Origin of the sequence: Mesorhizobium sp. M0778 (assembly GCF_040320105.1) — a bacterium.
Taxonomy (GTDB): domain Bacteria; phylum Pseudomonadota; class Alphaproteobacteria; order Rhizobiales; family Rhizobiaceae; genus Mesorhizobium.
The window spans coordinates 109,617-154,071 of the sequence record NZ_JAMYPA010000013.1 but is presented as its reverse complement, the minus strand read 5'-3'; the positions used below and the strand labels follow the sequence as shown (position 1 = coordinate 154,071).

Here is a 44,455-nt window from a genome sequence, read left to right as displayed (position 1 = left end):
GGCAGGAAATGGCAGTCGCTCCTTCGCTCAACTGCCTCTCCAAAGAATCCTTTCTCAGCCTAAACTCAACCCCAAAATCGCCATATGCGATTCCCCTGCCCACGAGGGGGGGAGATCGGCAGTTTCAGCTGATCATGCGCTGCCCTCGAGCGCCGGGCTCCGCCCAAAACGCTGCACCACGAAACGTCCCATCTTCTGGCCGGGCACTTCGATCAGCGTGTAGGTGATCCAGGACAGCAGGCACACCACCGGCAGAACGACGACAGTGACGACCGCAAAGCGCAGCGGCGCCGACAATTCGTGGCCGAACTGGGTGATGACCAGGGCCGCGACCGGCTGGAGAACCAGCAGATGGATCAAATAGATGCTGAAGGAAAGCTCACCCATCAGATGAAAGAACCTGTTGGCGAGCGTCATGGCGATCTTTCTGGCCACGATGCCCATCATTCCCGGCAGCATCCGGTAGAGAACCAGGGCAAAGAAACCCAATACGAGCGCTTCCCGCATCAAAAGCTTGCCAAGCCCATAGCCGCCGCCGAAGGGCAGCGCGGCCAGAGCCATGGCCAACGCCAGATATGCGAAGGGCCGCTTTTGCCTTTGATGGACGACGCCCGCCAGCAGCATCCCGCACAGGAAAATCTGCATCTTCAGCGGCAGGAACGACGGCATCGGAAAATGCACCGACAATTGCCCCATCAACAACACGATCGCGCTGCCGGTGGCCGCTACCAGAATGGCGCTCCATACCCAGTCAAGCCTGCGCACCAGCAGCATGATCGCCGGAAACACCGCATAGAACTGCATCTCCAGCCCGAGGCTCCAGTCCGGCAGCGGCGTGCGATAGGCGAAATTCGGCACCAGGCCGAACAGGAACAGCAGATGGGCGCCAATATTCTTCAGGCCGCTGTCGAGATAACGCTCGGGCGCCTGCGGCGACCTCAGCAGGAACTCGTCGATGACCATCCTCGACTGGTAGAGATAGGGGCCAAGCGCCAGGGCAGCGAACAGCATGATGTAGAACAGCGGCGCTATCCTGAAGTAGCGGCGGGTCCAGAATTTCAGCCAGGTTTCCGGCCTTTGCCAGGGCTCCTTGTCCTGGCGCAGCTGGTAATGGAACACCATCAGGAAGCCGGACAGCATGATGAACAGATCGACGCCGAGGTCCGGTTCGCCGAGGATAGGAACCTGCCAGCCGGTCAACAGCAGGCAGTGCCCGATAAGCACCCAGATCGCGGCGAGCGCCCGAAGCCCGTCCAGGCACTCGATGCGCGATGTTTCCGTCATGCCGAACTTCTCGATAGCCATGTTGCAATGCAGCATGGCGGCTGAGGGAAGAATGTCAACCGTGCGGAAGGAACACGATTTGCGCTCGGTTGTTACGGAAAACGCGGAAGCTGCGATCTCCCCCCTCGAGGGGGGAGATGGCCGGCAGGCCAGGGGGGGGCGCGAAGGAACGCCAGCCTCTGTTTTCGTTTCCCGCCGGAATGAGCCGATGGCGGCAACTTACAAATTGATCACCAAGGCCGGCGGGACAGTGCCCCCCTCTGCCCTGCCGGGCATCTCCCCCACGAAGGGGGAGATCGGCAGCATCACCCGCCTCTCTTCTTCACCAACCTTGCGTGCCGGCGCCAGTACCACCACGCCAGCACGCGGTTGCGGAACACTCTTCTCATCGCGCCCATGTCAAACCCCCAGCAGCACGCGGCGCTGGCCGGTGAGCTCACTGGGCGACAAATCGGTCTTCACCGTTCCCGCGGTCCCATCATTGGCCGCCAGCTGGGCCCGCAACGCGGCCTCGCGCGCCTGCACGTCCTTGTCGGCAATGGTCGGTGTCGGCGGCAACGGCTTCAGCGCCGGCGGCTTTTGAAAAAGGCACATGGTTTTCTCCAAAGTGAGAGATTCTCGTCCAGTCGTAGAGCAGAAAATCCTCGCCGTTCCGGCCGTAGCCCGGCAGGCGGCAGCGTTGCGTGGCACCAAGCCGGGCCAGCCAGCGCAGCGCCAATTCATTGGCGGCCAGCGCTCGCGCCTCGACCCGCCAGGCGCCGTGCGCCGCAACCTGCGGCCCGAGCACGGCGTGAAAGAATTCCGTAATCCCAGGCACGCAGCGCCTCATGCGGCGCGTGCCCCAGCTCCAGGCGATCCACAGCCCGCTGCGCTGTTCGGCGGCGCCGAAGCCGGCCTCCGGATTGCCGTCGAGCTCGGCAACATAGGCAAACCCCTGCAGCGCCGTCAGCGCCAGCAAAGCCGGCGACCACTCGTCGAACTGGCAGTCGATCTCGGCTCGGTCCTCCGGCCGCAGGTTGGCGGCGATATAGGAGAGATCGCGCAGTGTGGCGGGGATGATGCGGATGGTCACCGAAACGCCCCCAGCGGATCGGCCTGCCCCGCCTTCCGCCGCGCGGCTTTGAACACCGCCGGGTCGACCACCGCTTCCCTCAGCATCATCACGCCATAGCGGGTCGCCGCCATCAAATCGTCGCGCAACTTCACCACCTGGCCATCCCGGCGGTGATAGAGCCGGAACTCCTCGAACCACGGCAAAAGCGTCGAAAACACCTTGAAGCGGCCTGATTGCATGCGATCGAGCATGTCCATCAGCCCGGCCTCGACCGATACCGAACCGTCGGCGAACTGCGCATGGCTGGCGAGCATGTTCAGCCCATGTGCCGAATATTGCTTGGCAAGCGCGGTGCCGGCACCCTCCAGTGTCTCGCGGCGGCCGTCGCGCGGCCATGCCCATGGCAGCCATTCGCCCCACGGTTTCAGAGTCAGCGCCTGCATGGCGGGAGTCTGCTGCGAAGCGCGGCAGGCCTTTGTGATATAGACGACGTCGGCCTCCGTATCCCAGGCGAGCTCGACCGCCGCCGAGGGATGGTCCCAGCCGAAATCGAGTGCGCCGAGCCGCGGCCAATAGCGCGGCAGCGGGAACGGCTCACAGGCGATCAGCTCCTCGGCCACCGGAAATATGCGGCCGGAGCCGAGCACCGGAATGCCTTTGGCCCGCGCCTCACGCTCATGCGCCGGATAGGCGGCAATGATCTCGGCGCGCTGCTGCGGCGTATAATGCTCGGCATCGTCGATGGTCATGAAGGTGACGTGACGGGTCATTGTTTTTCACCCTCGCGGCATTGAATCATGGTGGCAGGTGTTGGACGTATGCTGCTGTTCGGTAAGATGTTTTCATGATGGCGGGACAGCGCCCCCCTCTGTCCTGCCGGACATCTCCCCCTCAAGGGGGGAGATGGCAGCTTCAGCGTCTCGCTTATCCGCAAGCATTGGAGATTGGCGAAAGCCAATGCGACATCCAATCTCCCCACTAGAGGGGGAGATGTCCGGCAGGACAGAGGGGGGCGCGAAGGAACGCGAGTTGCGCGATTTCGCAGCGCTGTCATCCCCTCCCCATCCCTCCCACCTGCTCCGCGGACAAAAACAGCAGCACCACGTCCGACATGCCGAGCAGCGGCGTGAAGGTGACGATGGTGATGCCGCCGGTGGCGTTGGTGCGGGTCAGCCCTTCGGAATAGATGTCGAGCGGCGGCTCCTCGTCGAACCAGACGCCGTGCAGCGTTTCGCCCTGCCATTTCTCGCGGCCTTTCTCGTAGCTCTTGAACGACAGCACCGATTCGTCGGCCTGGACATCGCCGCCGCCGCCCCAGCGCACCACGACGCTGTCGAGCGCGCCCGGCGCCCGTCCCGCCATCGTGCTGACGAGGGCGTCGGCCGGGATCATCCCGGTGCCCCAGGCCGCCTGCTGCTGTGGCGGGCCGATCAGGATGCGCTGCGGGTTGTCGCGCGTGCTTTCACCGGTGACGCCGGCCGCCCACATCCGTACCGCACAATCGAAAACCTTGCCTTGCCACCAATCGGGATAGCGGCCGGTGAGTTGCATCGCCCACTCGGCGCCGCCCGCCCTGGTCTTGCCGAGCTGGTTGCCGGCCATGAACAGGCGCTCGCGATTGGTCGCGCCGGCTGCGTGAAATTCGGCCTGTCGGGGATAAGGCCGATAGGCGGCAAGCTGGTTAGTGCGGCGCCTCCGGTCCAGCTCCGCCAGCAGGCTGAGATATTCCTTCCTTGCCGCCCGGCTGGGCGAAGCCTTTTGCGAAGTCCGGCTTCTCGAGGAACGGCCTAAGGACGGCTTCGAGGCCGCGGATGCGCTGCCTGATTTCGTCATCGCTCAATGCATCCAGATTGTTGATGTTGACACTAAGATCCTTGGGCAGCACCGACAGCACGAGCTTCAGATACTGATCGGGCTTTTCGGCGCGCACCTCGGCGATGACGCCGGCGCCATGGGCGCGGAAATCGGCGCGGATCGCTTCGAGGAAGCCGTCGGCCAGCGTCTTCTTCGCCCGCTTGGTTCGCTTGCCGGGTGCTTGATCGTGCGGCTGGGGATCGCCGGTGGAAGGAGCCTTGGCCATGCCCTACTCTGCCGTCCCGGCGGAGATCGCCGGCTTCTTGTTGGCTGGCCGCACAATGCGCTTGCGCGGCTTGGCCTTCTTGCCGGCGCGTGCCGACTTCGGCTTGTGCGGCTGGCTCGCCGGCTTCGCATCAGTCAGCGTGCCGGGCTTCATCGCACCGGCGTCAGGCAAGGCATTCAGCCGTGCCCTGAGAATTGCCACCGCCTTGCCGTCGAGTGCTTCCGACGGGAAGCCGAAGCCGCCGACCGCATCGACGGTACCGCCACGCAGCATACCGATCCGCACGCCGGCGGCGACCAGTTCGAAGCGGCCGATGCGTGCACAGGGTGCGGCGCCGGCGAACTCGCCAATGGCGCTGACGACCTCGTGGCCGTCATCGTCGGTGATGATGGTGGCGTAACGGTTGGACATGGGGATGTTCTCTGGGGTGGGCGCACGAGCGCGTTGCGGGATTCATGGTTGGTGATTTCGCGGTTCCGACGATCGTCAGGTCGCGTTCCTTCGCGCCCCTGTCCTGCCGGCCCCACAGCTGGCAGCTCACGTAACGTTTGGTCGAAAAGGAAGCCTGAAACAAAAAACCCGCCTCGGCGGGCGGGTCGTTGGAGCCAATTGGCACCATACCCAAATTAGTAGCATAGCTGCCGGCACAAAGCAAGAACAAAATGTGGCATCAGCGGAAAAAAATGCACTGACGACCTCGCACCCTTCATCGGTGGACGGCTGGAAAGAGGGGTTCTTTGGCGAGAAAGGCGGGGCATTGCGTGAGACTTGCGTTGATGGGATGGTGTTTGCGCTTGAGGGGAACGCGTCATGGGCAATGTCACCAGTCACTACGGCAGCGACGGCATCGTCGATCGCATATTGGCCGCGATCCCGGACGCCGACCCGGCCGGCAAACTCGCCGCCGCGCAACTCTATCCATTCGATCAGCTCCATGGCCGCGAACTGATCGCCACGCGGGAGCATGCTGCCCGTCTTGCGCCTTCGCCGATAGATCGGATCTTGGATATCGGCAGCGGCATTGGCGGGCCGGCAAGATTTCTGGCCTCGACCTATGGCTGCCAGGTCGACGGCATCGACCTGACGCCGGCCTTTGTCGCCGCGTCGAGCCGACTGACCGCACTCAGCGGATTGTCCGACAAGGTTCGCTTCCATCAGGCCGACGCGACGAAATTGCCTTTTGGCGACAGCACGTTCAATGCGGCGATCTGCTTCTATGTCGGCATGAACATCGAGAATAAGGCCGCGGTCATCGACGAGGCCTGGCGCGTGCTGAAACCGCGAGGCAGGCTGATCTGGACCGAGGCCGTGCTCGCCGGCGGCGAGCCGTACTACCCCATGCCCTGGGCGGTTTCGCCGGCGACCAGTCACCTCGCCGATCGGGAAAAATTGAAAACCCTGTTTGCAGATGCCGGGTTTCGCATCGACGAGATCGTCGACGAAACCGGCGAACATGTTGAGCTGGCGCTGCAGAGAGCCAATTCCGGCATCGTGCCCTCGCCGGCGCAGCAGCAGGCAAATGAAATCGTCATGGGCGCGGAATTCCTGCAGCGCCGCCGCAACTACATCCGAAGCCTGAGCGACGGAAAGCTCGCCTCGCTCGCCGTGATCGTCTCCAAACCGGCCTGAAACAAAAAACCCGCCTCGGCGGGCGGGTCGTTGGAGCCAATTAGCACCATACCCAGATTAGTAGCATAGCTGCCGGCACAAAGCAAGAACAAAATACGTTGCGGCGGCAAAAAATGCGAGGTGGTGGGCGAAGCACACCGGCCGGCGAGACGCCACCGTCCGGATCAGAACAGGCATTCGCGCGTTTGAAGCTTAGCCAATGGGAGCAAAAGCCATGAACGTCGCCAATCTGCAACTCGAAGGCCTGCTTATGGCCATCGCATCGATCAATCAGGTCCTGGTCCGCAAGGGCGTGCTCTCTGTCGAGGAGATAGACATCGCCTTGCGCAAGGCCGAAGCCAGCGAGACCAACGAGGAAAGGTCCGAAGGCATGTCGGCGTCGAGCCGCGACGCCGTCAACTTCCCGATCCGACTGCTGGAGTTGGCCAATCAGTGTCAGCCGGAGACGGACATGCCGTCCTTCTCGAAACTGGCGCGCATGGTCGGTCAGATCAAGGAACCTTACAACGACCAGATGTGACGCGGCGATCATAACTGGCGCCGCGATCGGAGTTGACACAGCGATAACGGCTGCCGTGCCGGGCTGGCGGCGACTGCTAGCGGCCCTGCATGATCCTGATGACCTTGCTGTTGTCGGCGGTTGGCGAATGCAGCTTCACATAGTCGGCGTAGGTCAGTCTGCCACTGGCAATGGCATTGCTGATACGGCTGCACAGGGCCGTCTCGTACTTCGCCACGCTCACATTCATGAACGCAGCGTAAGTCTTCTTTTCGCCGAGCGACGTGGATTTCTCTCTTGCAATGCAGTCCTTGATGACCAGGCGCTTCACGGCAGGGCTGCCTTCAAGCGTGGCATGCATCGTGTTGAATTCGCCTTCGGTCAACGTGGTGCAGCCGGCAAGCAGTGACGCGCCGATCATGGCGGCAGCAAAACGCGTGGCGATGTTCATGAATTCCCCCTCAAGACCCGTGTCTTGCTTAGCCCGTCGAAAGTTGGAAGTACAGAGGGAATGCAGGCGCCTCTACAAAAAGCATAAACCTAGAACGCCCGTTACTTTAGCTGTCGCTTTTATTGCACTCGACCTGCGATGGCCTGAATGACGGGACCCGGCCGTGCTCGATGTCACGACGATGCTGGTGCGGATCGAGACGCCGGATCCGAAATTCCGGCATCACCTCCTGCCAAGCTTCAGCGCCAGGACGCGGCCTGGCCCGTGCACGGCGGCAAACAGCAGCCCGGCCAGGAAGGTGAAATGGTCGACGAAGAAGCCGAACTCCGCCTGGTTGCCGGCCCAGTGCGACGGCCCGTGGAAGGCGAAGCCCAGGAACAGCACATAGGCGCCAGCGACGAGTGCTGCCCAGGAGAAGAAGGCGCCGGTCAGGAAGCATAGGACGAGGACGACCTCGAGCAGGGCTGCGCACCAGGCCAGGAACAGCGGGAACGGAAATCCGGCCGCCGCGATATAGCCGGCGGTGGCGCCGATATCGATGAATTTGAAGGTCACGGCCATCAGGAAGACGGCGGCAAAGATCAGGCGGGCGACAAGGATTGCCGCGGTCTGCCACGGCGACTGAACGGATGATTGAGTGGTTTCCAAGGTCATGATGTCCTCCCAAGAGTTGCGACGGTTTCGCCCCAAGGACGCACCACCAGCCGCAAGCCCGACATCATCCCCCGAAAAACCTGCAGGATACAAGCGCGTAGCGGGCCAGACATTGCAGAACCTGGTTCCTCGCCCAATGGAGGCAGGGCGCATATGGGCAAGTGCCCCCTCACCCGGATTGCCAACCGAATTGCGAAGGGCAATTCGGGGCAATCCGACCTCTCCCCGAGGGGAGAGGAGGTCGCCTGCGTTGATGCCAGCCTCTTCTCCCCAGCGGGGAGAAGGTGGCCGCCCACGGGTCTTGCCTCCGGCAAGCCCGAGGACAGGCTCCGCGGCCGGATGAGGGGGACTCCCTATCGATTGCCTGCCTTTACTAGGGCGAGGAACCAGGTTCAGGACTACCCCACCTTGGCCCCCGGCTTGCTGATCGGCTCCCGTATCGTTCCATACTGGCTGCCCCAGCGGTCGGTCATCGCCCAGCGTATGTCCCAGAGCTCCGGGAAGAAGCGGTGGCGGGCGCCGGCCTCCAGCAATTCGACCGGCCGGCCCTTCAGCGATTTCGCGCCGAGGCCGATCGTGCGGTGGATGAGGTAGAGGTGGTTGGCGCGGAATTTCTGGAACAGCTCGTCGAACTCGACCAGCGCTTCGGCAACGACATAGCTGTCGCCGTGATCGTAGCCGGCATCGTAGACGTCCTCGACCGAGAGCCCGCGGCCATCGAGGTAGGACGCCTTGAAGGCCCGCCACAGATCGGGCGGCAGCCGCAGCAGCTGCTTGAAGCCCGGCGATTCCTGGCCGCTGCCATTGCCGAGCTGCAACCGGATCTGCTGGTATTCCTTGGGCGACATGGTTTCGAGCAGGTCGAGCTGCGCCGTCATCATGCGCATCAGCCGGTGCACGCGCCCCATCAGCGTGACGATGCGATGCGTGTCCTGCTTTTCCAGGAAATCGACGACGTCGACCAGCGTATAGGCGATGAGCTTCATCCACAGTTCCTCGACTTGATGCACGATCTGGAACTGCAGCTCGTCGGCATTGACCATCTCGGCCAGCGGCTTCTGGCAGGCGAGCAGCCTGTCGCATTTGAGGTAGACGCCATAGTCGCGCATCTCAGGCGTTTCGATGCGGGCATAATAGTCCTGCTTGTCCATGGCCATGCTCCTTGCCCCGGCCGTCGGGCCGCAGGCGCTTGTTGGGTCCCGGTCCCCGAGTCTAATCGCTTTCTTGCCGAACATTGTCCCTTTCTGTTATTCGGCTGGCGGGAAACAAAGGACAAAAACTGCATCTGAAGCGGAAGGAAAGAACGAATGCTGCTGGATGCGGTCGACCGGAAGATCGTCGCGGCGCTCGAACGCGATGCCCGCATCTCCTTTGCCGCGCTCGCCGACGAGGTTGGCCTGAGCAAGACGCCGTGCTGGAAGCGGGTCAAGGCGCTGGAGGACGCCGGCGTCATCCGCGGCTACTCGACCCGCATCGACCCGGCCAAGCTCGGCTTCGGCATCGAAGCCTTTATCCAGGTGTCGATCGATTTCGAGCTGTCGGACGCCTTCGAGGCGGCGGTGCAGAAGCATCCGCTGATCCGCCGCTGCCACGCCACGACAGGCGAGGCCGACTATCTCCTGCAGATCGTCACCGTCGACATGATGGCGCTCGACAGGATGCTGCGCGAGGAGCTCAGCCGGTTACCCGGCGTGCGGCGCACGATTACCTCGATGGCGATGCGCGAGATCAAGGGCGGCATCTCGTTCGCCAATGCCGTCGGGCATACGCAGACAAAGCGATAGACGGGCGGCGGGGCGGCGCCCCGGTCAGGCCCTCGTCACCAATTCGCGCCCCAGCCGCTTCGGTGGCTCGGCGCGCAGAACCACATTTGTCGTCACCGTGCCGTAGTGGCCGATGCTGTCGACGATGCTTTCAAGGTCGGGCGGTGACGGGACTACGACTTTGACCAGAAAACAGTCCTCGCCGGTCACCCGCAGTACCTCGATCACCTCCGGCAACTGGGCGAACTTCTTCAGGCAGGCCTGGATATGCTCATGCGTGGTGCGCAAGCGGATGACCGCCATGGTGCCGAGCCCGAGCGCTGCCGAATTGATCACCGCCTTGTAACCGGTGATGACGCCGCGCTCCTCCAGCCGCTTCACCCGTTCCGAAGCGGCGGGCTGGGACAGGCCGACGCGGCGGCCAAGCTCGGAGATGCCGATGCGGCCATCCTCCTGCATGATCTCGATGATCGCCAGATCGGTGGGATCGAGCCTTGGCCGATAATCGCCGTTCCGCATGATCACCTTTAATCCATCGGATTTCTTCGCTGCTTTCCGATGATCTCTCATTCCGCCGCCTGGGAGAAGACCTAGAATTGCGCGCGTTGCATCAGGAGAGAAGGGCTTCGCATGACCGAATTCATCATTGTGCCGGGCATCGGCGGATCGGGCAAAGCCCACTGGCAGACACGTTGGCAACAGGCGGACCTGGCGATGCGGCGGTTCAGCCCGGCGAGTTGGGACGCGCCGGACTTCGACGACTGGGTGGCTGCGCTGGAAGCCGCTGTAGGCCTGGCAAGGACACCACCGGTGCTCGTCGCCCATAGCCTCGGCTGCCTGCTGGTCGCGCACTGGCAGCGGATCTCGCCCCGCGAGGTCGGCGGCGCGTTGCTGGTTGCGGTTCCGGACCCTGCGTCGCCGGCCTTCCCCTCCTCCGCCCGCGCCTTCGCCGAGACACCGCAACAACGGCTTCGCTTTCCCTCGCTGATTGTCGCCAGCACCAACGATCCCTACGGCTCGCTGGACTATGTCAGGGCAAAATCCGAGCGCTGGGGCAGCGATCTCCATATCGCCGGACCGCTTGGCCACATCAATGGCGACAGCGGGCTCGGCGACTGGCCGGCGGGAATGGAGCTGCTGACGGCTTTTCTCGGGCAAACGCAAGCAAGCGCCCGAGGCGCCGTGCTTCAGCCGTGACCGCATCAGGACGGCTACCGCGCCGCCGCCCTGACCTGGTTGCGCCGCGATGCCGCGCCTCAGTTCGATGCTGCGGCCGGCGAGCTGAGTTCGAGGAACGGTACGGTTGAGCCCGGGATCATCGACTTCGGCAATTCCCCGTTCCATCTCTCCGCCTTGGTCAGTTCGACCAGCAGCGGATTGTTGGCGATTGCGGCGGCGCGGGCCTTGATGGCTTCCGCGGTCGCCTCGCCTTCGATCCTGGTCTTGTAGGCGCTGGCTTCGGCTTCGGCCTTGACGCTGTCGGCGCGGCCCTTGGCCTGGGTGACGGCGATGTCGGCCTTGATCTTTTCCTGCTGCAGGTTTTGTTCCTGCTTCTGCACCTCGACCTGCGCCGTCATCCTGGCTTCGACCGCCTGCTCGTAGGCGTCGGAGAAGTCGATGTTCTCGACCTGCACGCTGTCGATCATCACCGGGCCATCGGTTACCGCCGCAATGGCCTCGGCGACGTCCTTGTTGAACTTCGCCCGGTTCTGGATCACCGACACCGCGTCGTACTGGCCGAACACCGTCTTGATTTCCTGCGGTGCTTTCCTGGCGATGACACGGTCGGCCAGTGCCTCGATCGACCCGTAATTGGTGTAGACGTTGCTGACTTCGGCGGCCGGCACGTGGAAATTGACGGTGACGCGCATGTCCGCCGGCTGCTGGTCGCGCGAATAGGCCTGCATGGCCGGCAGGCCGCTGCAATCGTTCTGGTTCTCGCAGCCCCATTTGAGCACCTGCTGGCGCAGGCTGATCTTCTCGACGCGCTGCAGCCATGGCAGCTTGAAATGCAGCCCGGGATCGACGACCGAGCTCAGCGCCCCGTTGGTCAAGAGCACGCCGCGGTCGCCCTGGTCGATCGTGTACCAGGATCCCAGGAGCGCAAAGACGCCGAGCGCCACGATGACGAGGGCGATCAGGCCGGAACCGATCGACGCCGTCCCCGGCTTGCCCTGCGGACGGCCCGAATTGCCTTGCGTATCGGTCATTGCCCCACCCCAACTTGATTGCCCGTGCTGGTTTTGCCCACAATAGTGGCGGCATTGCAATCCTCTGGACATGGAAGGATGTTCGCGCCGGCCGGTCGGACCGGCCGGGTGGTTCGGGCCGGCCAGGGCAATTCCCTACGCCGAAATTGCTTTACGGCACCTGCGTAATGCTGCCGCTGCCTCTGACCTCCGAACGCCGCATGGTCGGGTGCCCATAGACGTCGACGTCACCGCTGCCGGAAATCGTGACGTCCGCATACGCTTGTGCGGTAATCTCCGCATCGCCGCTGCCGCGGATCTCGATCCGCGCGGATTGGGCGATAAGGTTCCTGAGCCGGCCGGTGCCCGAACCGCGGATATCCAGATCGACCGTCTGGGCGGTTCCGGTTGCGGTAACGCTGCCGCTGCCGCGGATGTTCAGCTGCAGCCCGGGCTGATTGATCTGCGACAGGGCAAGGTCGCCGCTGCCGACCACTTTCCAGTCTGAAATTGCCGGCCCCGACACGCTGACATCGAACCGGGACGCGAACCAGCCCGGTTCGCAATCCAAGGTGAGCCTGCTGCCTTCCATCCGCACATGGTCGATCAGGGTCGACTCGCCGCTGACGACGGCCTCGGCCTTGTCACCCGGCTGATAACGGACTGAAGCCGGCAAAGCGATCGTGAAACTGCCGTCGTTGCGGAACGGCAGCGTGACCTCTTTTCTGGTCGATGTGGTTGCTCCGCAGGTGGATTGTCCGCCAATCCATGAACCCCCGGCGTTGATCCAGTCCGGCCCGGCCAGCCCGATGCCGACGGCCAGGAAGAGCGCGGCGCCGGCCAGTCCCGCCGCTGCGACGAATGCCAGTTTTCCAGTCATGGTCCGTTTCCTTCAACGTGATGACAAATTGCGATCTTGGCACCGCTCAAGCCTGGTTGCGGTCCGGGTGGGTCAGACGGGAATGCATCCGGGCATAGCGCCCGAAGACCTGTATGCCGGCGCTCGATCCCAGCAACAGCAGGGCGCCGCCGCCGAGGAACCCGCACACCAGTCCGGCGCCGATGAAGACGCGGCCAAGCATCGCCGTGAGCGTGCCGCCGGGCTCGAACAGCAGCGTGGTCAGAATGATCTTGATGCCCAGCGCACCGATGGCGACAAGCGTGATGCCAAGGCCGAGCGCAAGCACGACCGCGGTGATGAGCAGCGGCAGCAGGAAGACGATGTCGACGAAGGCAAGGCCGGCAAGCGCGAACGTCGCCGCCAACATGTTCGACACGCTCCAATGAGTTTCAAAACGGCGCAGCCCAGCTTCGGCGCGGAGTTCGCGGGCAAGCCTGGCCGGGTCACCCAGGGCCGCCGCGACCTCCGCTTCGCTGCGGCCCGAGGCATCGGCGAAATGGGCGGCGTAGTCGCCAATAATATCCTCGATCTCCTGAGTTGGCAGGCCGGCGAGCCCCAGTCTCAATTTTCGCAGCAAGGCATCCCTGGTCATGGCAAATCCTCAAGAAGTTTGTCGACTGCGCCCGCGAGCGAGCGCCAGTCGCGGCGATGAGCTTCGAAGGCCTGCTGGCCGAGCGGCGTGAGCCGGTAATATTTGCGCGGCGGCCCGCTGCTCGACTCGACGATGCGGGTGGCGACGAGGCCGTCATTCTGCATCCGCCGCATCAGCGGATAGATCGTGCCTTCTCCCATGTTCACAGCGGCGACCAGCGTGCTGGCGATCTCGTAGCCATAGCTTTCGCCCCGCGACAGCACGGCCAGGACGCACAACTCGAGAGCGCCTTTTCGCAACTGCACCTGGATCGAGTCGGTCATGCGTAACTTCCAATTCAATGGCTGTATATAACACGCTACCTGTTTATGCAAGGTAGCGATTGGTAGCTCGCCATCAGGCTAGGCGGACAATGGAGATTGGCTTTGAAAACCGCTTGTCTGTTTGACGCAGTTCCGGACGGAAAACCGCCGACACTTTTCTGGAACCGCTTTAGCGGACTTCCACTCCAGCCGCAGCGCCGCGCTGGTAGGCGTTGCCTGACGCGTCCTTCTGCCGTTCGGCATCGCTTTTGCGCTTCGGGCAATCCTCGTAATTGTGGTCGCGCCCACCGCAGTAGGAGCAGCATTTTGCCGGCGCGTCGGAGCGAAGCATCGTTGGCATGCACAAGAATGCACGAAAACCCGACAGATTGCTAAGGCTGCGGCACCGGCAAGGTCGATTTCGCCACGGAACCGCTGCCGTCGCATGAAAGTTATCTGCTCATTGCAACCGGAGCACAGGACATGGCCGACGACCAGAACCGCTACGAGACCGGAGCGAGGAAATATCCGGCAAAGACGAGCCCCGACGCGGCCGACGAATTCTCGCAGGATGCGGCCGGCAACAAGCCACCTCCCGGCGGCATGGGATTGACCAGGCCGGCTGACGATTTCGACGACAAGACCCGGCATTCGGAGGGCCAGAACCCGCCGCGCGCAGCGATCCGTCCAGACGGCAAGGCTACCGTCAAGAAGCCCGGCAAGGACGCAAGACGATGAACGTCGCCAATCTCCAGCTCGAAGGACTGATGATGGCAATCGCGGCCGTCAACAACGCGCTGGTCCACAAGGGCCTGTTATCGGTCGACGAAGTCGACATGGCGTTGCGCCGGGCCGAGGCGGCGATGACCAGCGACGAGCGTCTCTATGAAGACATGTCGCCGTCCAACCGCGACGCCGTCTGCTTTCCGCTCAGGCTGCTGCAGGCGGCCAACAATGCCCAGGGCGAAACCGGCGTGCCGTCCTTTGCCGAACTGGCCAGGATGGTCGGCCGGACCAAGGAGCCCTATAACGACCAGATGTGATGGAGGACGCCATGGCCGACGACAAATCCAAGACCAAGCAGGATCGCAAACTGGTCTCCGGCGAAGAGCCATACGAGGTCGCTGCGTTTGCCCGCAAATACGGCATACCGCAAAGCGAGGCCGCGACCATTATCAAGCGCTACGGCCCCTCGAGGAGGAAGCTCGACGCGCATATGGCGAGCCGCAACGCCTGATCCACGTTGGCGGCCGGCGCCGCTCACGCCAGAAGCGTCCCTGCCCTGCCGCCTTGTCGAGATCCGCCCCGCCGGGCGGCCTGCTGTGTGTCAGGCTCGCCGCTGCGGGATTCAACGCCTGGTTTTGATAGCCGTGGAATACTCTCGCGGCGCAACAACTCATTTACCTCGACACTGTACCAGTCCGGTGAGCAAAGCCGGGGGGTCGGATGCAGGAACAACTATTGCGCTACGAATGTGTCTTGGAGCCGAACGGACGATGGATGGTGTGGGACATCGTTCACGATCTGCCGGCGCAATTTTCGCAGATCGCGCTGATCGGCCTGAGCCGTCGTGAAGCGGTTTCGCTCTGCCGGCTGCTCAACGAGACGAGCCGTTCCGAGACGCGGCAGAGCCGGGCCTCCTGAGAAGCGCGTGCGTCTCAGGCCTGCCCAAGCTCGGGGGATTTACATGCGATCGACAATATTCGGTCTGGTCCTGTTGCTGCCGGCCGCCGCCCTGGCGGAGCCGATCGAGACCCAGAAGATCATCACGGCGGCGACCGGCGACTGGAACGGCGATGGCGCCGCCGATCTGGCGATGATCGTCGAGACCGAGCCCGGCTATTCCATGGACCTGCATTTGTTCCTCAGGGACCGCGACGGCAATTTTCTCAGGCCTGCCGGGGTCGTGCATGAACAGATTTACGCGGAATGGAAGGACTACGACCGGCCAGGCCCCGCCACATCCGACGCCGAGCCCGAACTCACCGCGCTCCCCAACGGCTCGATCAAGCTCTATATTCCGGCGATGGAGATCGGCAGCGAGCGGACCAACAAGACGCTGACGCTCGCCTGGCGCAACGGCACGTTCGTCGTCGCCGGTTTCGCCTACGAATATTGGGATTACATGGACGACAATGTTGCCGGCGACTGCGACTACAATGTGCTGACCGGCAAGGGCAAAAGCAGCAAGAAGCTGGCGGACGGCACCACCAGGCACGCGACCGTATCGGTCGAAGGCAAGGTCATCCCGTTCGCGGAGTGGACCCCAGGCACTGGCTTCAGCGCTTGCGGAGCGTGAGAGGTTTCGGTTGCCTCACTGCAGCGGCGGCTTCCACAGCAGGCTGTTGCGATCGGCGGATTTGACGCGCAGCCAGGTTTCGCGGCCGTCGCGCAGCACGCGGATCGGGATCTCGGCGCCCGCCGGGCCGCTCTTCCACAGCTTGCGATAAAAATCGGCGAGCCCGTCGACCGCCGCGTCGCGGACATCCGAGATGACGTCGCCCTGGCGTAGGCCCGCCTGGGCGGCCGGGCCGCCCTCGGCGACGCTCATCACCACGACCTTGCCGTCGCTCTCGGCCGAGAAGGCGCCGAGCCACGGCCGCGGCGGCCTGGCGACCTGGCCGCGCGTCAGGAGATCGTCGAGGATAGGCGGCAGCAGATCGATCGGCACCACCATGTTGATGTCGGCGACCTCACCGTTGCGGCTCATCTGCAGGCGCAGCGAACCTATGCCGAGCAGCCTGCCATCAGCGCCGATGAGGCCGGCGCCGCCCCATGAGGGGTGGGCCGGCGCCGTGAAGATCGCTTCGTCGAGCAGATATTCCCAATAGCCGGCGAATTCCTGCTTGGTGACGATCTGCGCCCGCACCGAGCGGCCGACGCCGTCGGCGAGCACGACGGGATCGCCGATCTTCGCCCTGGACGCATCACCGAGCGCAATGGCGGGCAGTCCGAGCGGCGCCAGCGCCTGCACCAGGCCGAAGCCCGATTCCTGATCGTAGGCGAGCGCATGGGCGGGCACCACGCGGCCGTCCTGGTCGGCCAGCCAGACCTCCTCGGCCTCGGTGATGAGATAGCCGATGGTGAGCACCAACCCGTCGCCGCGGATGACGACGCCGCTGCCTTCGCGGCGGGTGCCCAGCGCGTCTGCCGTGAAGGCGTCTTCGGGGACGGTGGCGCGGACGGCCACGATGGATCGCAAAAGGGGCTCGATATTCATGCTTTGGTTCCTGGCAATGTTCGCAGGCTGATATGAGGTTCGCAGGCCGATATGGGCTATAGGTATGGCGCAGGTGACCAGGCGCAAGAGGCGGCGCCGGCTTTGGTGTGGACCGGCGCCTCGCCGTTGGCGCCGGGGTTTTGCAACAGCGCCGGCCGCCCTATCTGTACCTACGGCTATCCGAAGCTGTCCTATGCAAAGTTCCTCCTCCATCACCCAAGTTGATACCCTGAGATCCTCCCCAATCCTTCCAATCCCCAATCCTTCCAATCCAAAGGCCTCCCGACATGAACGACTACACAACGGACCAATATACGCCGCCAAAAGTCTGGACCTGGAACAAGCCAAATGGCGGCGCTTTCGCCAGCATCAACCGGCCGATCGCCGGCCCGACGCATGACAAGGAACTGCCGGTCGGCAAGCATCCGCTGCAGCTTTATTCGCTGGCGACGCCGAACGGCGTCAAGGTGACGATCATGCTGGAGGAGCTTCTGGCGCTCGGCCACAGCGGCGCCGAATACGACGCCTGGCCGATCAGGATCAATGACGGCGACCAGTTCGGCAGCGGCTTCGTCAAGGTCAACCCCAACTCCAAGATCCCGGCCATGATGGACCGCAGCGGCGAAAAGCCGATCCGCATCTTCGAATCCGGTTCGATCCTGCTCTATCTCGCCGAAAAATTCGGCGAATTCCTGCCGACAGAGCAGCCGGCTCGTGCCGAAACCCTGTCATGGCTGTTCTGGCAGATGGGCTCGGCGCCCTATCTCGGCGGCGGCTTCGGCCATTTCTATGCCTATGCGCCAATGAAGATCGAATATGCCATCGACCGCTTCGCCATGGAGACCAAGCGGCAGATGGACGTGCTCGACCGGCGCCTGGCCGAAAGCGAGTATTTAGGCGGCAGCGACTACACGATTGCCGACATCGCGGTGTGGCCCTGGTATGGCGGGCTGGCCAAGGGCCGCATGTATGATGATTCCGGCGAGTTCCTGCAGGTGGAAGAGTACAAGAACGTGCAGCGCTGGGCCGACGCCATCGACGCCCGGCCGGCGGTCAAGCGCGGCCGCATGGTCAATCGCACCTTCGGCGAGCCTTCGATGCAGCTGCACGAGCGCCATGACGCCAGCGACTTCGAGACGAAGACGCAAGACAAGCTCGAGGCGGCCAAAAGCTAAGCGGACGACGCGCCGATCTCCCCCCTCGTGAGGGAGATTGGCAGCTTCGGCTGGCTCGCCTCCACCGCCGCCATCCACAGCCGGTCGATATCGGCCAGGAATTTCTCGTCGAGCTTGTCGAGGTGCTTCCAGTACATGCCGTCCTCGAAGAAATAGCCGACTTCCTTCTCGATCCTGTCGGCCTCCTCCGCCTGATCGAGTTGCAGGCCGGCAAGCATCTCCGCCTTCATTTCCGAAAGCTGCGAGGAAGACAGCGCGCCGAGCTCGTCGAGCGTCAGCCGCGGGAAGATCAGCCGGCTGCGCGGCAGGTCGGATAGGTTGACGCACAGGCACCCGCGCCGGAGCGCATGGATGAGCAGGCGGGCCGACTTCGCCTCGAGGTTGCGCAGCGTGACGTCGTTGCGCAAAGGGTCGGCGCGGCCGACGCCGTAAAAATGCGTGTTGCCGGGCTGGTCGTAGATCATGTCGCAGCCAAGGAATGCCAGCACGTCGGGCTTCTGGCTGTGGATCGTCCAGTAGGCCGCCGTCATCGACATGGTGCCGCCGGCATAGACGAAGCCGCCAAAGCTGTTTTGCGCCGGAACGTAATGCGAGGCGCTGAAGATCTGCGCCTGCTGCAGGGGATCGCCTTGCGGCATCCGCTCCGCCGGGAAATCGCCGGCATGGACGAGGAAATCCCAGTCGGGGCGCACGCGCCAGGCATTGTTGATGGCGACGATCTTGCCGAAGGCCTGCTTGGGCCAGGCCGCGCAGCGCACCACATCGGGGGCGCTGCCGATCAGCAGAATCACGTTTGGCGTTCCGTCGATCACCATACCCCCTCTCGACCGACCGAAATGCATCTCAAGGCCGCCCGGTTGAACGGCTTTATAGCCTCAACGCCGCATCGAAACACCAGCCGGATTTAGGCTGACATCAACAAAAGGGAGCTTTGCCAGCCGGTTGTAAAGTGTGGCCTCAGGCACCGTCGTACAAGCAGGAGGCAGGTTTTCCCGCTAGCCCAAAACCGACGATATGAGTTGGGCGATATATATTAGTTGACTAAACTAGCGGAACGTCCAATGCACATTCCCAGAACCGAACATGTCCTGTCTAGACCATGATATCTATATGGGACATTACTACATAAGCTGAACGCGACCTCGACGGTTCCGTGGCTGCGCGTCCCCTACTCCCCAGCAACCTCCCTGTACGCCCTCACAACCCCATCAAGCCCACGTATCTGCCACGTCTCCCCGTCCCGCGCCTCGAGATAGGACCGGCCGAGCGGCACTTTCCCTCCGCCGTCCGGCAGGTCCAGCACATAGACGGGGTTGCAGATGCCCGACAGGCGCGCACGCAAGGCGCTGACCAGCGCCTGGCCCTCGGCGATCGTGGTGCGCCGGTGCGCCATGCCGCGCGCGAGATCGCCGTGGTGCAGGTAATAGGGTTTGACGCCAAGGCGGTACATCAGCTCGCGGCACAGCTCTTCCAGCACCTCGACCGTGTCGTTCACGCCTTTCAGCAGAACGCTCTGGTTCAGCAGCACGAAGCCGCCCTGCCTTAAAGTACGGCAGGCCCGCTCGGTCGCCTCGGTGATCTCGCGCGGATGGTTGAAATGGGTGACGACCGTGACCATCAGCCGGCCCTGCAAGGCTTGAACCAGCCCGCCGGTGACGCGCGAGGGCAGCGCCACGGGCACGCGGGTGTGGATGCGCAACAGCCGCACATGCTGGATCGCCTCGACGCGGGCGCGGATTTCCGTCAGCGCCTTGTCCGGCAGGGAGAGCGGATCGCCGCCGGTCAGAATCACCTCGCGGATTTCCGGATGGGACTCGATGTAGGCGAACGCCGGCTCCAGCGCCTCGCGCGAAAAACCCCGGCCGATCGAGGTCAGCGACTCCTTGCGAAAGCAGAACCGGCAATAGACCGCGCATTGATAGGTCGGGAACAGCAGAACCCGGTCGGCATGGCGATGCGTCAATCTCGGCACCGGACTGAAGGCGTGGTCGGCGATCGGATCGTCGAGCTCGCCCTCCTGCTCCGTCAGTTCATTGGGCGACGGGATGACCTGAAGCCGTATCGGATCGGCCGGGTCGCTCCAGTCGATCAGGTCGAGATAGGCCTTGGGAATGCGAACCTTGTGACGCGTGGCCGCGGCTTCGGCCGCCGCGCGCTCGGCAGGCGACAGCGGCAGGGAATCCAGATCGCCTATGTGCCGCACGCCCTCGCGAACATCGTCCTGCCATGCGGCATCCGCCTCGTCGGCACGCTCGTCATCGGCTGTCATGCCGGCCGCATCGACGGCCATGCTGGCGTCGGGGATGTCGGGATGTGAGGTCATGGAGGCTCCTTGAATTCGGGCTGGGTACAGCATTGGAGCCACGACTTGAAGGCAATAAGCGGTGTTGGGCCGGTTGGAGTGCGCGGCCAGGAGGCGGCGGCCGTCCACTGATCAGAAACCAACGTCCCGCCCGCTGACGCATAACATTAGCTTGCTCTTATATTAGCTTGAGCGTATACACATAAACGGCCGGTAATCTACCCCCCACCGGTTAGGCTCGGCGCCAGTCCCTCCCTACCCCTCAGGTCAACGACGCCGGGCCGCTCGGCCGCCGCAATTGAGGCGACCGACCAGTTCTCTTCGATGTTGATCATGTCCCTCCTCGACCCGGCAGCTGGGTGAATGCATCGGCGATGTCCGCGTGTCTTCCCGTCGCCGGCCGCGGTCGCTAATCTCGGATCGCGAAAAAGCTGGAGAACAGGGAATGGCGAACGACTTGTCGCCAAGGCTTTTGGCGATCATCAACGCGCTGCCTTTGCGGCCGGGCATGCGCGTGCTGGAGATCGGCTGCGGTCCAGGTGCTGCAGCGCGCGAGATCGCGCGCCGGATCGGCGGCGGGCATGTGCTGGCGATCGATCGCTCGGCCAAGGCCATCGCGCAGGCCAGGGCCGCCTCGCGCGCCGAGATTGCGGCAGGCCGGTTGAGTCTTCGCCAGGTCGCGATCGAAGATTTCGAGTTGGAGGCCGACGAGAAGCGCTTCGATATTGCCGTTGCGGTGCGCGTCGGCGCGCTGGATGGGCGTCATCCCGAAGCAGGAAAAATCGCCCTGCAACGGCTCGGCGCCGCGTTGACCGCGCAAGGCCAGCTGTTCATCGACGGCGGCGATCCGCTGCGCGAAATTGCGATACACGGCTGAACAGCTCGTGCTTAGCCTCCGGAATCGAGCGGCAGCTGGGTCCGCGCCTCAGCTCCTCAACCCCGGCGCCTCCTGCCCGGTGCGCTCGACATATTCGGTGTAGCCGCCGCCATAGGTGTGGATGCCCTCGGGCGTCAGTTCCAGCACCCGGTTCGACAGCGCCGCCAGGAAATGGCGGTCATGCGAGACGAACAGCATGGTCCCCTCGTACTGCGACAGCGCCGTGATCAGCATCTCCTTGGTGGCGATGTCGAGGTGGTTGGTCGGCTCGTCCAGCACCAGCAAATTGGGCGGGTCGAACAGCATCAACGCCATCACCAGCCGCGCCTTCTCGCCGCCCGACAGCACGCGGCATTTCTTCTCGATCTCGTCGCCGGAAAAGCCGAAGCAGCCGGCCAGCGCCCTGAGCGGTGCCTGGCCTGCCTGCGGAAACGCGTCCTCCAGCGTCTGGAACACGGTGCGCTCGCCCCCCAGCACTTCCATGGCGTGCTGGGCGAAATAGCCCATCTTGACGCTCGGGCCGCGCGCCACCGTGCCATTGTCCGGCTCGGAAGCGCCAGCCACCAGCTTCAGCAGCGTCGACTTGCCGGCGCCGTTGACGCCCATGATGCACCAGCGCTCGCGGCGGCGCACCTGAAAATCCAATCCCTCGTAGATCGAGCGGCTGCCATAGCCCTTGTGCACGTTCTTCAGCGTCACCACGTCCTCGCCGCAGCGCGGCGCCGGCTGGAAGTCGAACGACACTTTCTGGCGGCGCTTGGGCGGCTCGACACGGTCGATCTTGTCCAGCTTCTTCACCCGGCTCTGCACCTGGGCGGCATGTGACGCACGTGCCTTGAAGCGCTCGATGAAGGCGATCTCCTTGGCCAGCATCGCCTGCTGGCGCTCGAACTGCGCCTGCTGCTGCCGATCGGCAATCGCCCGCTGCTGCTGGTAGAATTCGTAGTTGCCGGAGTAAGCGGTCAGCGAACCGCCGTCGATCTCGACCACCTTGTTGACGATGCGGTTCATGAACTCGCGGTCGTGCGAGGTCATCAGCAGCGCGCCGTCATAGTTCTTCAGGAACTGCTCCAGCCAGATCAGGCTTTCCAGGTCGAGATGGTTGCTCGGCTCGTCGAGCAGCATGGCGTCGGGCCGCATCAAAAGGATCCTGGCCAGCGCGACGCGCATTTTCCAGCCGCCGGACAGCTTGCCGACATCGCCGTCCATCATCTCCTGGCTGAAGCCGAGCCCGTCCAGCACTTCGCGGGCGCGCCCATCCAGCGCATAGCCGTCGAGCTCCTCGAAACGATGCTGCGCCTCGCCGTAACGGGCGATGATCTCGTCCATTTGGTCGGCCTGGTCAGGGTCGCCCATGGCGTGCTCGAGCTCGCGCATCTCGGCCGCCACTTCGCTCACCGGCCCGGCGCCGTCCATCACTTCGGCGACGGCGCTGCGGCCGGACATGTCGCCGACATCCTGGCTGAAATAGCCGATGGTGACGCCGCGATCGACCGAGACCTGGCCTTCGTCAGGCTGCTCCTCGCCGTCGATCATGCGAAACAGCGTCGTCTTGCCGGCGCCGTTGGGACCGACCAGCCCGACCTTCTCGCCTTTCTGCAAGGCGGCCGAAGCTTCGATGAAGACGATCTGCCTGCCGTTCTGCTTGCTGATGCTTTCGAGACGAATCATGGTTTTCCGGGAAAGGCCAAAGGAGCGTTCCCGCGCCAATACGCGATAGGCCGCGCTTGCGGAAGCCCGCAAGTGGTGAGGTGCCCCGCGCCAAATTGTCTGAACCCGCCAGTTTCTTCCCGGCTGGATCAGGCTTTGACGGCGTAGGGATGAGCCGGCGGATCAGCTATCGGTAAGGGCTTTTGTCGTCACCAGTTTAACCCCGGTGGCGGCAAATGCCGCATTGTGCCGGGCGATGATCTCCGCGGCCGTCTCGCTGGCGGCGTCGAGCGTGCTGTGGGCGTCGGAAACCACGGTGACGCCCAGGCCCGCTGCAAAGGCGCCCTTCACCGTGGCCGCCACGCAGAAATCGGTCTGCGCGCCGATGAGAACGACCTCGCCGGCGCCCTGCCCGGCCACCCATTCTGCAAGGGCTGCATTGCTGAACGCATCGCCGACACGCTTGGCGAAAGTCGGCTCGTCCTCGGCCTGGCCAAGCGCCGGCCACACCGGCCAGCCCGGCTCACCCGGCGCCAGAGGATCGCCCTGCGGCCCATCATGCCGGACGAAGGCGACTTTGCGCCCGTTGCGCCGTGCCCATTCGATCAGCGCGCGGGTCCGGGCAACCATGCGGTCGGCATCATGGATCGGCGGCTCGGCAACGCCGTCGAACATGCCGGTCTGAAGGTCGATCACGATGAGCGGTGCGGTGGCCGCGGGGCTGGTCCCTGACATGGATGCGAGCATAGCGTGGGTGGTAGGTGGGTCAAGGATGCTCGGCGCCGCCGTTGAAGCCGCCGATCTCCCCCCTCGTGGGGGAGATGTCCGGCAGGACAGAGGGGGGCGTGAAGTATCGCGGCCCTTCGCAAAGTAGCCCGGCGGCCCCGGTGCATTTCACACCCGGCCCGATGTCCCATCCTCGCCAAAAATCCCGGTCACCCAGTCGATGAACACGCGTACCCGCGGCGCGAGTTGGCGGTTCTGCGGGTAGAGCGCCGACAGTGGTGTCGGCGACGGCGGGTACTCCGGCAGCACTTCGACAAGCGTGCCGCGTGCGAAATCCCCGGCGAAGCGGTAATGCGGCGCCTGCACCAGGCCGAAGCCGAGACGCGCCAGCTCCGCCATCGTGTCGGAGCCGTTGACCGTCACCCGGTTGGGCAGGCTGACATAGCGCAACGCGCCGCCAACGGTGAATTCGAGCGGCATGACCTCGCCGGTCCGCGACGAGCGGAAGCCGACCATCAGATGGCCTTCGAGATCGTCGGGGGTTGCCGGCATGCCGTGCTTTTCGAGATAGGCGGGGCTGGCGCAGGTGACTTCGCGCAATGTTGCCACCCGCCGCACGATCATGCCGCTGTCGGCCTGTTCGCCGGAACGCAGCACGCAGTCGATGCCCTCGCGCACCAGATCGACCAGCCGGTCGCCGTCGCCGATATGCAGGTCGATCCCGGGGTAGCGGTCGAGGAACTCGGAGAGCCGCGGCAGGATGAAATGACGGGCCATGAAGCCGTGCACGTCGATCCTCAAAAGGCCCTGCGGCTGCGCCGATTGAAAGCCGGCCTCGGCATCCTCGACATCGGCAAGGATGGCGAGGCAGCGCTGGTAATAGGCCTGGCCGTCCAACGTCGGGGTGACATGGCGCGTGGTGCGTTCGAGCAGCCTCACCCCCAGCCGCGCCTCTAGGTCCTTGATCGCCTCGGTGGCGGTCGATCGCGACATCGAGAGATCGGCGGCAGCCGCGGTGAAGCTGCCGCGCTCGATCACACGGGCAAGCAGGCGCATCCGGTCGAGACTGTCCATCGCCATTGTTCGCCATATCCGAATGGTGTTGGCAAGTCCCGAGCGATTATCCCGCAGGATTTATCGCCTATTTTCAGCCGACAAGAATTGGAGAGCTGACATGACTGCGCGGAATGGAAAGGTGGCGTTGGTGACCGGCGCCTCGAAGGGTATCGGTGCCGAAATTGCCAGGCGCCTGGCACGCGACGGCTTTTCGGTCGTCGTCAACTATGCCAGAGGCGCAGAAGCCGCCGAAGGCGTGGTGCGCGAGATCGAGGCGGCAGGCGGCACGGCGATCGCAGTTCAAGCCGATGTCGGTGATCCCAAGGGGGTCGCGCATCTGTTCGACGCAGCCGAGCAGGCCTTTGGCGGCCTCGACGTGCTGGTCAACAATGCCGGCATCATGAAGCTCGCGCCGATCGCGCAGACGGACGACGCCGGTTTCGAGCAACAGGTCGCGGTGAACCTCGGCGGCGTCTTCCGCGGCATGCGCGAGGCCGCAAGGCGGCTGCGCGAGGGCGGCCGCATCATCAGCTTCTCGTCCAGCGTGGTCGGGCTCTACCAGCCGACCTACGGTGTCTACGCTGCCACCAAGGCCGGCGTCGAGGCGATGACCCATGTGCTGGCCAAGGAACTCGGGCCGCGCGGCATCACCGTCAATGTCGTGGCGCCGGGGCCGGTGGCCACCGAACTGTTCCTCGGCGGCAAGTCCGAGGCACTGGTCGAAACGATCACCAGGATGATCCCGCTCGGGCGGCTCGGCCAGCCCGCCGACATCGCCGGCGTGGTGTCGTTCCTCGCCGGACCGGACAGCGGCTGGGTCAACGGCCAGGTGCTGCGCGCCAATGGCGGCACGGTCTGACTTTACCTCCAACAATCAACAGGAAATCGACATCATGCCGTTTGCAAATTTCAAGGTGCCTGAGCGCGCGCTGTCCGCCGGACAGAAGGAGGACCTCGTCCACAAGACCACAGCCCTGTTCGTCGAGATGTTCGGCGAAGGCGTGCGCCCCTACACGATGGTGCTGATCGAGGAGGTCGCCGATGGCGGCTACGGCCGCGCCGACGTGGTGTTCACGATTCCTGGGGGAAGGACGTGAAGCTGCCGATCTCCTCCCTTCTGGGACCCTCAAGGGTGAGATTGCAGCTTGGCGGTCGCGCGCTAGATCGCTGGCAGAGGCTAAGGCGAGGCCAGCGATGGACGATTGGAAGCTACCTTGGGACGGCGGTTGCTTGTGCGGTGGAATACGCTTTCGCATCAGCGCGCCGCCCTTGCTGACGACGGCGTGTCACTGCACCGGCTGCCAGAAGCTGAGCGCCAGCGCGTATTCCCTGACCATCGCCGTGCCCAGCGACGGTTTCGCCATAACGCAAGGCGAGCCGGTGGTCGGCGGCCTGCACGGCCCGCACCGGCAGCTCTATTGCCCGCACTGCAAGAACTGGATGTTCACGCGTCCGCATGGCCTGGATTTCCTTGTCAACGTGCGCGCGACCATGCTGGACGAGCACCATTGGTACGTGCCCTTCGTCGAAGTCTTCACTTCGGAAAAGCTGCCCTGGGCTTCGACCGCCGCTACCTACAGTTTCGCTACTCAGCCCGACCTTGAGGGATACGCCCCTTTGATCGAGGCGTTCGCCCGCGAAGCGGCGCGGCCAACCTGACTGGTTGCCGCCCGGAAAGGCGGCGCCAGCTTTCGTGCCTCACTTCAACTCCAGCCAGACCGGCGCGTGGTCGCTGGCGCCGACCTCGCCGCGCACGTCGCGGTCGATGCCCGCCGCTACCAGCCGGCGCGACAGCTTCTTGCTGAGCAAGATATGGTCGAGGCGCAGGCCGGCATCGCGCGGCCAGCGGTTGCGGCGATAGTCCCAGAATGTGTAGAGCGTCTCCGTCGGGTGCTTCTTGCGCAGCGCATCAAGCCAGCCCTGGTCGAGCAGCCGCTGGAACGATGCCCGGCTTTCCGGCTGCACCAGCGCGTTGTCGTCATAGGAGCGGGTCGGGTAGATGTCGCGCGGCTCGGGCACGATGTTGTAGTCGCCGGCCAGCACCACCGGCAGGCCGGTGTCGAGCAACTGCGCCGCATGCGTCTCCAGCCTTTCGTGCCAGGCCAGCTTGTACTGGAATTTCGGGCCGGGCTGCGGATTGCCGTTCGGCGCGTAGAGGCAGGCGACGACGATGCCGTTGACCGCCGCTTCGATGTAGCGCGCCTGCTGGTCGCCGTCGTCGCCGGGCAGCGCCTCGCGGGTCAGCACCGGCTCCGAGCCACGCGAAAGGATGGCGACGCCGTTCCAGGTCGGCTGCCCGACCCACACCGCCCCGTAGCCGGCCGCCGCAAGCGCGGTGCGCGGAAACTGCGTCTGCCTGGCCTTGAGCTCCTGCAGGCAGGCGATGTCGGGTTTGGCGGCGGCCAGCCATGCGAGCAGGTTTGGCAGCCGGCCGTTGATGTTGTTGACGTTGAAGGTGGCGATCTTCATCGGCCTGCTTCAGCGCACGATCCGTTCGGTCCACGCCTTCACTGCATCAGCCAGCGTCTTCAGATGATCGGCGGTGGAGAAGCCGGAGATGTTTTTGCGCGGCTTCAGATCATGGTCGCCGTCTTCCAGCCAGAAGATCTCGATTGCGTCGGACAGAGCATAGGTCGCGACCTCGTCTTTGGTCCCGAACTCGTCGCGCGTGCCCTGGAAGACCAATGTCGGCGTCTTCAGATCGGCGAGATGCTTCGTCCGAAGCTGTGTCGGTTTGCCCGGCGGATGGAAGGGATAGCCAAGGCAAAGCAGGCCCGAGATCTCGCCCTTCGAAAACATCTCCTCGGCGATCATCGAAGCGACGCGCCCGCCCATCGACTTGCCGCCGATGATCAGCGGACCCTTCACGCCCTTCGCCCGGAGGTCGGCGATTGCCTTGACGTATTCGGGGTTCACCGTCTCGGCGCGCGGCGGCGGCTTGCGATGGCCGTAGCGGCGGGCCGCCATGTAGTGGAACTCGAAGCGCGCAACGCGGAAGCCGGCCTCGGCCAGCGCTTTTGCCGTCGCGGTCATCGAGGGCGAATCCATCGGCGCCCCGGCGCCATGGGCGAGCAGGATGGTGATTGGGGCGGTGTCGGGGCCGTCGAAGAGGAAGGTCGTCATGGGGTGGCCCGCAGATGAAGGCCGAGTTCCTTCGCACCCCCCTCTGTCCTGCCGGCCATCTCCCCCGCAAGGGGGGAGATTGGATGTCGCCATCGCTTTCGCCAATCACCAACGTTGGAAGGCGGGCGGTAAGGAGAAGCTGCCGATCTCCCCCCTTGCGGGGGAGATGTCCGGCAGGACAGAGGGGGGTGTTCAAGCGTGACCAAATGAAGCCCTAACCCGCCGACATCCGCGCCAGCTGCAAATCGACGAACTGGATACCCTTGGCCGCCATACGTGCCCATTCGGAATCCGCGTCGAGTTCGAGGTAGCGCGCCCAGTTCCGCCGCGCTTCGGCTAGATTGCCGGCGTCGAACTCCAGCCTCGCAAGGTTGAACACCGCATCGGCGTACTTCGCATCTAGCGAAATCGCCTTCAGCAGATGCCGCCGAGCCGACGCCACCCGCCCCTCTTCGCTCATCAGCCCGGCCAGATTGAACCATGCCTCGACGAACACCGGGTCGCACTTGATGGCGCGGGCATAGTCGTGCGCCGCCTCGGCCGCGTGGCCGGAGGCGCGCAGGCAGTTGGCGCGGTTGAAGGCGGCGATGGCATCGCTCGGGTCGATGGCTAGGCAGCGCTGGTAGAGTGCCGCGGCCTGCTCGTGGTCTTCAGCCTCTTCCGCCGCCTCGGCATCGGCGAACAGCTCTTCCAGCGTGTCGTCATCCTGCGTTCCCAGATCGAACAGCAGCTGGCCGTTGACTTCGCTCTGGCCGCCCTCGAGATAGATCGCGTCGGCCCGCCCGTGCTGCGAGCCGACATTGAGCGATTTGGCGGTGAGCGAGGCGATCGGGCCGGAGCGATGCACCGACCGCACGATCGCGCCCCATGAGGCGCCGCCGGCGACCAGCCCGGCATATTTGCGGGCGAGGATCAGGTCGCGGAAGGAATACGGTTCGCAATCATGCTCGAAGGCGTCGAACAGCGACAAAAGGTCGAGATCGGCGCCGGTCAGCCGCGACTGATCGATCAGCGACTGCCGCGACAGCGTCGAGGCTTCCGGTGCCTTCATCAACCCGAGCAGCCGCAGGAAGCCGTTCTCGCTGACCAGCCTGCGCCCGGCTGCACGTTCCGCAGCGACGCGGCGCTCGATCTCGATGTCGCCGGCCCTGGCGAGCAACATGCGGCCCAACACGACATGCGTGGTGCGCCGAGTGACGCCGCGCCGCAACTGGCCGTGCTGGCGCGCGACCTCGCGCGCCGCCAGCCTGAGCGGAAAGGCCGCCAGCGCGCCGACGATGCCGAAGACCGTGCCGGCAAGAGCCGTCACGCCTTGCTCTTGCCGACGGCTTTGAGAAGGTTCGCCTTGAGCGGGTTTTCCTTGGCCGCGCCAGCGCCGGCCTTGGCGGATTTCACCGCAGGCTTGGCTGTTTCATCGGCCTTGCTCTTCGACTTGGCCGGTGGCTTGGCCGACTGCGACAGGCTCGCCTTCAGCGCATCCATGAGATTGATGACGTTGCCGCGCTCAGGCGCCGCCGCGATGATCGGCTTGTGGCCCTTGAGCTTCTCGCGGATCATCGTCATCAACGCGATCTCGTAGCGGTCCTCGTAATTCTTCGGGTCGAAGGTGGTTTCCTTCTGCTTGATCAGCGCTTCGGCTAATTGCAGCATTTCCGGATCGGGGTTTCCGGCCGGGATATTGCCGAAATATTCAGCCGTGCCACGCACTTCGTTCGGATTCCTCAAGGTGCAGACGAACATGCCGTTCTCGCGCGCGCCGATCGTCACCACGCGCTCGCGGCTGGACAGCACGAGGCGGGCGATCGCCAGCTTGCCGGATTTGCGCATCGCTTCGCGCAACACGGCAAAGGTCTCCTCGGCCATTGCGCCATCCGGCGCCAGGTAATAGGGCGCGTCCTGGTAGATGACGTCGACCGAACGCTCGTCGACAAAGGCCTCGATGTTCATCGTATGGTTGGATTCGATGCGCACCGCGTCGAGATCGGTATCGTCGATGATGATGTATTGCTTGTCCTCGTATTCGTAGCCCTTGACCAGGTCCGAACGCTCGACCAACCCGAGTTCAGGGTCGACCGGCTTCATGTTGATGCGGTTGTGCGTCTTCTTGTGCAGCTGGTTGAAGCTGATGCGCTCGCTGGCACTGGTCGCCGGATAGAGCCGGACCGGACAGCTGACCAGACTGAGCTTGAGGTAACCTTTCCAACTTGCCCTGGGCGCCATGAAATACTCCTACGCGGCCTTGTGCTGTCGAACTGTTCGCAGCGCTGTTTCGTCCGGAGGACGAATGCGGCTGCCGAAATCCTACATTGCCCCTTACAATACCGGCAAATCCCTAGCGAAATCTTCCTCCGCTGGGAGCCGCCTGCAGGCAAGAGGTCCGTGGCGAAGAATAATTCAAATTTTCCGGAGCGTCGATGGAGTCTGGGCCGCGCTCGCAGAACTACGTCGCGGTGCCTATCGCCGGCAAATCCCTGGCGAAATCTTCCATGTCGGCCCAAGGGTCGCCTGACGTCGCCAGAAGGCCCGGCAGCGAGGAATAATTCAGATCCTGTGGAGCATCGATGGATTCCAGATCGCTCCAGCTGACCGGCGTCGAGGCCGGCAAATTGGTGCGGGCGCGCAGTGAATAGGGAGCCGCCGAGGTGTGGCCGCGCGCATTGCGGTGAAAATCGATGAAGATGCGCCGCTTGCGGTTGTCCTTGCCCATGGTGGTGGTGAAAGTGTCGGGCGCGGTGGCGGCAAGATGCGTGGAGATGGCGCTGGTCGCCTGGTGCAGTTTCTTCCAGTTCTGCTTTTGCGTCACCGGCACGGTGATGTGGATGCCGTGCCCCCCGGAGGTCTTGGCGAACGGCACCAGCCCTAGCGCTTCCAGCTCGCCCTTAATGTGCACCGCCGCCTCAACCACCTCGCGCCAGGCGATCCCTTCGCCCGGGTCGAGGTCGAAAACGATCAGGTCCGGCTTGTCGAGCCGCGTGCGATGGGTGCCCCAAGTGTGGAACTCGACGACGCCGAACTGCGCCAGAGCCAGATAGCCCTTGGCGTCTTCCACCGAGAGATAGGATTTGGTCTCGCCCTCCGAATTCGTCGCCTCGAAGGTCGCCACCGAGGAAGGCATGCCGGTGAAGGCGTGGCGCTGGAAGAAACAGTCCTGCGGCTTGCCGGTCGGGCAGCGCACCAGCGAGACCGGCCGGCCGAGAATGTGCGGCAGCATGAAATCGCCGACCAGCGCGTAATAGACGGCGATGTCGAGCTTGGTCGGGCCGGTCTTGCCGAACAGCCGCCGCGTCGGGTTGGTCACCCAGATTGTGGCGAGGTCGGCCTCGGCGATCAGCCGCTTGCGCTTGGCCGAAACCGGCGTCGACAGGCCGACGTCACGCAGGCCGCGGAACACGGCATGGCGCAGCGCATTGTCGGTGGTCCGGTTGGCGTAATGGATATGCGCCGAAAGCAGCGGCCGCACCCAGTTCATCTCGCGCATGATCTCGCGCGGAACGCCCTCGGGCGCGGATGCACCGGCCCGCAACGGCTCCAGCCGCGCCAGCAATTCGCCTGCGGTCGCGGCATCGAAGCCGGTGCCGACCTTGCCGCGATAGTGCAGCTCGCCGTCTTCGAATTCGCCGAGGCCAAGTGCAGCGAGTCCCTCGGCCGCGTCGGAGACGGTGTAGCCGGCGATGACAAAGTCGCCGGTCTGGAGCGCCTTGGTCTTGGTCCAGGTTTTGGTGCGGCCGCTCTGGTAGACCGCCGTGGCGCGTTTCGACACCACACCCTCCAGCCCCATCTCGGATGCCTGGTCATAGAGCGCCTGGCCGTCGCCTTCGACATGATCGCTGAGCTGGATGGCGGAGTTGGCGCCGAGACCGGACAGAAGTTGCGAAAGCAGCGCCTTGCGCCGCCGAAGCGGCGCTTTTGTCAGGTCCCAGCCGTCGAGATAGACGAGGTCGAAAGCGTAGAAGTGAAGCTTGTTGCCGGCGCCTTCGGCCAGCGCGTCCTGCAAAAGCGCAAAGCGGCTGATGCCCTTGGCGTCGAGCGCGACGACCTCGCCGTCGATGATCGCCTCCCGGCACGGCAGCCTGGCGAAGGCAAGCGGCAGGTCGCCATAGCGCTTCGTCCAGTCGAGGCCGGCGCGGGTGATCAGCCTGACCGCACCGTCGGCCAGGTGCGCCATGGTGCGGTAGCCGTCGAACTTGATCTCGTGCAGCCATTCCTCTCCAGTATCCTCACCGCCCGGCGGCTTGGCCACGGAGGTCGCCAGCTGCGGCTCGATCCGGGAAGGCGGCGGCGCCTTGACGGCGCCCGGCAAAGCGCCGGGTTTCAGCACCACCGGCCTGACAGGTTTGGCGGCCGGCTTCGGCGGTGCCACCAGTTCCTCGATGCGACGGCCGGATTTGACGCTTTCCGGCCGGGCTTCCAGTATGTCGAGCGTGGCATCGGCGGCGAGATCGCGCTCCTTGAACAGCAGCCAGTTCTTCTTGCCCTCATCCTCGCCGGGCTTCGGTTTCAGCCGCGTCAGCATCCAGCCGCCATTGAGCTTCTCGCCGGCGAGCCGGAACTTGAAGGAGCCGGTGCGCAGGCTCTTTTCGACATCGTCCATCGGCGCCCACACGCCGGTGTCCCAGACGATCATCGGTCCGCCGCCATATTCGCCTTCGGGAATGACGCCCTCGAAATCGATATATTCGAGCGGATGGTCTTCGGTCTCGACCGCCAGCCTTTTGTCGGCCGGGTTGAGCGACGGGCCGCGCGGCACCGCCCAGCTCTTCAGCACGTCGCCGACCTGCAGGCGCAAATCATAGTGATCGGCGGTGGCGTGGTGCTTGTGGACAACGAAGCGGTTGCCTTCACCGGCAGCCAGGCCACCGGCCGGTTCCGGCGTCCTCGTGAACTCGCGCTTGGCGCGATAGGCCTTGAGCTTCGAAGGAGCTGGCATGGACTAGGCGTAGGTGGTGGGCAAAAGCAACGAGCGCAGCATCAAAATCCCATCGCAGCGGCGCTCCAATGTCACGGCATGGATCCCAGGGTCTCCGCGACGTCGCTTCGCTCCTGCTCCGCCCTGGGATGACGAAGGATGGGAAGTCACGCCGCTCAATCGTCGGTGGCCGGCGTCAATTCGAGCTCGGCCGGCGACAGGCCCTGCTGCAGCTGGCTGAGCCGGAATTCGTCGACCCAATAGGCCTCGCCGTCGACCAGCACTCGCGCACTGTAGCCGCCGGCGGAAAAACGCTGCGCGGTGATGTAGACCTTGTGGCGGTCGAGCGCCTCGCGCACCGCGGCGCGCTTGGATTTCTGGCTGGTGACGGAACTGGCCATGCTGGTTACTCACGCACAAAGCCGCAAGGCGGCATGCCTAAGGATGGCCGAGAGCGGGTCGGCTGTCAATTTGGCGACCGCTGCGAACCCTCGCGCGGCGGCGTCTCTCGCTCTGTGGAAACCGAGCCGGCGCGCTATATTGAACGTGGCGGCTTGGAACGCGCTGCTGACCTGGAGAACTTTACATGACGTTGACGACACGCAAACTCGGTGGCCAGGGGCTGCAGGTTTCCATGATCGGCCTCGGCTGCATGGGCATGAGCCAGTCCTACGGCCCGGCCGACGAGGCGGAATCGACCGCCACGCTGCACCGCGCCATCGAACTCGGCTGCACCTTCCTCGACACTGCGGAAGTCTATGGGCCGTACGCTAACGAGGAACTGCTCGGCCGCGCGCTGAAGGGCCGGCGCGATGAGGTGACGATCGCGACGAAGTTCGGCTTTCGCATCGAAAACGGCAAGCAAGTCGGCACCGAGCGCGACAGCCGGCCGGAGCATATCCGCGAGGCTGTCGAAGGTTCGCTGAGGAGGCTAGCCACCGACCACGTCGACCTCCTCTATCAGCACCGCGTCGATCCGGCGGTACCGATCGAGGAGGTGGCGGGTGCTGTCGGCGAGCTGATTGCTCAGGGCAAGGTCCGCTTCTTCGGCCTCTCGGAGGCCGGCGCCGCCAATATCCGCCGGGCGCATGCCGTGCATCCGGTGTCGGCAGTGCAGAGCGAATACTCGCTGTGGGAGCGCAATCTCGAGCCGGAAATCATTCCCCTGCTGAAGGAGCTCGGCATCGGCCTGGTTCCGTTCTCGCCGCTCGGCCGCGGTTTTCTCACCGGCGATGTCAGGCGCGCCGAAGACTATCCAGAGGGCGATTACCGGCGCGGCGATCCGCGCTACCAGGGCGCCAACTATGACGCCAACATGCAGGCGGCAGCCACGGTACTCGACATCGCCGCGGCCAAGCGCGTCAAGCCAGGCCAGATCGCGCTGGCCTGGCTGCTCCACAAGGGGAGCGACTTCGGCATCGACATCGTGCCGATCCCCGGCACCAAGCGCAGAAAATATCTCGAGGAGAACGTCGCCGCGGCTTCGATCAGGCTCGACGCCGCCGAGATGCAGGTGCTCGACGACGCGCTGGCGCCGGGCAAGGTCGCCGGTCCGCGCTACGGCGAGCGCACCATGGTGATGATCGATCGGTAGGTCTTGCCTTCTCCCGTTCTTGCGCAAAGCTCCGGCCTTGGCTAGCATCCGCCGGCAGGCACCGAGCGGAGGAGAACGTCGCGGTGGACCGGCTGGAGCGCCGTTGCGTCCCTTCAAACACGAGTTGGGCGCTCGAAGGACACTCCATTTTTGAATCGACGCAAGGAACCTTCCGGAAAACCCATTCCGGTTTCGGGTCGTGCGCTCATCTGGGAGGAGACTAAATTGATCAACAGACGTGAATTCCTGCTGTCGACCGCGGCGATGGGCGCCTTGGCGCTGGCCGCTCCGCAATTGGCTTTCGCCCAGGACAAGCTGACCATCCTCGGTTCGGTGCCGAGCCTCGGCTTTCCGTTCTTCGTGCACATGCTGAACCAGATCAAGGCTGAGGCGCAGGCGCAAGGCGTCAACCTGGTCGAGAGCGACGGCCAGAATTCGGCGCCCAAGCAGACCGCCGACATCGAGGCGGCACTGGTGCAAAAGGTCAACGCCATCGTCATCTCGCCGCTCGACGTCAACGCGCTGGCCCCAGCCATCGAGGAAGCGGTGAAGGCCGGCGTTCCCGTCGTCACTATCGACCGCCGCGTCGAGGGCGTCGAAGGCATCCTCGCCCATGTCGGCGCCGACAATGTCAAGGGCGGCGAGGCCGAAGCACAGGCCATGGTGGCGGCGTTCCCGAACGGCGCCAAGATCTTCCATCTGCAGGGCCAGCCCGGTGCCGGCCCGGCGATCGACCGCAACAAGGGTGTGCACAACGTCCTTGATCCCATGAAGGACAAGTACCAGATCATCTTCGAGCAGACCGCCAACTTCGCCCGCGCCGAGGCGCTGTCCGTCACCGAGGCCGGCCTTGCCGCCAACGGCAAGCCCGACGCGATCATCTGCGCCAATGACGACATGGCGCTTGGCGCGGTTGAAGCCTGCGCGGCGCGCAACTTCACCGACGTCAAGATCTACGGCTTCGACGCGCTTCCCGAAGCGTTGGTCGCTGTGCGCGACGGCAAGCTGGCCGGCACGGTCGAGCAATTCCCCGGCGAGCAGTCGCGCACCGCCGTGCAGATCGCGGTCGCCTACGCCAGGGACAAGACCGAGCCGAAGGAAAAGCTGGTGCTTTTGACGCCGATCGTCATCGGCAAGGACAATCTCGACAAGGCGGAGAGGCTGGGCGAGACGAAGTAGGCGAAGCCGGCGGGACAGCACCCCCCTCTGGCCTGCCGGCCATCTCCCCCTTGAAGGGGGAGATTGGATGTTACCCGGGCTTTCGCTAATTTTCGATCTTGCAGAAGAAGCGAGGCCAACGAGGCTGCCAATCTCCCCACTTGAGGGGGAGATGGCCGGCAGGACAGAGGGGGGTGCTGTCCCGCCAGCCTTGCGTACGACCGAATGATCGAGGAGCAAACTTTGCCCAAGGCAGCCGCTATTGTGCCCTCCCCCGCCCTGCTCACCGTCGAGGGCGTGACCAAGCGCTTTGCCGGCGTCACCGCGCTGAACGACGTTTCGCTCGAAGTCCGCCCCGGCGAGATACTCGGCCTGCTCGGCGAGAACGGCGCCGGCAAATCGACGCTGCTCAAGATCCTGTCCGGCGTGATGCCGCCGTCCAGCGGTCGCATCGTCTTCGACGGCGTCGAATTCAATCCGCACAATCCGCAGGATGCGAAACGCCACGGCATCGTTACCATCTACCAGGAACTGAGCCTGATCCCGACGCTGACCGCGGCGGAGAATATTTTCATCGGCCGCGCACCGCTCGGCCGGTTCGGGCTGGTCAGTTGGCGGCGAATGGAGGAAGATTCCCGCGCGATCATCGCTCGTGTCGGCCTCGATCTCGACCCGGCGACGCCGGTTTCCGCACTGTCGGTGGCCGAACAGCAGCTGGTCGAGATCGCCCGCGCGCTATCGCTGAAGAGCCGCTTGATCATCATGGACGAGCCGACCTCGGCGCTGACCGAAACCGAAGTGCAGAAGCTGATGGCGATTATGGGCCGGCTGCGCAAAGACGGCGTCGCCATCATGTTCGTCACCCACCGGCTGGAGGAGGCATCGGCAATCTGCGACCGTATGACGGTGCTGCGCGACGGCAGGCTGGCCGGCCATCTCGACCGCGAAGGTGGGCCGATCAAACTGCCGAAGATCATCGAGAAGATGGTCGGCCGCGCCGCTTCCGAGCTCTATGCAAGGCCGACGCAGCGCGATGTCGCCGGCGACGTCCGGCTCTCGGTGCGCGGCCTGCGCACGGTGCGCGATCCGCAGGCGCCGCACGCCATCGTGCTCGAAGGCGTCGATCTCGACCTCAAGGCGGGCGAAATCCTCGGCGTCGCCGGGCTCGTCGGTTCCGGCCGCACCGAGCTCGCCCGCGCCATCTTCGGCGCCGACCGCATTGCCGCCGGCACCATCAGGCTCGATGGCAGGCCGATCGCGCCGGCCTCACCCGCCGATGCCATCGAGCTCGGCATCGGCCTGGTGCCGGAAGACCGCAAGCACCAGGCGATCTTCGCCGCACTCGCCATCCTCACCAATTTCTCGATCGCCGCGCTCGACCGCTACTCCAATGTCGGTTTCATGGCCGAGCGGCGCGAGCGAGAAGCGCTGGCGAACTACAGGAAGATGCTGTCGATCCGCATGGCCTCGCCCGAGCAGGCGATCGAGGGACTGTCCGGTGGCAATCAGCAGAAGGTCATCCTTGCCCGCTGGCTGGCACGCGATCCCAAGGTGCTGATCGTCGATGAACCGACGCGCGGCGTCGACGTCGGCGCCAAGGCGGAGGTTCATCAGATCCTGGTAGAGCTCGCCGCGCGCGGCATCGCCATCATGATGATCTCGTCCGAGCTGCCCGAAGTGCTTGCCGTGTCGGACAGGATCGTCACCATGCGGCGCGGGCGCATCACCGGCGAGATGCCTGGCATCGAGGCGACCGAGGAGAAACTGATGGAACTGATGGCGCTCGACCAGAAGCAGGAAGCCCAGAATCAGGAAGCAACGCAATGACCAGCACGACCGAACGGAGCCAGCGCGGCGGCGTCAATCTTGCGCGCCTGCTGATGAGCTTCGGCCCGCTGATGTTCCTGGCGGTGCTGATCGTCGTCTTCACCGTGCTGAAGCCGAGCTTCATCGACCCGATCAACCTGTTCAACATCATGCGCCAGATCTCGATCACCGGCCTGATCGCGCTAGGCATGACCTTCGTTATCCTCACCGCCGGCATCGACCTGTCGGTCGGCTCGCTGCTCGCCTTCTGCGGCATGGTCGCGGCGGTGGTGGCCAAGGGCGGCACCGCCAACACGCTGTCGCTGTCGACAACGGGCACGCTGGGCTATGGCTGGTTCGCCGCCCTTCTCGCCGCCGTCGTCGTCGGCGCCGTGGCCGGCGGTGTCCAGGGCTTTGCCATCACCAGGCTGAAAGTACCGCCCTTCGTCGTCACGCTCGGCGGCCTCACCGTGTTTCGCGGCCTAACGCTGACGATCTCCAATGGCGGCCCGATCTCCGGCTTCGACGCCTCGATGCGCTGGTTCGGTACCGGCCTGATCGGCCCGGTGCCGGTGCCGGCGATCATCTTCGCGATTGCCGCAATCCTGTGCCACATCGTGCTGCGCTACACGCGCTACGGTCGCGCCGTCTACGCCGTCGGCGGCAATGCCGAGGCCGCGCGGCTCTCCGGCCTGCGCGTCGACCGCATCCTGATCTCGGTCTACATCATCGTCGGCTTCTTCGCCGGCCTTGCCGCCTTCGTTTTGTCGGCGCGGCTCAACTCCTCCGAAGCCGTCGCCGGCATCGGCTACGAGCTGACGGTGATCTCGGCGGTCGTCATCGGCGGCACCTCGCTGTTCGGCGGCATCGGCAGCGTCGGCGGCACGGTGGTCGGTGCAGGGCTGATCGGCGTCCTGCAGAACGGGCTGCAATTCAACAACGTCTCGTCATACACGCAAAGCATCGTCATCGGCCTGATCCTCATCCTCGCCGTCGCGTTCGACCGCTGGCTGAAATCGCGGGTAAGGCGGTGATGGCGGGGGCGACGATTTTCGCTGCAAGGCAGCAAGAGGTTGGCGAAAGCGCTGGCAACAGCCAATCTCCCCCCTTGCGGGGGAGATGTCCGGCAGGACAGAGGGGGGTGGGAAGGATCGCCAACGTCTCAATGTAAGCCGCTTCCAAGCCCATTCCAGCAGGAGGATTAGACTGCAAATGGCTGACAAGCTGGCGGGACAGCACCCCCTCTGCCCTGCCGGGCATCTCCCCCGCAAGGGGGGAGATCGGCCGTCACCCATGACTTCGCCAATCACGAAGACAGGAGCGCCTAGTGGGGCACGATCTCGTTCCGTCACGCCAGCGCAAGAATGCAAAATCCATGCGTCGCGCGATGACCGACGCCGAGCTGAAACTGTGGAATGAGCTTCGCGCGCATCGGCTTGTGGATTTGAGCTTTCGCCGGCAGGTGCCGATTGGACCCTACATTGTGGATTTTGCCTGCCCGACGCACGGCCTCATCGTCGAGGTCGATGGCAGCCAGCACGCCGACGTTGAGCACACCGAGCGGGATAGGATACGCAGCGCCTATTTGGAGAGCAGCGGCTGGACTATCCTGCGCTTCTGGAACGACGACGTCATTCGCGATATCGACAATGTCTGCCAGCACATAGTCATGACGGCCGGCGCGGATGTGCGCTGAACTCGGCCGTGCAGGATCGGCGGGACAGCACCTCTCTGTCCTGCCGAACATCTCCGCTCAAAAGGGGCAGGTTTCTGAGGCGAGGTGCCAATGACCCAAATAAGAACCATGACCGAACAGGACGTGCCCTCGGTATCGCGGCTGCTGGGCCAATCCTGGCGCCACACCTATTCGCCAATCCTGGGTGCCGAGACCACGGCACGGCTGTCGGATGAGAAGCACGCGCCGGAGCGGCTGGTGACCGAGCTCGGGGACGACAGCAAGATGTGGTTCGTAGCCGAGCGGGCGGACGGCTCGCTCGCCGGCTACGCGATGGCCGCGATGGGCAACAAGGGCGATGTCATGCTCGAGCGGCTCCATATCGACAAAAGCGAGTACGGCACCGGGCTGGCGGCCGATCTTTTGCACGCGGTTCTTGCAGCGCATGCGGGGATTCCCAGCATCGCGCTGGAGGTGATCGAGGGCAACGACCGGGCAATCGCCTTTTATCGCAAGCACGGTTTCGAAGTGGTCGAGCGCCGGCCGGCTGCACACGGGGTGGGCGGCCACGCCTCGCTGATTATGCGCCGGTTGCTACCGATGGCTTAGAGCGCTGTCGGCGAAGCTGCCAATTTCCCCACTAGAGCAGGCAATCGCGCATCCGCGCCGCGATCATTTACGCTCCTTCCTTGCCGGCTCCCACGCGTTGAGCCGACAGAAACATCAGCGTGTAGGCAGCCTTGCGGCGGTCCCAGCCGGCCGACTCGGCCATATCCAGCAGGCCGTCGACCAAAGGCGCCAGCGCCGCCCTGCAATCGGTTTCATAGTTGAAATCGTTCTTCGGGCGGGTCGGCGCCGCGATCTTCCCAAAACTGTCCGTCATATCCATGGCAACACCTGCTCAGCATTCGACCCGAACCGGCAAGCCCGTGCCCGCGTTGGCGGACACGGCCCATCTGCCGTTTCGAAATCTCGCTTTGAAAGCCTGATCTTAGAAGTCCATGCCGCCACCGCCGGGCATCGGAGGCATGGGCGTTTCCTTCTTCGGCTTCTCGGCCACCATCGCCTCGGTCGTCACCAGCAGTCCGGCAACAGAGGCGGCACCCTGCAGCGCAGTGCGAACGACCTTGGCCGGATCGATGACGCCCTGCCCGTACAGGTCGCCGAACTCGTTGGTCTGGGCGTTCCAGCCATAGCCGAAGTCGGTCGTCTCGCGCAGCTTGCCGACGATGATCGAACCTTCCGCACCGGCGTTCTCGGCGATCTGGCGCACCGGCGCTTCGATGGCGCGACGCACGATGTCGACACCGGTCTTCTGATCGGGATTGTCGACGACAACGTTATCGAGCGCCTTCGCCGCCCTCAGCAGCGCCACGCCGCCGCCGGGCAGGATACCCTCCTCGACCGCCGCGCGTGTGGCATGCATGGCGTCGTCGACGCGATCCTTGCGCTCCTTGACCTCGATCTCGGTCGAGCCTCCGACGCGGATGACGGCGACACCGCCAGCGAGCTTGGCTAACCGCTCCTGCAGCTTCTCGCGGTCGTAGTCGGAGGTGGTTTCCTCGATCTGCGCCTTGATTTGGCTGATGCGCGCCTGGATTTCATCCTTGCGGCCGGCACCGTCGACGATGGTGGTGTTCTCCTTCTCTATCAGCACCTTCTTGGCGCGGCCGAGCATCTCCAGCGTGACGTTCTCGAGCTTGATGCCGAGGTCTTCCGAGATCGCCGTGCCGCCGGTCAGGATGGCGATGTCTTCGAGCATGGCCTTACGGCGGTCACCGAAGCCCGGCGCCTTGACGGCCGCAACCTTCAGGCCGCCGCGCAATTTGTTGACGACCAGCGTCGCCAGCGCCTCGCCTTCGACGTCCTCGGCGATGATCAACAGCGGCTTGCCGGATTGCACGGCGGCTTCGAGCACAGGAAGCAACGTCATGCTGGCGGGCACCGGCGGCCGGCCGGCGCCGCTGAAGGACATGGTTCGTCTCTCTGCGCGGTTCAAGAGCATCGCGGAAATGGCCGGTTATTCCTCCTCGTCCGGCCCTTGCAGCAGTTCGATCAGCATCGCTACTCTTGCCGTCGGCAGCGGTCGGCCCTCGTTCACCAGCGCCTCGTCGGCGGCGATCCAGGCCAGGGCCTCACGCAATTCTTGGACCGTCCCGTCTGTCGCCGCAATGTCGGCGATAACGGCGTCGTCGACCGGGCCCACCACAGAAATGATCTCGTCGCGTGTCATGGTCAGCTCCATCTGCGAGTGCCGGGAACGGAGCCCCGGCAACAGAGGAATCTGGGTCTTGACCTGCGGCAGACAATAACCCGCCGGGGAACTCGGCGTTGGCGATTGAAGCCAGCTGGCAAACAGGCAATCTCCTGCCGGACATCTCGCCGCAAATAGGGAGATTGGCAGCCTCGCCGAACCGACCGAAAAACCGGCAACGCGAAAGCCGCCGGGTCTTGACCTGCGGCGGACAATAACCAGATCGATGGCACCGGTCGCCGAAATGGGGCCGGCGAAACCAGGGAGCGCCAGCTCTTTGGCGCTCCTCGTATCTATGTTGCTCGATGGAGGATGTAGCTATGAGAACCGCATTCGACTTTTCCCCGCTCTATCGGTCGAGAATCGGCTTCGACCGCGTCTTCAACCTGCTGGAAAATGCCCCGCAGGCTTTCGACGCGTGGCCGCCCTATGACATCGCGCGCAGCGGCGAGAACAACTACCGCGTCACCATCGCCGTCGCTGGCTTTTCCGAGGACGACCTCGAAATCACCCATGAACCCAACCTCCTGATTGTCTCCGGCCAGCACAAAGAGCTGGATAACGCGGAGTATCTGCATCATGGCCTCGCCGCACGGCCCTTTACCCGCCGTTTCGAGCTTGCTGATCACGTCAAGGTCGCGGGCGCCACGCTCGACAACGGCCTGCTCAGCATCGATCTGGTACGTGAGGTGCCCGAGGAGATGAAGCCTCGGCGCATCGCCATCGCGACCGATGTCGCCTCGCCGAAGACCGGGCCGAAGGTCGCGCAAGACGAAGCAAACAAGCAGGCTGCCTGAATGCACCAGTCGAGAAAGGAGACTATGCAATGGCTATTCGTGATCTCATTCCCTGGGGCCGGGAGAACAATCAGGCCCCCAGCCTGTTCCGCGACGGCGATCGCGATCCCTTCCTGACGCTGCATCGCGAGATGAACCGCTTGTTCGACGAGGCGTTCCGCGGCTTCGACACGCGGCTGCCGTCGCTCGGTGGCTTCTCCGCTGCCCGCGCCAGCTGGCCCAGTGTCGAAATCTCCGATGGCGAAAAGGAGATCCGCGTCACCGCCGAGATCCCCGGCATGGACGAGAAGGACATCGAGCTGCTGCTCGATGACGGCGTACTGACGCTGCGCGGCGAGAAGCGTGAAGAGACCGAGGACAAGGACAGGCAGTTCTCCGAACGCTTCTATGGCCGTTTCGAGCGGCGTATCCCGCTCGGCTACGAAGTCGACGAAGGCAAGGTGAACGCCGCGTTCCGGAACGGAGTGCTCAGCGTGACGCTGCCGAAGACGGAGCGCGCCCAGGCCAAGGCCAAGCGTATCGCCATCAACGACGGCAACGGCAAGTCCTGATGGCTCGCATCAGGACGACGACCCTCCCTTCTGCCCTGCCGGTTCCGGCGGGCAGAGGGGGCAACTGTCGATGACCCGTTCTCCCGACGCTCCGGTTCCGCCTGACCAGGCGCAGCAAGCCCTGCAGTGCCTGACGACCGAGCATTTCGTGCTGCAAAATGCTCGCGCCGCGACCATTCAGGAAGCGAACCAGCGAGCCGATCTGTTCCTGACCTCGGTCTCGAGCGCAACCATTGCCTTGTCCTTCGTCGCGCAGGTCACGGAGATGGGCAGGCCGTTCGTGCTGTTCAGCCTGATCTTGCTGCCTTGCCTTTTCTTCATCGGCCTGGTCACCTTCGCGCGCGCGGTGCAGGTTGCCATCGAGGACATGGTGCATGCCCGCGGCATGGCCAGGATCCGCCACTATTTCGTCGAGCTGACGCCCGTCCTGCAAAGATACCTTGTCAATTCCACCCATGACGATCCCTCGGCGGTGCTGGTCGACAAGGGCCTCAGGCCCTCACCGCTGCAATATTTCATGACCACCGCGGGGATGGTGGGCACGATCAATGGCGCCATCGCCGGCGTCTTCACCGGCATCGTTGTAAAGTCCGCGTTTGGCGGGGGCATGACGCTCGGCGTGATTTGCGGGCTGCTGGTCTTCGCCGCATGCATTCTCATCCTGCGGCGTTACCACAGTCGCGCCTGGGCGGCGGCCGAACAAAGCTTGCCCGCACTGTTCCCGGGCGACAATGCCAACAGCGAAAGCTAGCGCCGACACATCCGGATGTCGAAAAGTGGCAGGGCGACGCCCTTGCGTCTTGCGCGCCAATTGACCATCCTCGCCAACATTATTTGCACCGCGGCCGGGGGGTTCGCATATGCCGACGCTTTATGCGCTGAAACCGGCCTTTCAGGCCAGGTTGCGGCCGCTTGCCGACGGACTGGCCAGGGCCGGCGTCACCGCCAACCAGATCACGCTGCTGGCCGCTGCCCTCTCGCTCTTCACCGGCCTTGTGGTGGCAGCCCTTGCCGGCCACCGCATGGTCTTTCTGCTGATGCCGCTCGTGCTGTTTACGCGAATGGCGCTGAATGCCATCGACGGCATGCTGGCAAGGGAACATGGCCAGGCCTCGAAGCTCGGCATGTATCTCAACGAGCTCTGCGATGTTGTCTCCGATCTCGCTTTGATCCTGGCCTTTGCCGTCATTTTTCCTGCCTGGGGCGTCGTTGCATTCGCTATCGCGGCGGTGATTGCGGAATTCGCCGGCGTGCTCGGCATCGCGGCCGGAGCGGGGCGCAACTATGCCGGCCCCTTCGGCAAAAGCGATCGGGCGCTGGCGCTTGGCATCCTCGCGGTGCTTATCGCGTCCGGCCTGTGGGTCCCGGCGCTCACGCCGCTCGTGTTTCCAGCCATGGCTACACTCTCGCTGGTGACCGCCATCAACCGGATACGCGGCGGCCTTAACGGGAGCGGCAGCTGAATTCCGGTCTCGCCAGGGAGAACAACATGCTTCACCAACAGACGGTTGCCGCCGTGGCTCCAGCCAACATCGAGCGGGTGGCGCAGGAGCGCAGCTTCAAGAGCCATGACGGCACCGAGATCTTCTATCGCTATTGGCCGGCGCCGTCGGAACACCGCAAGGGTGCCATCCTGCTGTTCCATCGCGGCCACGAGCATGGCGGCCGCATGGCGCATCTGGTCGACGAGCTCCAGATGCCCGACCACGCCTTCTATGCCTGGGACGCGCGTGGCAATGGCCGCTCCGCCGGCGAGCGCGGCTATGCGCCGTCGTTTGCCGCGCTGGTGCGCGACATCGATTGCTTCGTGCGCGAGATCGGCAGTGACGGCTTTGCCCGGCGCGATATAGCGTTGATCGCGCAATCCTTCGGCGCCGTGCTTGCCGCCGCCTGGGTGCACGACTATGCGCCTGACATTCGCGCCCTGGTGCTGGCCTCGCCGGCCTTCTCGGTCAAGCTCTACGTGCCCTTCGCCAAGCAAGGCATTGCGTTGTGGCAGAAGCTGAAGGGCCGTTTCTTCGTCAATTCCTACGTCAAGGCGAAATTCCTGACGCATGATCCCGAGCGCATCGCCTCCTTCGACGCCGACCCACTGATCACCCGGCCGATCGCCTCCAACATCCTGGTCGAACTCTACGACCACGCAGCGCGCATCGTCGCCGATGCCCGCGCCATCACCGTGCCGAC

At 64.2% G+C, this 44,455-nt stretch carries 54 protein-coding genes and 1 pseudogene (1 of these 55 running past the window's edge); 25 read left to right on the top strand and 30 right to left on the bottom strand.

Going from position 1 to position 44,455, the window contains the following annotated elements; genetic code table 11:
- Positions 1-132 precede the first annotated feature (132 nt).
- The 6 genes from NKI22_RS19590 to NKI22_RS19565 all read right to left on the bottom strand — a co-directional run bounded on the left by NKI22_RS19590 (position 133) and on the right by NKI22_RS19565 (position 4,829).
- Positions 133-1,284: an acyltransferase family protein gene (locus NKI22_RS19590; RefSeq protein ID WP_352516075.1), complete on the bottom strand. Its 1,152-nt coding sequence runs from the start codon at positions 1,282-1,284 to the stop codon at positions 133-135.
- 478 nt (positions 1,285-1,762) lie between these two features.
- The gene (locus tag NKI22_RS19585) at positions 1,763-2,356 is read right to left on the bottom strand and encodes a hypothetical protein (protein WP_352496074.1); all 594 of its coding nucleotides are present in this window, start codon (positions 2,354-2,356) and stop codon (positions 1,763-1,765) included.
- Positions 2,353-3,108: a phage terminase large subunit family protein gene (locus NKI22_RS19580; protein WP_352589703.1), complete on the bottom strand. Its 756-nt coding sequence runs from the start codon at positions 3,106-3,108 to the stop codon at positions 2,353-2,355. Before NKI22_RS19580 ends, NKI22_RS19585 begins: the two co-directional genes overlap by 4 nt.
- Before the next feature lie 280 nt (positions 3,109-3,388).
- Entirely contained in the window at positions 3,389-3,940 is a 552-nt protein-coding gene (locus NKI22_RS19575) for a terminase large subunit domain-containing protein (RefSeq protein WP_352937696.1), read from the bottom strand.
- A gap of 79 nt (positions 3,941-4,019) precedes the next feature.
- Positions 4,020-4,418 (bottom strand): hypothetical protein, encoded by a 399-nt coding sequence (locus tag NKI22_RS19570; RefSeq protein ID WP_023718144.1) that lies wholly within the window; start codon positions 4,416-4,418, stop codon positions 4,020-4,022.
- A 3-nt stretch (positions 4,419-4,421) separates the two neighbouring features.
- Positions 4,422-4,829 (bottom strand): hypothetical protein, encoded by a 408-nt coding sequence (locus tag NKI22_RS19565; RefSeq protein ID WP_352937694.1) that lies wholly within the window; start codon positions 4,827-4,829, stop codon positions 4,422-4,424.
- Positions 4,830-5,228: 399 nt separating this feature from the next.
- Here NKI22_RS19565 and NKI22_RS19560 point away from each other — a divergent pair, with 399 nt between their 5' ends.
- Both NKI22_RS19560 and NKI22_RS19555 read left to right on the top strand, forming a co-directional pair.
- Positions 5,229-6,047 carry a class I SAM-dependent methyltransferase gene (locus tag NKI22_RS19560; RefSeq protein ID WP_352937692.1) on the top strand — a complete coding sequence of 273 codons (819 nt, stop codon included), beginning with the start codon at positions 5,229-5,231 and terminating at the stop codon, positions 6,045-6,047.
- A 214-nt stretch (positions 6,048-6,261) separates the two neighbouring features.
- Entirely contained in the window at positions 6,262-6,567 is a 306-nt protein-coding gene (locus tag NKI22_RS19555; protein WP_023675713.1) for a hypothetical protein, read from the top strand.
- A gap of 76 nt (positions 6,568-6,643) precedes the next feature.
- Here the strand turns inward: NKI22_RS19555 and NKI22_RS19550 are convergent, their stop codons facing one another.
- From NKI22_RS19550 to NKI22_RS19540, 3 genes are all read right to left on the bottom strand, one after another.
- Positions 6,644-6,997, bottom strand: coding sequence for a hypothetical protein (locus tag NKI22_RS19550; RefSeq protein ID WP_023718140.1), 354 nt, complete (start codon positions 6,995-6,997; stop codon positions 6,644-6,646).
- Between the two features lie 222 nt (positions 6,998-7,219).
- Entirely contained in the window at positions 7,220-7,651 is a 432-nt protein-coding gene (locus NKI22_RS19545) for a DoxX family protein (RefSeq protein WP_352937690.1), read from the bottom strand.
- A gap of 398 nt (positions 7,652-8,049) precedes the next feature.
- A complete protein-coding gene (locus tag NKI22_RS19540; RefSeq protein ID WP_352481624.1) occupies positions 8,050-8,802 on the bottom strand; it encodes a tryptophan 2,3-dioxygenase family protein in 753 nt (250 codons plus the stop codon).
- Positions 8,803-8,958: 156 nt separating this feature from the next.
- Between NKI22_RS19540 and NKI22_RS19535 the strand changes: the two genes are divergently transcribed.
- Positions 8,959-9,435 (top strand): Lrp/AsnC family transcriptional regulator, encoded by a 477-nt coding sequence (locus tag NKI22_RS19535; RefSeq protein ID WP_031193729.1) that lies wholly within the window; start codon positions 8,959-8,961, stop codon positions 9,433-9,435.
- A 24-nt stretch (positions 9,436-9,459) separates the two neighbouring features.
- On the opposite strand, the gene NKI22_RS19530 is transcribed toward NKI22_RS19535, so the two are convergent.
- A complete protein-coding gene (locus NKI22_RS19530; RefSeq protein ID WP_023718137.1) occupies positions 9,460-9,933 on the bottom strand; it encodes an Lrp/AsnC family transcriptional regulator in 474 nt (157 codons plus the stop codon).
- Positions 9,934-10,044: 111 nt separating this feature from the next.
- Between NKI22_RS19530 and NKI22_RS19525 the strand changes: the two genes are divergently transcribed.
- Entirely contained in the window at positions 10,045-10,611 is a 567-nt protein-coding gene (locus NKI22_RS19525; RefSeq protein WP_352481625.1) for an RBBP9/YdeN family alpha/beta hydrolase, read from the top strand.
- Between the two features lie 59 nt (positions 10,612-10,670).
- Here the strand turns inward: NKI22_RS19525 and NKI22_RS19520 are convergent, their stop codons facing one another.
- From NKI22_RS19520 to NKI22_RS19500, 5 genes are all read right to left on the bottom strand, one after another.
- The gene (locus tag NKI22_RS19520) at positions 10,671-11,624 is read right to left on the bottom strand and encodes a prohibitin family protein (protein ID WP_023718135.1); all 954 of its coding nucleotides are present in this window, start codon (positions 11,622-11,624) and stop codon (positions 10,671-10,673) included.
- A gap of 151 nt (positions 11,625-11,775) precedes the next feature.
- Complete coding sequence (locus NKI22_RS19515; RefSeq protein ID WP_352481626.1) at positions 11,776-12,483, bottom strand: GIN domain-containing protein; 708 nt, start codon at positions 12,481-12,483, stop codon at positions 11,776-11,778.
- Between the two features lie 46 nt (positions 12,484-12,529).
- Complete coding sequence (locus tag NKI22_RS19510) at positions 12,530-13,096, bottom strand: DUF1700 domain-containing protein (RefSeq protein ID WP_352816570.1); 567 nt, start codon at positions 13,094-13,096, stop codon at positions 12,530-12,532.
- Positions 13,093-13,419, bottom strand: a complete 327-nt coding sequence (locus tag NKI22_RS19505; RefSeq protein ID WP_023718132.1) for a PadR family transcriptional regulator — start codon at positions 13,417-13,419, stop codon at positions 13,093-13,095. The genes NKI22_RS19510 and NKI22_RS19505 overlap by 4 nt, the downstream gene beginning before the upstream one ends.
- 169 nt (positions 13,420-13,588) lie before the next feature.
- Positions 13,589-13,759: a hypothetical protein gene (locus NKI22_RS19500; protein ID WP_352642923.1), complete on the bottom strand. Its 171-nt coding sequence runs from the start codon at positions 13,757-13,759 to the stop codon at positions 13,589-13,591.
- Positions 13,760-13,881: 122 nt separating this feature from the next.
- On the opposite strand from NKI22_RS19500, the gene NKI22_RS19495 reads away from it, so the two are divergent.
- The 5 genes from NKI22_RS19495 to NKI22_RS19475 all read left to right on the top strand — a co-directional run bounded on the left by NKI22_RS19495 (position 13,882) and on the right by NKI22_RS19475 (position 15,697).
- On the top strand, positions 13,882-14,136 hold the full coding sequence (locus NKI22_RS19495) for a hypothetical protein (RefSeq protein WP_023718130.1): 255 nt from the start codon (positions 13,882-13,884) through the stop codon (positions 14,134-14,136).
- Positions 14,133-14,441 carry a hypothetical protein gene (locus NKI22_RS19490; protein WP_023675703.1) on the top strand — a complete coding sequence of 103 codons (309 nt, stop codon included), beginning with the start codon at positions 14,133-14,135 and terminating at the stop codon, positions 14,439-14,441. Before NKI22_RS19495 ends, NKI22_RS19490 begins: the two co-directional genes overlap by 4 nt.
- An 11-nt stretch (positions 14,442-14,452) precedes the next feature.
- Positions 14,453-14,635 carry a DUF3606 domain-containing protein gene (locus NKI22_RS19485; RefSeq protein WP_023675702.1) on the top strand — a complete coding sequence of 61 codons (183 nt, stop codon included), beginning with the start codon at positions 14,453-14,455 and terminating at the stop codon, positions 14,633-14,635.
- A gap of 209 nt (positions 14,636-14,844) precedes the next feature.
- Complete coding sequence (locus NKI22_RS19480; protein WP_031193725.1) at positions 14,845-15,042, top strand: hypothetical protein; 198 nt, start codon at positions 14,845-14,847, stop codon at positions 15,040-15,042.
- Between the two features lie 43 nt (positions 15,043-15,085).
- Complete coding sequence (locus tag NKI22_RS19475; protein WP_023718128.1) at positions 15,086-15,697, top strand: hypothetical protein; 612 nt, start codon at positions 15,086-15,088, stop codon at positions 15,695-15,697.
- Positions 15,698-15,712: 15 nt separating this feature from the next.
- Here the strand turns inward: NKI22_RS19475 and NKI22_RS19470 are convergent, their stop codons facing one another.
- Entirely contained in the window at positions 15,713-16,618 is a 906-nt protein-coding gene (locus NKI22_RS19470) for a S1C family serine protease (protein ID WP_023718127.1), read from the bottom strand.
- Positions 16,619-16,905: 287 nt separating this feature from the next.
- Between NKI22_RS19470 and yghU the strand changes: the two genes are divergently transcribed.
- Positions 16,906-17,793, top strand: coding sequence for a glutathione-dependent disulfide-bond oxidoreductase (gene yghU, locus NKI22_RS19465; RefSeq protein WP_352816564.1), 888 nt, complete (start codon positions 16,906-16,908; stop codon positions 17,791-17,793).
- On the opposite strand, the gene NKI22_RS19460 is transcribed toward yghU, so the two are convergent.
- Positions 17,790-18,584: a hypothetical protein gene (locus NKI22_RS19460; protein WP_352816561.1), complete on the bottom strand. Its 795-nt coding sequence runs from the start codon at positions 18,582-18,584 to the stop codon at positions 17,790-17,792. The two genes, yghU and NKI22_RS19460, sit on opposite strands and share 4 nt — an antisense overlap.
- 377 nt (positions 18,585-18,961) lie before the next feature.
- A complete protein-coding gene (locus NKI22_RS19455) occupies positions 18,962-20,116 on the bottom strand; it encodes a KamA family radical SAM protein (RefSeq protein WP_502897705.1) in 1,155 nt (384 codons plus the stop codon).
- A 424-nt stretch (positions 20,117-20,540) separates the two neighbouring features.
- On the opposite strand from NKI22_RS19455, the gene NKI22_RS19450 reads away from it, so the two are divergent.
- Positions 20,541-20,972 (top strand): SAM-dependent methyltransferase, encoded by a 432-nt coding sequence (locus tag NKI22_RS19450; protein WP_352816558.1) that lies wholly within the window; start codon positions 20,541-20,543, stop codon positions 20,970-20,972.
- 48 nt (positions 20,973-21,020) lie between these two features.
- Here NKI22_RS19450 and NKI22_RS19445 read toward each other — a convergent pair whose 3' ends face one another.
- The 3 genes from NKI22_RS19445 to NKI22_RS19435 all read right to left on the bottom strand — a co-directional run bounded on the left by NKI22_RS19445 (position 21,021) and on the right by NKI22_RS19435 (position 24,422).
- Positions 21,021-22,643, bottom strand: coding sequence for an ABC-F family ATP-binding cassette domain-containing protein (locus tag NKI22_RS19445; RefSeq protein ID WP_352851151.1), 1,623 nt, complete (start codon positions 22,641-22,643; stop codon positions 21,021-21,023).
- Between the two features lie 162 nt (positions 22,644-22,805).
- Positions 22,806-23,357: an isochorismatase family protein gene (locus tag NKI22_RS19440; protein WP_352816552.1), complete on the bottom strand. Its 552-nt coding sequence runs from the start codon at positions 23,355-23,357 to the stop codon at positions 22,806-22,808.
- A 159-nt stretch (positions 23,358-23,516) separates the two neighbouring features.
- Positions 23,517-24,422, bottom strand: a complete 906-nt coding sequence (locus NKI22_RS19435; RefSeq protein WP_352816585.1) for a LysR family transcriptional regulator — start codon at positions 24,420-24,422, stop codon at positions 23,517-23,519.
- 100 nt (positions 24,423-24,522) lie between these two features.
- Here NKI22_RS19435 and NKI22_RS19430 point away from each other — a divergent pair, with 100 nt between their 5' ends.
- The 3 genes from NKI22_RS19430 (at position 24,523) to NKI22_RS19420 (ending at position 26,063) form a co-directional block, all read left to right on the top strand.
- The gene (locus tag NKI22_RS19430; protein WP_352816550.1) at positions 24,523-25,263 is read left to right on the top strand and encodes an SDR family oxidoreductase; all 741 of its coding nucleotides are present in this window, start codon (positions 24,523-24,525) and stop codon (positions 25,261-25,263) included.
- 34 nt (positions 25,264-25,297) lie between these two features.
- Positions 25,298-25,501 (top strand): tautomerase family protein, encoded by a 204-nt coding sequence (locus NKI22_RS19425; protein ID WP_292656388.1) that lies wholly within the window; start codon positions 25,298-25,300, stop codon positions 25,499-25,501.
- Between the two features lie 97 nt (positions 25,502-25,598).
- Positions 25,599-26,063, top strand: coding sequence for a GFA family protein (locus tag NKI22_RS19420; RefSeq protein WP_352481634.1), 465 nt, complete (start codon positions 25,599-25,601; stop codon positions 26,061-26,063).
- A gap of 39 nt (positions 26,064-26,102) precedes the next feature.
- Here the strand turns inward: NKI22_RS19420 and NKI22_RS19415 are convergent, their stop codons facing one another.
- The 6 genes from NKI22_RS19415 to NKI22_RS19390 all read right to left on the bottom strand — a co-directional run bounded on the left by NKI22_RS19415 (position 26,103) and on the right by NKI22_RS19390 (position 32,834).
- On the bottom strand, positions 26,103-26,873 hold the full coding sequence (locus tag NKI22_RS19415; protein WP_352496062.1) for an exodeoxyribonuclease III: 771 nt from the start codon (positions 26,871-26,873) through the stop codon (positions 26,103-26,105).
- Positions 26,874-26,882: 9 nt separating this feature from the next.
- The gene (locus NKI22_RS19410; RefSeq protein ID WP_352496061.1) at positions 26,883-27,527 is read right to left on the bottom strand and encodes an alpha/beta hydrolase family protein; all 645 of its coding nucleotides are present in this window, start codon (positions 27,525-27,527) and stop codon (positions 26,883-26,885) included.
- Positions 27,528-27,741: 214 nt separating this feature from the next.
- On the bottom strand, positions 27,742-28,836 hold the full coding sequence (locus NKI22_RS19405) for a tetratricopeptide repeat protein (protein ID WP_352481636.1): 1,095 nt from the start codon (positions 28,834-28,836) through the stop codon (positions 27,742-27,744).
- Positions 28,833-29,747 carry a non-homologous end joining protein Ku gene (gene ku / locus NKI22_RS19400; RefSeq protein WP_352643621.1) on the bottom strand — a complete coding sequence of 305 codons (915 nt, stop codon included), beginning with the start codon at positions 29,745-29,747 and terminating at the stop codon, positions 28,833-28,835. The genes NKI22_RS19405 and ku overlap by 4 nt, the downstream gene beginning before the upstream one ends.
- A gap of 220 nt (positions 29,748-29,967) precedes the next feature.
- Positions 29,968-32,454: a DNA ligase D gene (gene ligD, locus NKI22_RS19395; protein ID WP_352589671.1), complete on the bottom strand. Its 2,487-nt coding sequence runs from the start codon at positions 32,452-32,454 to the stop codon at positions 29,968-29,970.
- A 155-nt stretch (positions 32,455-32,609) separates the two neighbouring features.
- The gene (locus NKI22_RS19390) at positions 32,610-32,834 is read right to left on the bottom strand and encodes a hypothetical protein (protein WP_352589668.1); all 225 of its coding nucleotides are present in this window, start codon (positions 32,832-32,834) and stop codon (positions 32,610-32,612) included.
- Positions 32,835-33,019: 185 nt separating this feature from the next.
- Here NKI22_RS19390 and NKI22_RS19385 point away from each other — a divergent pair, with 185 nt between their 5' ends.
- From NKI22_RS19385 to NKI22_RS19360, 6 genes are all read left to right on the top strand, one after another.
- Positions 33,020-34,027: an aldo/keto reductase gene (locus NKI22_RS19385; protein ID WP_352589665.1), complete on the top strand. Its 1,008-nt coding sequence runs from the start codon at positions 33,020-33,022 to the stop codon at positions 34,025-34,027.
- Positions 34,028-34,255: 228 nt separating this feature from the next.
- Entirely contained in the window at positions 34,256-35,206 is a 951-nt protein-coding gene (locus NKI22_RS19380) for a substrate-binding domain-containing protein (RefSeq protein ID WP_023718110.1), read from the top strand.
- A gap of 222 nt (positions 35,207-35,428) precedes the next feature.
- The gene (locus tag NKI22_RS19375; RefSeq protein ID WP_352643626.1) at positions 35,429-37,012 is read left to right on the top strand and encodes a sugar ABC transporter ATP-binding protein; all 1,584 of its coding nucleotides are present in this window, start codon (positions 35,429-35,431) and stop codon (positions 37,010-37,012) included.
- Positions 37,009-38,025, top strand: a complete 1,017-nt coding sequence (locus NKI22_RS19370) for an ABC transporter permease (protein ID WP_023718108.1) — start codon at positions 37,009-37,011, stop codon at positions 38,023-38,025. The genes NKI22_RS19375 and NKI22_RS19370 overlap by 4 nt, the downstream gene beginning before the upstream one ends.
- 293 nt (positions 38,026-38,318) lie before the next feature.
- Positions 38,319-38,687, top strand: a complete 369-nt coding sequence (locus NKI22_RS19365; protein WP_352958696.1) for an endonuclease domain-containing protein — start codon at positions 38,319-38,321, stop codon at positions 38,685-38,687.
- A 108-nt stretch (positions 38,688-38,795) separates the two neighbouring features.
- On the top strand, positions 38,796-39,275 hold the full coding sequence (locus NKI22_RS19360) for a GNAT family N-acetyltransferase (RefSeq protein WP_023718106.1): 480 nt from the start codon (positions 38,796-38,798) through the stop codon (positions 39,273-39,275).
- Positions 39,276-39,342: 67 nt separating this feature from the next.
- Here the strand turns inward: NKI22_RS19360 and NKI22_RS19355 are convergent, their stop codons facing one another.
- The 3 genes and pseudogenes from NKI22_RS19355 to NKI22_RS19345 all read right to left on the bottom strand — a co-directional run bounded on the left by NKI22_RS19355 (position 39,343) and on the right by NKI22_RS19345 (position 40,899).
- Positions 39,343-39,555 carry a hypothetical protein gene (locus NKI22_RS19355; RefSeq protein WP_023718105.1) on the bottom strand — a complete coding sequence of 71 codons (213 nt, stop codon included), beginning with the start codon at positions 39,553-39,555 and terminating at the stop codon, positions 39,343-39,345.
- Between the two features lie 102 nt (positions 39,556-39,657).
- Positions 39,658-40,596: pseudogene (groEL, locus tag NKI22_RS19350) on the bottom strand (chaperonin GroEL); the annotation flags it as partial.
- Positions 40,597-40,686: 90 nt separating this feature from the next.
- Positions 40,687-40,899 carry a hypothetical protein gene (locus NKI22_RS19345; RefSeq protein WP_245278542.1) on the bottom strand — a complete coding sequence of 71 codons (213 nt, stop codon included), beginning with the start codon at positions 40,897-40,899 and terminating at the stop codon, positions 40,687-40,689.
- Positions 40,900-41,240: 341 nt separating this feature from the next.
- On the opposite strand from NKI22_RS19345, the gene NKI22_RS19340 reads away from it, so the two are divergent.
- The 5 genes from NKI22_RS19340 to NKI22_RS19320 form a co-directional block, all read left to right on the top strand.
- Positions 41,241-41,717 carry an Hsp20 family protein gene (locus NKI22_RS19340; protein ID WP_352816542.1) on the top strand — a complete coding sequence of 159 codons (477 nt, stop codon included), beginning with the start codon at positions 41,241-41,243 and terminating at the stop codon, positions 41,715-41,717.
- A 29-nt stretch (positions 41,718-41,746) separates the two neighbouring features.
- Positions 41,747-42,268 (top strand): Hsp20/alpha crystallin family protein, encoded by a 522-nt coding sequence (locus tag NKI22_RS19335; protein ID WP_352516320.1) that lies wholly within the window; start codon positions 41,747-41,749, stop codon positions 42,266-42,268.
- Positions 42,269-42,338: 70 nt separating this feature from the next.
- A complete protein-coding gene (locus NKI22_RS19330) occupies positions 42,339-43,019 on the top strand; it encodes a hypothetical protein (protein WP_352816540.1) in 681 nt (226 codons plus the stop codon).
- A 109-nt stretch (positions 43,020-43,128) separates the two neighbouring features.
- The gene (locus NKI22_RS19325; RefSeq protein WP_352816537.1) at positions 43,129-43,731 is read left to right on the top strand and encodes a CDP-alcohol phosphatidyltransferase family protein; all 603 of its coding nucleotides are present in this window, start codon (positions 43,129-43,131) and stop codon (positions 43,729-43,731) included.
- A 26-nt stretch (positions 43,732-43,757) separates the two neighbouring features.
- On the top strand, positions 43,758-44,455 hold the start of the coding sequence (locus NKI22_RS19320) for a bifunctional alpha/beta hydrolase/class I SAM-dependent methyltransferase (RefSeq protein WP_352816534.1). The gene runs 1,090 nt beyond the window's last position; only the first 698 of its 1,788 coding nucleotides appear in the window; the start codon lies at positions 43,758-43,760; its stop codon lies beyond the right edge, outside the window.

Excerpts from the sequence above, each read along its gene's own strand:
- NKI22_RS19590 (WP_352516075.1), bottom strand. The coding sequence starts at position 1,284 with ATGACGGAAACATCGCGCATCGAGTGCCTGGACGGGCTTCGGGCGCTC.
- NKI22_RS19580 (WP_352589703.1), bottom strand. The coding sequence starts at position 3,108 with ATGACCCGTCACGTCACCTTCATGACCATCGACGATGCCGAGCATTAT.
- NKI22_RS19575 (WP_352937696.1), bottom strand. The coding sequence starts at position 3,940 with ATGGCCGGCAACCAGCTCGGCAAGACCAGGGCGGGCGGCGCCGAGTGG.
- NKI22_RS19570 (WP_023718144.1), bottom strand. The coding sequence starts at position 4,418 with ATGGCCAAGGCTCCTTCCACCGGCGATCCCCAGCCGCACGATCAAGCA.
- NKI22_RS19565 (WP_352937694.1), bottom strand. The coding sequence starts at position 4,829 with ATGTCCAACCGTTACGCCACCATCATCACCGACGATGACGGCCACGAG.
- NKI22_RS19560 (WP_352937692.1), top strand. The coding sequence starts at position 5,229 with ATGGGCAATGTCACCAGTCACTACGGCAGCGACGGCATCGTCGATCGC.
- NKI22_RS19555 (WP_023675713.1), top strand. The coding sequence starts at position 6,262 with ATGAACGTCGCCAATCTGCAACTCGAAGGCCTGCTTATGGCCATCGCA.
- NKI22_RS19550 (WP_023718140.1), bottom strand. The coding sequence starts at position 6,997 with ATGAACATCGCCACGCGTTTTGCTGCCGCCATGATCGGCGCGTCACTG.
- NKI22_RS19545 (WP_352937690.1), bottom strand. The coding sequence starts at position 7,651 with ATGACCTTGGAAACCACTCAATCATCCGTTCAGTCGCCGTGGCAGACC.
- NKI22_RS19540 (WP_352481624.1), bottom strand. The coding sequence starts at position 8,802 with ATGGACAAGCAGGACTATTATGCCCGCATCGAAACGCCTGAGATGCGC.
- NKI22_RS19535 (WP_031193729.1), top strand. The coding sequence starts at position 8,959 with ATGCTGCTGGATGCGGTCGACCGGAAGATCGTCGCGGCGCTCGAACGC.
- NKI22_RS19530 (WP_023718137.1), bottom strand. The coding sequence starts at position 9,933 with ATGCGGAACGGCGATTATCGGCCAAGGCTCGATCCCACCGATCTGGCG.
- NKI22_RS19525 (WP_352481625.1), top strand. The coding sequence starts at position 10,045 with ATGACCGAATTCATCATTGTGCCGGGCATCGGCGGATCGGGCAAAGCC.
- NKI22_RS19520 (WP_023718135.1), bottom strand. The coding sequence starts at position 11,624 with ATGACCGATACGCAAGGCAATTCGGGCCGTCCGCAGGGCAAGCCGGGG.
- NKI22_RS19515 (WP_352481626.1), bottom strand. The coding sequence starts at position 12,483 with ATGACTGGAAAACTGGCATTCGTCGCAGCGGCGGGACTGGCCGGCGCC.
- NKI22_RS19510 (WP_352816570.1), bottom strand. The coding sequence starts at position 13,096 with ATGACCAGGGATGCCTTGCTGCGAAAATTGAGACTGGGGCTCGCCGGC.
- NKI22_RS19505 (WP_023718132.1), bottom strand. The coding sequence starts at position 13,419 with ATGACCGACTCGATCCAGGTGCAGTTGCGAAAAGGCGCTCTCGAGTTG.
- NKI22_RS19500 (WP_352642923.1), bottom strand. The coding sequence starts at position 13,759 with ATGCCAACGATGCTTCGCTCCGACGCGCCGGCAAAATGCTGCTCCTAC.
- NKI22_RS19495 (WP_023718130.1), top strand. The coding sequence starts at position 13,882 with ATGGCCGACGACCAGAACCGCTACGAGACCGGAGCGAGGAAATATCCG.
- NKI22_RS19490 (WP_023675703.1), top strand. The coding sequence starts at position 14,133 with ATGAACGTCGCCAATCTCCAGCTCGAAGGACTGATGATGGCAATCGCG.
- NKI22_RS19485 (WP_023675702.1), top strand. The coding sequence starts at position 14,453 with ATGGCCGACGACAAATCCAAGACCAAGCAGGATCGCAAACTGGTCTCC.
- NKI22_RS19480 (WP_031193725.1), top strand. The coding sequence starts at position 14,845 with ATGCAGGAACAACTATTGCGCTACGAATGTGTCTTGGAGCCGAACGGA.
- NKI22_RS19475 (WP_023718128.1), top strand. The coding sequence starts at position 15,086 with ATGCGATCGACAATATTCGGTCTGGTCCTGTTGCTGCCGGCCGCCGCC.
- NKI22_RS19470 (WP_023718127.1), bottom strand. The coding sequence starts at position 16,618 with ATGAATATCGAGCCCCTTTTGCGATCCATCGTGGCCGTCCGCGCCACC.
- yghU (WP_352816564.1), top strand. The coding sequence starts at position 16,906 with ATGAACGACTACACAACGGACCAATATACGCCGCCAAAAGTCTGGACC.
- NKI22_RS19455 (WP_502897705.1), bottom strand. The coding sequence starts at position 20,116 with ATGACCTCACATCCCGACATCCCCGACGCCAGCATGGCCGTCGATGCG.
- NKI22_RS19450 (WP_352816558.1), top strand. The coding sequence starts at position 20,541 with ATGGCGAACGACTTGTCGCCAAGGCTTTTGGCGATCATCAACGCGCTG.
- NKI22_RS19445 (WP_352851151.1), bottom strand. The coding sequence starts at position 22,643 with ATGATTCGTCTCGAAAGCATCAGCAAGCAGAACGGCAGGCAGATCGTC.
- NKI22_RS19440 (WP_352816552.1), bottom strand. The coding sequence starts at position 23,357 with ATGTCAGGGACCAGCCCCGCGGCCACCGCACCGCTCATCGTGATCGAC.
- NKI22_RS19435 (WP_352816585.1), bottom strand. The coding sequence starts at position 24,422 with ATGGACAGTCTCGACCGGATGCGCCTGCTTGCCCGTGTGATCGAGCGC.
- NKI22_RS19430 (WP_352816550.1), top strand. The coding sequence starts at position 24,523 with ATGACTGCGCGGAATGGAAAGGTGGCGTTGGTGACCGGCGCCTCGAAG.
- NKI22_RS19425 (WP_292656388.1), top strand. The coding sequence starts at position 25,298 with ATGCCGTTTGCAAATTTCAAGGTGCCTGAGCGCGCGCTGTCCGCCGGA.
- NKI22_RS19420 (WP_352481634.1), top strand. The coding sequence starts at position 25,599 with ATGGACGATTGGAAGCTACCTTGGGACGGCGGTTGCTTGTGCGGTGGA.
- NKI22_RS19415 (WP_352496062.1), bottom strand. The coding sequence starts at position 26,873 with ATGAAGATCGCCACCTTCAACGTCAACAACATCAACGGCCGGCTGCCA.
- NKI22_RS19410 (WP_352496061.1), bottom strand. The coding sequence starts at position 27,527 with ATGACGACCTTCCTCTTCGACGGCCCCGACACCGCCCCAATCACCATC.
- ku (WP_352643621.1), bottom strand. The coding sequence starts at position 29,747 with ATGGCGCCCAGGGCAAGTTGGAAAGGTTACCTCAAGCTCAGTCTGGTC.
- ligD (WP_352589671.1), bottom strand. The coding sequence starts at position 32,454 with ATGCCAGCTCCTTCGAAGCTCAAGGCCTATCGCGCCAAGCGCGAGTTC.
- NKI22_RS19390 (WP_352589668.1), bottom strand. The coding sequence starts at position 32,834 with ATGGCCAGTTCCGTCACCAGCCAGAAATCCAAGCGCGCCGCGGTGCGC.
- NKI22_RS19385 (WP_352589665.1), top strand. The coding sequence starts at position 33,020 with ATGACGTTGACGACACGCAAACTCGGTGGCCAGGGGCTGCAGGTTTCC.
- NKI22_RS19370 (WP_023718108.1), top strand. The coding sequence starts at position 37,009 with ATGACCAGCACGACCGAACGGAGCCAGCGCGGCGGCGTCAATCTTGCG.
- NKI22_RS19360 (WP_023718106.1), top strand. The coding sequence starts at position 38,796 with ATGACCGAACAGGACGTGCCCTCGGTATCGCGGCTGCTGGGCCAATCC.
- NKI22_RS19355 (WP_023718105.1), bottom strand. The coding sequence starts at position 39,555 with ATGGATATGACGGACAGTTTTGGGAAGATCGCGGCGCCGACCCGCCCG.
- NKI22_RS19345 (WP_245278542.1), bottom strand. The coding sequence starts at position 40,899 with ATGACACGCGACGAGATCATTTCTGTGGTGGGCCCGGTCGACGACGCC.
- NKI22_RS19340 (WP_352816542.1), top strand. The coding sequence starts at position 41,241 with ATGAGAACCGCATTCGACTTTTCCCCGCTCTATCGGTCGAGAATCGGC.
- NKI22_RS19335 (WP_352516320.1), top strand. The coding sequence starts at position 41,747 with ATGGCTATTCGTGATCTCATTCCCTGGGGCCGGGAGAACAATCAGGCC.
- NKI22_RS19330 (WP_352816540.1), top strand. The coding sequence starts at position 42,339 with ATGACCCGTTCTCCCGACGCTCCGGTTCCGCCTGACCAGGCGCAGCAA.
- NKI22_RS19325 (WP_352816537.1), top strand. The coding sequence starts at position 43,129 with ATGCCGACGCTTTATGCGCTGAAACCGGCCTTTCAGGCCAGGTTGCGG.